Annotated in this window: 37 protein-coding genes (2 of these 37 cut by a window edge); 19 read left to right on the top strand and 18 right to left on the bottom strand. The window is 69.7% G+C overall.

The features are described 5' to 3' along the window. The 3 genes from QHF84_RS10825 to QHF84_RS10815 form a co-directional block, all read left to right on the top strand. On the top strand, positions 1-5,584 hold the 3' portion of the coding sequence (locus QHF84_RS10825; protein WP_281313152.1) for a type I polyketide synthase. The gene continues 4,511 nt to the left of window position 1, outside the view; the window shows 5,584 of its 10,095 coding nt (coding positions 4,512-10,095); its start codon lies beyond the left edge, outside the window; its stop codon occupies positions 5,582-5,584. A 2-nt stretch (positions 5,585-5,586) separates the two neighbouring features. Next, a complete protein-coding gene (locus QHF84_RS10820) occupies positions 5,587-12,198 on the top strand; it encodes a type I polyketide synthase (protein ID WP_281313151.1) in 6,612 nt (2,203 codons plus the stop codon). 92 nt (positions 12,199-12,290) lie between these two features. Further along, positions 12,291-18,374: a type I polyketide synthase gene (locus QHF84_RS10815; RefSeq protein WP_281313150.1), complete on the top strand. Its 6,084-nt coding sequence runs from the start codon at positions 12,291-12,293 to the stop codon at positions 18,372-18,374. 92 nt (positions 18,375-18,466) lie between these two features. Here the strand turns inward: QHF84_RS10815 and QHF84_RS10810 are convergent, their stop codons facing one another. Further along, positions 18,467-18,886 (bottom strand): hypothetical protein, encoded by a 420-nt coding sequence (locus QHF84_RS10810; protein WP_281313149.1) that lies wholly within the window; start codon positions 18,884-18,886, stop codon positions 18,467-18,469. 584 nt (positions 18,887-19,470) lie between these two features. On the opposite strand from QHF84_RS10810, the gene QHF84_RS10805 reads away from it, so the two are divergent. Then, a complete protein-coding gene (locus QHF84_RS10805; RefSeq protein ID WP_281313148.1) occupies positions 19,471-19,938 on the top strand; it encodes a hypothetical protein in 468 nt (155 codons plus the stop codon). Here the strand turns inward: QHF84_RS10805 and QHF84_RS10800 are convergent. Continuing rightward, positions 19,935-20,912, bottom strand: a complete 978-nt coding sequence (locus QHF84_RS10800; RefSeq protein WP_281313147.1) for a hypothetical protein — start codon at positions 20,910-20,912, stop codon at positions 19,935-19,937. The genes QHF84_RS10805 and QHF84_RS10800 overlap by 4 nt on opposite strands. A 343-nt stretch (positions 20,913-21,255) precedes the next feature. On the opposite strand from QHF84_RS10800, the gene QHF84_RS10795 reads away from it, so the two are divergent. Beyond that, the gene (locus QHF84_RS10795) at positions 21,256-22,395 is read left to right on the top strand and encodes a S8 family serine peptidase (protein ID WP_281313146.1); all 1,140 of its coding nucleotides are present in this window, start codon (positions 21,256-21,258) and stop codon (positions 22,393-22,395) included. Between the two features lie 3 nt (positions 22,396-22,398). Here QHF84_RS10795 and QHF84_RS10790 read toward each other — a convergent pair whose 3' ends face one another. From QHF84_RS10790 to QHF84_RS10780, 3 genes are all read right to left on the bottom strand, one after another. Next, a complete protein-coding gene (locus tag QHF84_RS10790) occupies positions 22,399-23,430 on the bottom strand; it encodes a sulfate ABC transporter substrate-binding protein (protein ID WP_281313145.1) in 1,032 nt (343 codons plus the stop codon). 3 nt (positions 23,431-23,433) lie between these two features. Then, positions 23,434-24,927, bottom strand: coding sequence for a kelch repeat-containing protein (locus QHF84_RS10785; protein WP_281313144.1), 1,494 nt, complete (start codon positions 24,925-24,927; stop codon positions 23,434-23,436). Between the two features lie 115 nt (positions 24,928-25,042). Beyond that, complete coding sequence (locus QHF84_RS10780; RefSeq protein WP_281313143.1) at positions 25,043-26,257, bottom strand: aminotransferase class I/II-fold pyridoxal phosphate-dependent enzyme; 1,215 nt, start codon at positions 26,255-26,257, stop codon at positions 25,043-25,045. Between the two features lie 130 nt (positions 26,258-26,387). On the opposite strand from QHF84_RS10780, the gene QHF84_RS10775 reads away from it, so the two are divergent. From QHF84_RS10775 to polA, 4 genes are read left to right on the top strand one after another with little or no spacing between them, the layout of a single operon-like run. Next, complete coding sequence (locus QHF84_RS10775; RefSeq protein ID WP_281313142.1) at positions 26,388-28,223, top strand: S8 family peptidase; 1,836 nt, start codon at positions 26,388-26,390, stop codon at positions 28,221-28,223. 45 nt (positions 28,224-28,268) lie between these two features. Further along, positions 28,269-28,466, top strand: a complete 198-nt coding sequence (locus tag QHF84_RS10770) for a hypothetical protein (RefSeq protein ID WP_281313141.1) — start codon at positions 28,269-28,271, stop codon at positions 28,464-28,466. Then, positions 28,463-29,785, top strand: coding sequence for a carboxypeptidase regulatory-like domain-containing protein (locus QHF84_RS10765; protein WP_281313140.1), 1,323 nt, complete (start codon positions 28,463-28,465; stop codon positions 29,783-29,785). Before QHF84_RS10770 ends, QHF84_RS10765 begins: the two co-directional genes overlap by 4 nt. 51 nt (positions 29,786-29,836) lie before the next feature. Next, entirely contained in the window at positions 29,837-32,533 is a 2,697-nt protein-coding gene (gene polA, locus QHF84_RS10760; RefSeq protein ID WP_281313139.1) for a DNA polymerase I, read from the top strand. A gap of 160 nt (positions 32,534-32,693) precedes the next feature. Here polA and rpsT read toward each other — a convergent pair whose 3' ends face one another. The 4 genes from rpsT to QHF84_RS10740 all read right to left on the bottom strand — a co-directional run bounded on the left by rpsT (position 32,694) and on the right by QHF84_RS10740 (position 35,339). Beyond that, complete coding sequence (gene rpsT, locus QHF84_RS10755; protein WP_281313138.1) at positions 32,694-32,963, bottom strand: 30S ribosomal protein S20; 270 nt, start codon at positions 32,961-32,963, stop codon at positions 32,694-32,696. An 11-nt stretch (positions 32,964-32,974) separates the two neighbouring features. Further along, positions 32,975-33,154, bottom strand: coding sequence for a hypothetical protein (locus QHF84_RS10750; protein WP_281313137.1), 180 nt, complete (start codon positions 33,152-33,154; stop codon positions 32,975-32,977). A gap of 119 nt (positions 33,155-33,273) precedes the next feature. Further along, positions 33,274-34,755, bottom strand: coding sequence for a hypothetical protein (locus QHF84_RS10745; protein WP_281313136.1), 1,482 nt, complete (start codon positions 34,753-34,755; stop codon positions 33,274-33,276). Then, positions 34,752-35,339: a sigma-70 family RNA polymerase sigma factor gene (locus QHF84_RS10740; protein ID WP_153821614.1), complete on the bottom strand. Its 588-nt coding sequence runs from the start codon at positions 35,337-35,339 to the stop codon at positions 34,752-34,754. The genes QHF84_RS10745 and QHF84_RS10740 overlap by 4 nt, the downstream gene beginning before the upstream one ends. Before the next feature lie 410 nt (positions 35,340-35,749). Between QHF84_RS10740 and QHF84_RS10735 the strand changes: the two genes are divergently transcribed. After that, the gene (locus tag QHF84_RS10735; RefSeq protein ID WP_281313135.1) at positions 35,750-37,081 is read left to right on the top strand and encodes a S41 family peptidase; all 1,332 of its coding nucleotides are present in this window, start codon (positions 35,750-35,752) and stop codon (positions 37,079-37,081) included. Here QHF84_RS10735 and QHF84_RS10730 read toward each other — a convergent pair. From QHF84_RS10730 to QHF84_RS10710, 5 genes are all read right to left on the bottom strand, one after another. Then, positions 37,078-38,337 (bottom strand): hypothetical protein, encoded by a 1,260-nt coding sequence (locus QHF84_RS10730; RefSeq protein ID WP_281313134.1) that lies wholly within the window; start codon positions 38,335-38,337, stop codon positions 37,078-37,080. The two genes, QHF84_RS10735 and QHF84_RS10730, sit on opposite strands and share 4 nt — an antisense overlap. Beyond that, positions 38,334-40,049 carry a glycerol-3-phosphate dehydrogenase/oxidase gene (locus tag QHF84_RS10725; RefSeq protein WP_281313133.1) on the bottom strand — a complete coding sequence of 572 codons (1,716 nt, stop codon included), beginning with the start codon at positions 40,047-40,049 and terminating at the stop codon, positions 38,334-38,336. The genes QHF84_RS10730 and QHF84_RS10725 overlap by 4 nt, the downstream gene beginning before the upstream one ends. A 68-nt stretch (positions 40,050-40,117) precedes the next feature. Further along, positions 40,118-40,831, bottom strand: a complete 714-nt coding sequence (locus tag QHF84_RS10720) for a glycosyltransferase family 2 protein (RefSeq protein WP_281313132.1) — start codon at positions 40,829-40,831, stop codon at positions 40,118-40,120. Positions 40,832-40,836: 5 nt separating this feature from the next. After that, positions 40,837-42,165: an FAD-dependent oxidoreductase gene (locus tag QHF84_RS10715; protein WP_281313131.1), complete on the bottom strand. Its 1,329-nt coding sequence runs from the start codon at positions 42,163-42,165 to the stop codon at positions 40,837-40,839. 94 nt (positions 42,166-42,259) lie between these two features. Then, on the bottom strand, positions 42,260-43,891 hold the full coding sequence (locus QHF84_RS10710; protein ID WP_281313130.1) for an amidohydrolase family protein: 1,632 nt from the start codon (positions 43,889-43,891) through the stop codon (positions 42,260-42,262). A gap of 32 nt (positions 43,892-43,923) precedes the next feature. On the opposite strand from QHF84_RS10710, the gene QHF84_RS10705 reads away from it, so the two are divergent. Both QHF84_RS10705 and QHF84_RS10700 read left to right on the top strand, forming a co-directional pair. Beyond that, the gene (locus tag QHF84_RS10705; protein WP_281313129.1) at positions 43,924-45,087 is read left to right on the top strand and encodes a hypothetical protein; all 1,164 of its coding nucleotides are present in this window, start codon (positions 43,924-43,926) and stop codon (positions 45,085-45,087) included. A gap of 140 nt (positions 45,088-45,227) precedes the next feature. Beyond that, complete coding sequence (locus QHF84_RS10700; RefSeq protein ID WP_281313128.1) at positions 45,228-47,213, top strand: aconitase family protein; 1,986 nt, start codon at positions 45,228-45,230, stop codon at positions 47,211-47,213. Here QHF84_RS10700 and QHF84_RS10695 read toward each other — a convergent pair. Continuing rightward, entirely contained in the window at positions 47,210-48,484 is a 1,275-nt protein-coding gene (locus QHF84_RS10695; protein ID WP_281313127.1) for a response regulator, read from the bottom strand. The genes QHF84_RS10700 and QHF84_RS10695 overlap by 4 nt on opposite strands. 202 nt (positions 48,485-48,686) lie before the next feature. Here QHF84_RS10695 and QHF84_RS10690 point away from each other — a divergent pair, with 202 nt between their 5' ends. The 5 genes from QHF84_RS10690 to QHF84_RS10670 all read left to right on the top strand — a co-directional run bounded on the left by QHF84_RS10690 (position 48,687) and on the right by QHF84_RS10670 (position 52,062). After that, entirely contained in the window at positions 48,687-48,920 is a 234-nt protein-coding gene (locus tag QHF84_RS10690) for a TIGR04563 family protein (protein WP_136926995.1), read from the top strand. After that, entirely contained in the window at positions 48,917-49,825 is a 909-nt protein-coding gene (locus QHF84_RS10685) for an alpha/beta hydrolase (RefSeq protein WP_281313126.1), read from the top strand. Before QHF84_RS10690 ends, QHF84_RS10685 begins: the two co-directional genes overlap by 4 nt. Beyond that, positions 49,822-50,880, top strand: coding sequence for a hypothetical protein (locus tag QHF84_RS10680; protein WP_281313125.1), 1,059 nt, complete (start codon positions 49,822-49,824; stop codon positions 50,878-50,880). Before QHF84_RS10685 ends, QHF84_RS10680 begins: the two co-directional genes overlap by 4 nt. Positions 50,881-50,950: 70 nt before the next feature. Further along, a complete protein-coding gene (locus QHF84_RS10675; RefSeq protein ID WP_281313124.1) occupies positions 50,951-51,664 on the top strand; it encodes a histidine kinase dimerization/phospho-acceptor domain-containing protein in 714 nt (237 codons plus the stop codon). Between the two features lie 11 nt (positions 51,665-51,675). Continuing rightward, the gene (locus QHF84_RS10670) at positions 51,676-52,062 is read left to right on the top strand and encodes a YbjN domain-containing protein (protein WP_272419494.1); all 387 of its coding nucleotides are present in this window, start codon (positions 51,676-51,678) and stop codon (positions 52,060-52,062) included. Between the two features lie 27 nt (positions 52,063-52,089). Here QHF84_RS10670 and QHF84_RS10665 read toward each other — a convergent pair whose 3' ends face one another. Then, positions 52,090-53,499: a hypothetical protein gene (locus tag QHF84_RS10665; protein WP_281313123.1), complete on the bottom strand. Its 1,410-nt coding sequence runs from the start codon at positions 53,497-53,499 to the stop codon at positions 52,090-52,092. A gap of 2 nt (positions 53,500-53,501) precedes the next feature. Then, positions 53,502-54,737, bottom strand: coding sequence for an SUMF1/EgtB/PvdO family nonheme iron enzyme (locus QHF84_RS10660; protein WP_281313122.1), 1,236 nt, complete (start codon positions 54,735-54,737; stop codon positions 53,502-53,504). A gap of 53 nt (positions 54,738-54,790) precedes the next feature. On the opposite strand from QHF84_RS10660, the gene QHF84_RS10655 reads away from it, so the two are divergent. Together QHF84_RS10655 and QHF84_RS10650 are read left to right on the top strand one after the other, a co-directional pair. Continuing rightward, positions 54,791-55,768: a prepilin peptidase gene (locus tag QHF84_RS10655; RefSeq protein ID WP_281313121.1), complete on the top strand. Its 978-nt coding sequence runs from the start codon at positions 54,791-54,793 to the stop codon at positions 55,766-55,768. Then, positions 55,753-56,211: a hypothetical protein gene (locus QHF84_RS10650; RefSeq protein ID WP_281313120.1), complete on the top strand. Its 459-nt coding sequence runs from the start codon at positions 55,753-55,755 to the stop codon at positions 56,209-56,211. The genes QHF84_RS10655 and QHF84_RS10650 overlap by 16 nt, the downstream gene beginning before the upstream one ends. Here the strand turns inward: QHF84_RS10650 and QHF84_RS10645 are convergent. Then, positions 56,118-57,671, bottom strand: the 3' portion of a protein-coding gene (locus QHF84_RS10645; protein WP_281313119.1) for a prolyl oligopeptidase family serine peptidase. It continues 576 nt past the right edge of the window; only the last 1,554 of its 2,130 coding nucleotides appear in the window; its start codon lies off the right edge, out of view — the gene reads right to left on this strand; its stop codon occupies positions 56,118-56,120. The genes QHF84_RS10650 and QHF84_RS10645 overlap by 94 nt on opposite strands.

Below are 57,671 nucleotides of genomic sequence, written 5' to 3'. Positions count from 1 at the left end.
GTACCCGCACCTCGGGGCATTGACCGAGCATCTGCTCGGAGAGCTCGGTCTCGACCACGCCGAGGAGGCCGCGCCGGTCGCGGCGGTCGCGGCGCTGCCGGAGCGAGGGCAGGACGAGCCGATTGCGATCGTCGGAATGGCTTGTCGCTTTCCGGGAGGCGGCGCCGATCCCGATTCGTTCTTCGCTGCCCTGCTCGACGGCGTCGACGCGGTGCGGGACGTGGTGCCGTCGCGTTGGCCGGCCGATACGATGCTGGAGGACAAACCCGGCGCCGGGTACGCGGCCCTGCTGGATGGGCTCGATCGGTTCGACGCCGCCTTCTTCGGGATCGCGCCGCGGGAGGCGGAGGCGCTCGATCCTCAACAACGAATGCTCCTCGAGGTCACGTGGGAGGCGCTGGAGGACGCGGGGCTCAAGCCCGATGCATTGGTGGGTAGCCAGGCGGGCGTGTTCGTGGGGATCACGTCACTCGATTACCAGCGCATCGTGCAGAGCGGCCCGGAGCACCTGGACGCGTATGGCGCGACCGGCACGATGCTGGCGACGGCGGCGGGGCGATTGTCGTACGTGCTGGGGTTGCAGGGGCCGGCCGTGGCGCTCGATACCGCGTGCTCGTCGTCCCTCGTGGCGCTGCACCTGGCCTGCCAGAGTTTGCGGAATGGGGAGAGCACGATGGCCGTCGCGGGCGGCGCGAATGCGCTGCTCGCGTGGGAGAGCATGGTGATGCTTTCGGCCATGCGGGCGCTCTCTCCGGACGGGCGATGCAAGACGCTCGACGCTCGCGCGAACGGATACGTCCGCGGCGAGGGTTGCGGGATGGTGGTGCTGAAGCGGCTCTCGGACGCCCGGCGGGACGGCGACAGGATCCACGGGGTGATTCGAGGATCGGCCATCAACCAGGACGGCCGATCGACGGGCCTGACGGCGCCGAACGTGCTGTCGCAGCAGGCGCTTTTGCGGCAGGCGCTGGAGAGCGCGCGGCTTCGCGCGGACGACATCGGGTACATCGAAATGCATGGGACGGGCACGCCGCTCGGCGACCCGATCGAGGCGGACGCATTGCGAGAGGTCTTCGGCGCGCCGCGGGACGACGGATCACGGTGCTTGCTCGGCGCGGTGAAGACGAACATCGGTCACCTCGAATCGGCGGCGGGGGTCGCGGGGATCATCAAAATCCTCGAGGTGTTCCGCCACGGGATCCTGCCGAAGAACCTGCATTTCAAGGCGCTGAATCCCCGCATTTCCCTGGATGGCACGCCGCTCGTGATCCCGACCGAGAACGTGCCCTGGCCACGCGGCAATAAGCCGCGGCGGGCGGGCGTGAGCTCCTTCGGGATGAGCGGCACGAACGCACACGTGATCCTGGAGGAGCCGCCCGCGGAGGAGGCGAAATCGTCCGGCAAGGAGGCTTCGGCATATCTCCTGCCGATCTCGGCGAAGACCCCCGCGGCGCTGACCGAGGCGGCGCGGTCGTACGGGGAATGGTTGTCCCGGGAGAAGGACGTGCCGCTCGGGGATGTCGTGTACACGGCGAGCGCGCGCCGAATGCACCACGAGCACCGCCTCGCCGCGGTGGGCGCGACGCGCGAGGAGCTCGCGGGCCTCTTGTCCTCGTTTGCGCGCGGAGAAGCGCCGAGCGGCGTGGCGCATGCGAAGACCTCGGCCGCGGGGCGGCCCAGGGTGGTGTTCGTCTTCTCCGGACAGGGATCACAATGGGCCGGAATGGGCAGGAAGCTCCACGAGGAGGAGCCGGTTTTTCGTGCCAAGCTCGAAGAAATCGACCGGCTGCTCCGCCCGCGTGCAGGCTTCTCGGTCGTGGAGGAGCTCGGCGCGCCCGAGGAGCGGTCGCGGCTCGGCGAGACGGAGATCGTGCAGCCTGCGCTCTTCGCGATCGAGGTGGCGCTCGCGGAGCTCTTGAAATCGTGGGGCGTCGTTCCGGACGCGGTGATCGGGCATAGCGTGGGGGAGATCGCGGCGGCGCACGTATCGGGCGCGCTGACGCTCGACGAGGCGATCCGGCTCGTGGTGATGCGCGGCCGCATCATGCAGAAGGCGACGGGCCACGGGAAAATGGCGTGGGTGTCGCTACCGGCAAGCGAGGCGGGCAGGGCGATCGCGGGGCGCGAGGACAAACTCTCGATCGCGGCCGTGAACGACCCGACGTCGGTGGTTTTGTCCGGTGAAACGGCCGCGCTGGAGGATGTGCTCGCAAAGCTCGAAGGCCGGGGCGTGGTCACGAGGCCCTTGCGCGTCAATTACGCATTCCACAGCCCGCAGATGGATCCCCTCGCGCGTGAGCTCGCGGTGGGGATCGACGCGATCGAGGCGAGGGCTGCCACGATTTCGATGTACAGCACCGTGACGGGCGAGCGTATCGCGGGAGACGCGCTGGGTGCGGCGTACTGGGGCCGCAACGTGCGAGCCACGGTGGATCTCGCCGGGGCGGTCTCGACGGCGCTCGCGGATGGATATCGCGTGTTTCTGGAGGTCGGCCCCCATCCTGTGCTCCTCGCGAACGTGCAGCAATGCATCGCGACGGCGCGGATCACAGGCGCGAAGGCGCTGCCGACCCTGCGCCGGCACGGCGAGGAGCGCCGGGCGGTGCTGGAAGCGCTGGGGGCGCTGCACGTCGAAGGGGTCGAGCTCCATGGGGGGGACCCGAATCCCCAATCCGGAAGGGTCTGCACGTTGCCCGTATATCCTTGGCAGCGAGAGCGGTACTGGATCGACGCGCCCGTGCGGCGGGAGCGCGTGGCGCGGGAGGAAGCCGATCTCCATCCGCTCCTCGGCCGAGGATATGCGTCCTCGATCGCGCCGGGGACCCATGTCTGGCAACGATCGTTGCGGCTCGAAGATCTCCCCTATCTGGCGGATCACCGCGTGGCGGGGAGCGTCGTGTTCCCTGCGACGGCTTATGCCGAAATGGCGCTCGCGGCCCTCTCGCTCGTGCAGGATGGGGGCGTCCTCGTCATCGAGGAGATGTCCCTCGAGCGGATGCTGATGCTCGACCCGGGCGTCACGCGTGAGCTCCAGCTCGTCCTCGTGGAGCAGGAGGGCGAGGCCGCGCAGGTCACGATTGCGAGCCGCGTGATGGGCGAGAAGGCGTGGGTGCGGCACGCGACCGCCAAGGTGCGCGTGGATCTCGCCACGGCGCAGCCACGTTCGTCCTCGCCGCCGCGGGCCATGATGGAGGGGCCGAACGCCGCGATCACGGCCGCGGAGCATTACGCGCGCATGGATGCTCTTGGCCTCGTGTACGGAGCGTCGTTCAGGGGTCTGCAATCCGTGAAGATCGACCAGGGCGAGGTGGTCGCTCACGTTCGTTTGCCCAGCGCGCTCGACGCGCAGGCGTCCGCATACCAGGTCCATCCGGCCCTCCTGGATGCATGCTTTCAGGCGGCCGCCTGGGCGCTCGATCCTTCGTCCTCCGACGAGACGACGTTCGTGCCGGCGAAGCTCGCGGGCCTGCGGTCCTTCGCGAAAACCAAGAGCGAGGTGTGGGTCCGCGTCCGGTCCGAGAAGCAGGCCGACGGCACGATTCCCAGCGTGAGCCTCACGGTCGTCGACGAAGCGGGTCGGGTATTGCTCGAGCTCGGAGAGCTCCGTCTCTTGCCGATCGAGGCGGCGCCGGCGCGCGAGCACGGCCGCTTCGACGACTGGTTGTTCGAGGTCGCCTGGCGGCGCCAGGACTTGCCCGTCGGGAAAACGAGCACGAACGGCGACGGCGCGTGGCTCGTGCTGCTCGACGCGAAGGGTCTGGGTCGGGCCCTCGCGGCGCGCCTGCGCGAGCGGGGTCATGCGAGTATCGAGGTCTCGATCGGCTCGATCTACGAACGCGTAGGCGCCGAAGCGTACCGGCTCGATCCCACGGATCCCGTGCAGGTGCGAAGGCTGCTGGCAGAGGTCTTCGGCGACGGGCGGAAATGCAGGGGCATCGTCCATCTGGCGGGCCTCGACGGGGCCTCCTGGGAGGCGACGAGCGCGGAGACGCTGTCCGGTGACATCCGGCGAAGCTGCGTGAGCGCGTCGAGATTGGCGCAGGCGGCTCTGGTGCAGGGTTGGCGCGACGTACCGCGGCTTTTCCTGGTGACGAGGGCGGCGCAAAGGGTTGGCGGAGAAGCTGCGCCCGTCGCGGTATCGCAGGCGCCGCTCTGGGGCCTCGGCCGAGCCATTGCGCTCGAACATCCGGCGCTCGAGTGTACGCTGCTCGATCTGTCGCCAATGCCGCTGCAGGACGAAATCGATCGTCTCGTCGACGAGCTCGGTGCGCGAGATGCCGAGAGTCAGGTGGCATTGCGGAGCGCAGGACGCTTCGTGGCCCGGCTCGCGCGCACCCGGATGACCGCCGCGCCCCCGAGGCAGGTGGCCATCCGTCCGGATGCCACCTACTTGATCACCGGCGGTCTGGGCGGCCTCGGGCTCGCGCTCGCGGGTTTCCTGGTCGGTCGTGGAGCCCGCCACGTCGCGCTGGTTGGAAGGAGCGAACCCTCGCCGCGGGCCCGGGAGGCGATCGACGCGATGGCAGCGACCGGAGCTTCGATTCGTGTCGTGCGGGCCGACGTGTCGCGGCGGGAGGAGGTCGCTCGCGTCCTGTCGACGATGCAGCGCGAAATGCCGCCGCTTGCCGGTATCGTGCACGCCGCGGCGGTCCTCGAAGATCGCACGCTGCTCGAGCTCACCGAGGAGGCGTTCCTGCGCGTGATGGGCGCGAAGGTGCTCGGGGCGCTGCACCTCCACGAGCTCACCGCAGCCGAGCCTCTCGATTTCTTCGTGTGTTACTCCTCCGCAGCGGGGCTCTTGGGCTCGCCTGGGCAAAGCAACTATGCCGCCGCGAATGCATGCCTCGACGCGCTCGCGCGGGCGCGCGTGCACGCGGGGCTGCCAGGGACGAGCATTGCATGGGGGCCATTCACGGAGGTCGGCCTCGCGGCGGCGCAGGAAGCCCGCGGTCGAGCGGTCTCCGGGCGCGGCATCGAGGGCATGTCGCCGGCCGATGGGAATACCATCCTCGAGAAGCTGATCGAGCGGCCGAGGGCAGAGGTCGGCGTGCTGCGGCTCTCCTTGCGGCAATGGCAGGAGTTCTACCCCCAGGCCGCCGCGCTCCCGTTCTTCGCGGAGCTGCGCGCGGAGGCACCCGGTCAGGCCCCCGGCGGGTCGAGCGCGGGTTCCTTCCGTTCGACGCTCGAGGAGGTCGCGGCAGACGCGCGATTCGCCCTCCTGCAGCGGCACGTGCTCGAGCACCTCGGGCGGGTCTTGAGGCTCGATCCCGGTCGCATCGACCCGGCCGCGACGTTCACGAGCCTCGGCGTCGATTCCCTCATGAGCCTGGAGCTCAGGAACAGGCTCCAGCAAAGCCTGCGTCTCGATCTCCCGTCGACCCTCCTCTTCACCTATCCGACGCTCGAAAAGCTCACGCTGTCGCTCCTGGATGCGCTGCAGCTCCCGGCGTCGCCGGAGCCCGCGCCGCTCGACGCGCCCGCGGGAGGCGAGAGCGGAGAGGCGGAGCGCCTCGCGCAGATGGATGTCGACGATCTCGTGGCTCTCCTCGACGAGGAGCTCTCCCTCACCCGAAAAGGGGTTTGACCATGGCGCTCTCCGAAAACGAGATCCTCGGAAAGCTGCGCGATGCGATCGTGGCATTGAAGGAGACCCGTGCCGAGCGCGACGCGCTCCTGCGGGAAAAGACGGAACCCATTGCCATCGTCGGGATGGCTTGCCGGTTCCCGGGCGAGGCGAATTCGCCGGAGGAGTTCTGGGATCGCCTGGCGGGCGGCGCCGACGCGGTGACCGCGGTTCCGGCGAATCGATGGAAGATCGACCCGCTGATCGACGCCGAGCCCCGGCTGCAAGGTGCACGCTGGGGCGCGTTCGTGGGCGACGTCGATAGGTTCGATGCGGGGTTTTTCGGCATCTCGCCTCGTGAGGCCGAGCGGCTCGACCCACAGCAGCGTTTTCTCTTGGAGGTGTCCTGGGAGGCGCTCGAACGCGCGGGGTACGACGCCCCAAAGCTCGTCGGGACGAAGACCGGGGTCTTCGTCGGGATCATGAACACCGATTACCTGGAGCTCAGCCTGGCGCAGCCTCGGGAGAGCCAGGAAGCGTACACCGCGACCGGGAACGGACACAGTTTTCCCGCGGGCAGGCTCGCGTACGCGTTCGGGCTTCAGGGACCCGCCACGGCGGTGGACACGGCTTGCTCGTCGTCGCTCGTCGCGGTCCACCTCGGCTGCCAGAGCTTGCACACGCGAGACAGCGATCTCGCGCTCGTCGGGGGCGTCAGCTTGATGCTGGATCCGCTCATCGCCGAGGTGACGGCGAAGACCGGCGCGCTCGCGCCGGACGGCCGGTGCAAGAGCTTCGATGCGCGGGCGAATGGGTATGTCCGAGGCGAGGGGTGCGGGGTCGTCGTTTTGAAGCGGCTCTCGGACGCGCAGCGGGACGGCGATTGCATCCTGGGGCTGATCCGCGGATCGGCCGTGAACCAGGACGGGCGCTCGACGGGGCTCACCACGCCGAACGTGCTCGCGCAGCAGACGATGTTGAAGGCGGCGCTCTCTCGCGCGGGCCTCTCGCCGCAAGACATCGGGTATGTCGAGGCGCACGGGACCGGGACGCCGCTCGGCGATCCGATCGAAATGGACGCGCTCCGCGCGGTGCTGGGCCAGCCGCGCGCCGATGGCACGCATTGTTTCGTGGGGACCGTCAAGACGAACATCGGGCACCTGGAGGCGGCGGCGGGTGTGGCGGGGCTCATCAAGGCCGTGCTCACGTTGCAGCGCGGGGTGATCCCCAGAAACATCCATTTCCGGGCATTGAATCCCCGCAGTTCGCTGGACGGCACGCCGCTCGTGGTTCCGACCGAAAACGTGCCTTGGCTGCGGGGCGATAGGCCGCGTCGGGCGGGCGTGAGCTCGTTCGGTTTGAGCGGGACGAACGCGCACGTGATCCTGGAGGAGGCGCCTCCGGACGAGGCGAGGTCACCCGAGCGGGAGCCCTCGGTCCATCTGTTGCCGCTCTCGGCGAAGAGCCCCGAAGCGCTCCGCGCGGCGGCGCATTCGTTGGCGGCGTGGTTGTCGAAGACGAACGATGTCTCGTTGCGCGAGGCTGCGTACACGGCGAGCGTGCGCCGGACGCACCACGAGCACCGCCTCGCCGCGGTGGGCGCGACGCGGGAGGAGCTCGCCGGGCTCCTTGCCTCGTTTGTCCGGGGAGAAGCGCCGGGCGGCGTCGTGCAGGGAAAGATCGCGGCGCAGGCGCGGCCGAAGGTGGTCTTCGTTTTTCCTGGACAGGGTTCGCAATGGTTGGGGATGGGCCGTGCGCTCCTGGCGCAGGAGCCCGGATTTCGCGCGTCGCTCGAGGCTTGTGATCAGGCGATCCGCGCGGAGGCCGGCTTCTCGGTCATCGACGAGATCTCGGCGGACGAGGCCCGGTCGCGCCTTGCGGAGATCGACGTGGTGCAGCCCGTCCTGTTCGCGATCGAGGTGGCGCTCGCGTCCTTGTGGCGATCCTGGGGTGTGGAGCCGGATTGTGTCGTCGGCCATAGCATGGGCGAGGTCGCCGGGGCGCACGTGGCGGGGATGTTGAGCCTCGAGGACGCGGCGAAGGTCATCTGTCGCCGGAGCCGCTTGCTTCGCCGGATCAGCGGCCGGGGCGCGATGGCGCTCGTCGAGCTCGACATGGCGGAGGCCGAGGCCGCGATCGAGGGGTACGAGCATAAGATCGGCGTCGCGGTGAGCAATGGGCCGAGGTCCACGGTCCTGTCGGGCGACCCGGCGGCGCTCGAGGAGGTCCTCGGGGCGCTCGAAAAGAAGGGCGTATTCTGCCGTCGCGTGAAGGTGGACGTCGCCTCGCACAGCCCCCAGGTGGATCCTCTTCACGAGGATTTCGCGGCGTCACTCCGAGACATTCGCCCCGAGGACGGAAGGACGGCGATGCGCTCGACGGTGACGGGACGGTCGTCGAAGGGGGCCGAGCTCACGGCTTCGTATTGGTGGGACAACCTGCGGCAGCCCGTTCGATTCTCGCTCGTCACACAGGCGCTCATGAAAGAGGGCCACACGCTCTTCGTCGAGATGAGCCCGCACCCGATTCTGGTGCCTTCGATCGAGGAGAACTTGCGAGAGACGCACGTCGAGGGCGCGGCCCTTGCATCGATGCGCAGGCAGGCCGACGAGCTCCGGACGATGCTCGAAGCGCTCGGGGCGCTCCATGTCCGGGGATGCGCGATCCAATGGCGCAAGCGTTTTCCCAGCGGGGGGCGCGTCGTGCCGCTCCCCACGTACCCATGGCAGCGCGAGCGATTTTGGCTCGAGACGCGCGGGGCGCGCGCCCGCCTCCCGCGGGAAGAGGGCGCTCATCCGCTGCTGGGTATGGGCATCGTTCCTGCGTCGCAGCCCGAGCTGCACATATGGGAGCAGCGCCTGAGCACGGAGGGATGGCCCTACCTCGAAGATCATCGGGTGCAGGGAGAGGTGGTCTTCCCCGGGGCAGGATACGTCGAAATGGCGCTGGCCGCGGGAGCCCGGGTGTACGGAGAGGGCGCGGTCCGGCTCGATACGATGTCGTTCGAGCAAATGCTCGTGCTGCCGCGCGGGCAAGCGCGCATCGTGCAGGTATCGCTCCTCGAAGAGGGCGGGGGGCGGGGCGCGGTGACGATTTCGAGTCGGGCCGAGGGCGCGAAGGAGTGGGTACGCCACGCGGAGGGGATCCTGCGGGTGGTGGCCACGTCGACGGCGCCGCCTGCCAGCGAGGACCGAAGGGACGTCGAAGCGCGTTGTCCGGAGGTCCTGGAGGGCCCCGCCCATTACCAGCGCATGGAGGCGCAGGGCCTTTCGTATGGCAAGTGCTTCCAGGGGGTCGAGCGGCTGCACCTGGGGAAAGGCGAAGTCGTGGCGCGCGTGCGGCTGCCCGACGAGGCGCGCGCGGATTTCGGCGATTATCTCGTTCATCCGGCGCTCCTCGACGCGTGCTTCCAGGCAGCCGGTTGGTCGCTGCGGGCGTCGTTGGGAGACGGCACGTTCGTCCCCGTGAAGGTCGCAGGCGTCCGCGTGCACGAGCGACCCGGGCTCGAAGTCTGGGTTCACGGGCGCCTCTCGGGGGACGGCACGGAGAGCGACCCGGCCTTCTCGCTCGTGATTCGAGGCGAGTCAGGGAATGCGCTGGTCGAGGTGTCGGAGCTCCGCGTGCAGCGGCTCACCGAGGCGGCCGGGGCCACGCGGGAGCCCTTCGCCGAGTGCGTGTTCGAGGTGTCGTGGCGGCGGAAGGACCTTCCTCCGGTGGCCGAGACAAACCCCGGCGCGTGGCTCGTCTTCGCGGACGAGAAGGGGCTCGGCGCCGTGGTGGCGGAGCAGCTCCGCCAGCGCGGGCATACTTGCGTGGAGGTCGCGGCCGGCGAGCGTTATGCTCCCGAGGGCGAACGCCGATACCGGGTGGATCCCACGAGTGTCGAGCAATGGCAAGAGCTCTTGCACGACGCCTTCGGCAAGGATCCTTGTCGCGGCGTCATCCATTGCGCCGCGCTGGACGGCGCGGGCTGGAGGGAGACGAGCGCGGCCACGGTCGAGGCGGATTTGCGCCGCGGCACGCTGAGCGCGATACGGCTCGCCCAGGCGATCTGGCGTCGAGCATCTCGTGATGCGCCGCGCCTGTTCCTGTTGACGCGCGGCGCGCAGGCCGCCGGCGTGCGCGTGACGCCGCTCGCGATTTCGCAGGCCGCGATGTGGGGTCTCGGGCGCGTCCTGGCGATGGAGTTGCCCGACCTCGGCTGCGTGCGCCTCGACCTTCCCACGGACATGAGCCAGGACGAACCGGAGCTCGTGGTCCGAGAGGTCCTTTCGGGGAGCGAGGAGGATCAGGTCGCGCTCAGGCCGGAGGGGCGATACGTGGCGCGGCTCGTGCGAGGAAACCTGGCGGTGGAAGGCCCCGCGGGCGAACGCCGAGAGCCCGCGGCGGGCAGGCCGTACCGGCTCGAAATCGGCGAGCCCGGGGTGCTCGAGCGCCTCTGCCTGCGGTCCATGGAGCGCCGTCCGCCGGGCCCCGGAGAGGTGGAGATCGAGGTCGAGGCAGCGGGGCTGAATTTCCTCGACGTCATGAAGGCCATGGGGATCTACCCCGGCATGGACCCGAGGTCGGCGCAGCTCGGCGGCGATTGCGCGGGCCGGATCGTGGCGCTCGGGGAGGGCGTGCATGGGCTCTATGTGGGGCAGGAGGTCATCGCCGCCGCCGCGTCGAGCTTCGCGAGCCACGTGACCACACGCGCCGAATTCGTCGCGCGCAAGCCGGCGGGGATTTCGTTCGAGCAGGCGGCGACGATCCCGGCGGTCTTCACGACCGTGTACTGGGCGCTTCATCACGTCGGTCGGCTACGGCAGGGCGAGCGGATCTTGATCCATTCCGCGACCGGCGGGACCGGGCTCGCGGCGATACAGTATGCGCGGTCCGTGGGCGCCGAGATTTTCGCGACGGCGGGCAGCGAGGAAAAACGCGCCTACCTGCGTTCCCTCGGCATCGAGCACGTGATGGATTCGCGTACCCTCGCATTCGCGGACGAGGTGATGGCCCGAACGGGAGGGCGCGGCGTGGACGTCGTGTTGAATTCGCTCACGGGTGACGCGCTCCTGAAGAGCCTCGACGTGCTGGGCCCATACGGGCGCTTTCTGGATATCAGCAAGAAGGACATCTATCAGAACACCCGGCTTCCGCTCCTGCCGTTCCGGAAGAGCCTCTCGTACACGGCCATCGACCTTGCCGGAATGGGGGAGGAGAGCCCCGAGCGATTCGCGCGGCTGCTCGGCGAGGTGATGGCGAAGTTCGAGGATGGCACGCTCGAGCCGCAGCCGGTGCAGGTGTTCCCGGCGAGCTCCGCGGACGAGGCGTTCCGATGGATGGCGCAGGCTCGGCACATCGGGAAAATCGCGCTGCGGATGGCGGACCCGGCCGCGCAAATCGCGGCGCCCGTGGTGCGGGCGCGCGTCCGGGGCGACGGAACGTATCTGATCACCGGTGGCCTCGGGGGTCTCGGGCTGTCGCTCGCAGGATGGCTCGTGGAGCAAGGCGCAAGGCATGTCGCGCTCATGGGTCGAAGCGCGCCGAGCGAAGCCGCGAACGACGCGATTCGTAGGATGAAGGAGGCGGGCGCCGAGGTGCGTGTCGTGCGGGGAGACGTGTCGGTGCGAGCGGACGTGGACGCGGCGATGGCGGAGCTCGATCGGAGCATGCCTCCCCTGCGCGGCGTCGTGCACGCGGCGGGGTCGCTCGCGGACCAGACGCTGCCGGAGATGACGGAAGCGCACTTCTGGGGACCGGTCGCGCCCAAGACGCTCGGCGGATGGAACCTGCACGAGACGACGCGCGGCCGGGATCTCGATTTCTTCGTGGCCTACTCGTCTGCGGCAGGGCTCCTGGGTTCGCCCGGACAAGCGAATTATGCGCTGGCCAATACCTTCCTCGATGCGCTTTGTCAGGCGCGCGTCGCCGACGGTTTGCCCGGAACGAGCATTCAGTGGGGGCCGTTCGCGAACGTGGGCCTCGCAGCGGCTTCGGACGTTCGTGGGAAGCGCATCGCTTCTCGCGGCGCCGCGAGCATGACGCCCGAGGAGGGCAATACGTTGTTCGGTCGGCTCCTCGAGCATCCGCGCCCCGAGGTGGGGCTCCTCCGCTTCGACGTGCGCCAGTGGCTCGAATTTTATCCCCACATGGCGGCCATGCCCTTCTTGTCGGAGCTGCTCGCCGAAAAAGGCTCCGTCGCGAGTAGCGTCAAGGCCGGAGGCTTGCGCGACGCGCTCGATCGCGCGGGGGCGGCAGAGCGGGCGGCGATGGTCGAAGCGCACCTCCGCGAGCAGCTCGGCCGTGTGCTTCGGCTCGAGCCGGCCCGCATCGACACGCGGACGCCTTTCACGAGCTTCGGAATGGATTCGCTGATGAGCCTGGAGCTGCGCAACCGGATCGAGGCGAGCCTCGGCCTCAAGCTCTCGGCGGCGCTGCTCTTCACATACCCCACCGCGGAGGCGCTCGCGGCTCATCTCCTCGAGCGGTTGGCCCCCGCGCCGCCCGCCAGCGCGGAAGGCGCGGCGGAGGTCTCGCCGCCCGTCGCGGCGCACGCGGAGGAGGAGCTGGCGACGGCGGGGGAGGGCGTGGTCGAGGGAGACGAGGCGGAGCTCGTGAACAAGCTCGAGGCATTCGAGGAGTTTCTGGGATGAGCAGCGCAGGCGGACCGGGGGGGCCTCCGCGCCGAGAGGGCGCGTCCGGCGAGCCGACCCCACTTCAGCGCGCGGTCGCCGCGCTGGAGAAGATGAAAACACGTCTGGACGCCGTCGAGCGCGCGGCGAACGAGCCCATCGCGATCGTGGGGATGGCGTGCCGTTTCCCCGGAGGAGGCGACGGTCCCGAAGCATTCTGGGCGGCGCTCGAGAACGGCGTCGACGCGGTCCGAGAAATCCCTGCCGATCGATGGCCCCCCGAGGCGATTTCCGGCGATCGACCGGCGGCTCGATGGGCCGCCTTGCTGGACGACGTATCGCAGTTCGACGCGGCGCACTTCGGGATCTCGCCGCGCGAGGCGGAGAGCCTGGATCCCCAGCAGCGCCTGCTCCTGGAGGTGACGCGGGAGGCCCTGGACGACGCGGGGCAACGTCCGGACCGGCTCATGGGGAGCAAGACCGGGGTTTTCGTCGGTCTGTGCAATACTGATTATGCGCAGATCATGACGCAGGCCTGGGCGGGGGCGTACGACGCGTATTGCGCCACGGGAAATGCCTTCAGCACGGCGGCGGGGAGGGTGTCGTTCGTCTTTGGCTTCCAGGGGCCGGCCATTGCCATGGACACGGCATGTTCCTCGTCTCTCGTGGCGGTCGCGCAGGCATGCCAGAGCCTGCGCGCGCGGGACAGCGATCTCGCGGTGGCCGGGGGCGTGAACGTGATCGCGTCGCCGCTGACCATGCAGCTCATCCTCGAGACGCAGGCGATGTCGCCGGACGGCCGATGCAAGACGCTGGACGCGCGGGCGAACGGGTTCGTCCGCGGCGAGGGGTGTGGCCTCGTGGTGCTCAAGCGGCTCTCCGATGCATTGCGGGACGGCGATCGTATCCGGGCCGTGATTCGAGGCTGGGCGGTCAACCAGGATGGGCGCTCCACCGGTTTGACGACGCCGAACGTCCTTTCTCAGCAGGCCATGCTGCGGCAGGCGCTCGAGCGCGCGCGCCTGTCCCCGGGCGACATTGGTTACGTCGAAATGCACGGGACGGGCACGTCGCTCGGCGATCCCATCGAGGTGGAGGCGCTCCGCGAGGTCCTGGGCGCGCCGAGGGCGGACGGCTCGTCGTGCGTGCTCGGCGCGGTCAAGACGAACATCGGGCACCTGGAGGGAGCGGCGGGCATCGCGGGGCTCATCAAGGCCGTGCTTTCCATGGAGCACGAGCGTATCCCCCGAAACCTTCATTTTCGTCGGTTGAATCCGCGCATTTCCTTGGACGGGACGCCGTTCGTCGTGCCGACGTCGCCCGTGGCGTGGCCGCGCGCCGACAAACCTCGCCGAGCGGGTGTCAGCGGGTTCGGATTGAGCGGCACCAACGCGCACGTGATCCTGGAGGAGGCGCCCGCGGAGGAATCGAGGCGGAGTGCCGAGGAGGCTTCGGCCTACCTCGTTCCGTTGTCCGCGAAGAGCCCCGATGCGCTCGTGGAGATGGCCCGTCGTCATGCAGAGTGGTTGGTCCAGACGAACGACGCCTCGCTGCACGACGTGGCCTACACGGCGAGCGTGCGTCGGACGCACCACGAGCATCGGCTGTTCGTGGTAGGATCGACGCGCGAGAAGGTGGCTGCGCTCCTCGCGTCGATCGCGCGCGGGGAGGCGGCGGGCAGCACGCCGGAGAGGAACACGCGGAGCGCGGGGCGCCCGAAGGTGGTGTTCGTTTTCCCTGGCCAGGGTTCCCAATGGGCAGGCATGGGTCGGCAGTTGCTGACCGAGGAGCCGGCCTTTCGAGCGACGCTCGACGCCTGCGACGCGGCCATTCACGAGGAAGCCGGGTTTTCGGTCATCGAGGAGATGTCCGCCGAGGAAGGGCGTTCGCGGCTCGCCGACATCGCCGTGGTGCAGCCCGTCCTGTTCGCGATCGACGTCGCCCTCGCGTCGTTATGGCGATCCTGGGGCGTCGAGCCCGACTGCGTGGTGGGCCATAGCATGGGCGAGGTCGCGGCGGCGCACGTCGCGGGGAGCCTGAGCCTCGCCGACGCCGTGAAGGTCATCTGCCGCCGCAGCCGGTTGCTTCGCCGCATTGGCGGCAAGGGCGCGATGGGGCTCGTCGAGCTGCCCATGGCGGAGGCCGAGGCCGCGATCGTGGGATACGAGCAGAAGCTCGGCGTTGCGGTCAGCAACGGTCCGCGAGCCACGGTCCTGTCGGGAGATCCGGCGGCGCTCGAGGAGGTCCTCGGGGGGCTGGAAAAGCGCGGGGTCTTTTGCCGTCGCGTGAAGGTGGACGTGGCGTCGCATAGCCCGCAGGTGGATCCGCTACGCGAGGAGCTGCTGGCGGCGCTCCATGACGTGCGGCCCGCGGAGGCTCGGATCGCGATGCGCTCGACGGTGACGGGCGAGCTTTTGCGGGGTGGCGAGCTCGTGGCCTCCTACTGGTGGGACAACCTGCGCCAGCCCGTTCGATTTTCGCGCGTCACGCAGGCGTTGATGAAGGAGGGCCACACGCTCTTCGTCGAGCTCAGCCCTCACCCCGTTCTGCTGTCCTCGATCGAGGACAACCTGAAGGAAACGGCCGTCGAGGGGGCCGCCATCGCGTCGATGCGTAGACATGCAGACGAGCGTCGGAGCATGTTGGACGGGCTCGGCGCGCTTCATGTGGGAGGGGTCGAGGTTGGCTGGAAAAACCTCTACCCGGCAGGGGGGCGCGTGGTAAGCTTGCCCCCGTATCCCTGGCAGAGGCGTCGCTACTGGATCGCCGCTCCGAAGCAGGTTCGGCCGCATACGACCGCGGCCGCAGAGACGCAGCCTCTCCTTGGGCAGCCCCTCCCCGCGAGGGCGGATCGGCCCGAGGTGCGAACATGGGAGGCGCAGCTCGACGAGGCGTTGCTCGCGAGGATCGGCGTTCAGCGGTCGTTCGGCGTCCGTCGGCTGGCCAAAGGCGGGCTCGCGCGGCTCGCGGTCGCGGCGGCAGGGGAGGTCTTCGGCGAAGGCGCGTGGCAGATCGCGCTGCAATTCGGCGATGCCCCGGCGCTCGAGGACGACGAAATGGCCACCGTCCAGACCTTCGTTTCGCCTGAGGGAGCGTCCAAGGCGACCTTCGAGGTTCATGTTCGCCAGAACGACAAACGTCCCTGGCGCCGTGTTGTGCAGGGCAGCCTCGCGACGGCTCCTCCCGCGGACGGGGTGCGTACGGGACTCGCGGTCCTCGCGTCGGATCGCTTGCAGGACATGGCTCCGTCGCTCTGGGAGGCGCGGCTCGGGGCGCTGGGCCTCGATGATGACGTTTTTCGTGTGGAAGAGGTTCTGCGGAATGGCAGCGAGCTGCTCGTGCGGGGCACGGCCGCCCCCGATGCCGTGGGCGCGCTCCCTCGAGCCGTCGCCGCGCTCGTCTCGATCACGCATCCCGCGGCGCACGGGCATTCCTGGGCGATCGAGGCCGTCGACGGCTTTCTCGTGTCCCCCGCTTCCGTGGAGGGCCGCGCGTGGCTGCGTGCGCGCTGGGTCGAGAGAGATACGTCGTCCGGCTGCGTGAGCGCCGAGCTCGTGAGCGAAGCGGGGGACGTCCTGTCCTCGGTTCAACGAATCGATCTACGAGCAGAGGATCCAGAGGCCGTATTCCGCGCCCGCGGGAAACATCCCTTCGACGGTGCGTTCGCCGATTTCGTCTGGGAGCCCGCGCCGGCTCCGCGCCACGAACGGACGGGGCGGCGTGCGTGGCTCGTCATCGCGGACGCGGGAGGAACAGGGCTCGCATTGGCGACGCAGCTCCAGGGCACAGGCGACGCGGTCGTGACGTTGCCGGCCGCGCAGCTCGAGCACGGGATCGACAAGCTCGACCTCCTGCTCGCCTCTTCGCTCGACTTCGCAGGGATCGTCTACATGGGCGCGCTCGACGAACTGGGGCACGAGGCATTCTCTGCCGCTGCGGTCGAGGCGTCGACGTCCCGGCACGCGCTCGTGGCGCTCGCGATTGCCGACCTCCTCGCATCACGAGCGACCGCTCCCAGGTTGTGGCTCGTCACGCGCGGCGCGCAAGACGCGGGCGGCATCGACGTCTCGCCGGGGCCGGCCGGACTCTGGGGCCTCGGGCGTGTGCTGTCGCAGGAGCTCCCCGCCGTCTGGGGAGGGATCGTCGACCTCGAACCCACGCCGAACGCGGAGGAAACGCGCCTCCTCGCGGAGTCGCTGCGGTCCTCGGGGGAGGAATGGTCCGCCCTTCGAGGCGCCGCGCGCTTCGTCGCCCGTCTCGCGCCGATCTCGCTCCCCGTCCATCGGGCCATCGAGGTTCGTCCCGAATGCACGTATCTGATCACCGGCGCGCTTTCCGTTCTGGGCCAAGAGGCCGCGCGATGGCTGGTCATGCGCGGCGCGCGCAATTTGCTGCTCGTCGACGAGCCACACCGCATGGGGCTCGTGCCGACGTGGGTTCGGGAGCTCGAAGCGCTCGGAGCGCGCGTCGACATCCGGGGAGCCGACGCGGCGGACGAGGAGGTCATGAGGCGCGTGCTTTCACGTGCATCGAACCCGATTGCAGGGATCTTCCAGGTTGGATACGGCGTGGAGGACGCTCGCCGCCTGACGGACGCGGAGACACGGCGGGAGCTCGCCACGGTCGTGGAGGCCCAATGCCTCCCCTGTTTTACGCTGCATTCGCTGACGGCGAACCATCGATTGGACTTTTTCGTCCTGTTCTCGCCCGCGCCTGCGCTTCTCGGCTGGGAGGGGCTCGGCGCGAGCGCCGTGGCGGCGGCGGTGGTCGACGCGTTCGCCCGTCGTCGCCGTCGAACCAGCCATCGCATCACGATCGCGCACGTCTTCCCCCTCCTCGAGGTGCGCGCGCCCATGTCCGAGCTGGAGGACGAGCTCGTCGCGGTGGGAATCGAAGGAATACCCGCTCCTCGCCTCTTCGAGGCGCTCGAGCACATGCTCGCGATGGACCGCCCTGCGGCGATCGTCGGATGGGCGGACTGGGCGCATCTTCGGGCGCCAAAACAGGTCGGCCCCGCTCGTTCGCGGCTCGAGGCGAGCGGGGATGTTCCGGCGACGGTCGAAGGCGCGGCTTCGTTGCGGAGGCGTATCGTCGAGGCGAACGAGGAAGGGGCGCGGCACATCGTCGAAGGCGCCGTGCGTCGTCTCGTCGCGCACGTGCTTCACGCCGATCCCAACGACCGCCTGCCGGGTCATCAGGCGCTCTCCACATTCGGCATGGATTCGATCATGGGCGCGCAGCTCCTCGGCCGCCTGCGTGGAGCCTTCGACCTGGTCCTCCCGCTCAAGATCCTGCTGGAGAATCCCAGCATCGATGCGCTGGTCGGCCACGTCGCGACGGCGATTCGTTCCGGCGAGGGGAGCGTGGCGGCGGGTTCGAGGTCGCGCGGTGAGCGGGGGCTTTGCATCGAGCTCACCAGAGGCGGCGACGGACCGCCGATGTTCTGGACGCCGCCGCTCACGGGATCCGCGCTCATTTATCAATCGCTCGCGCGCCGCTTGGGGAAGGAACGCCCCTTTCATGCCTTCGACGCGCCCGGGATCGATTCGGATGCTCCCCCTTGCGATCGTGTCGAGACCCTGGCTGCCCGGTTCATCGAGGCGATGCGAACGGTGGCACCCCGCGGGCCTTATCGGCTGGGGGGATACTCGTTCGGCGGGCTCGTTGCCTACGAGATGGCCAGGATCCTGCAAATTGCAGGAGAGACGGTCGAAGCGCTGGTGATCGTGGACGTTCCCGCCCTGGAGGCGGGAGACCTCGCCACACGTCTGGCGCAGGCTGCGCGGTTCGTCGATCCCGATTACGACGTGTCGACGCTGGCCGACATCGGGCGAGAGGAGGCCGTTTCGCGGCTCGCCCGCAGCATTGGCGCGATGCTGGGCTTACCGCCGGATCTGAGCGAGTCGACCCATTTGTTGGGCGTGTACCGGGCGCATTTCAATGCCCTGATCGATTACGTGCCGCAGCCGTACGGCGGCTCCATGACCGTGCTCGCGACCCGGGACAGCATCGACCGCCTCGCGCTCATGACGCGGTCGCCACGAGAGCCGTCCCTGGGCTGGCGGCGCCTCGTCACGGGCTCGGTGCAGGTGCACGAGCTACCGGGGAATCACTTGAATGTCGTCCTGGAGCCGACCTCAGCCGAGATCGCGCGGATCCTCGGGCTCGTTCTCGAGGCGTCGCGTGATGGGGCGTGAGGGCTTCGTGACGGAGGGGTCGGCTGACGGCGGAGGAGACTGCTAGGCCGACCCGGTGGCATGCACGCCGAAGCGGCTGGGAGCTCGGATGCTCAGGGGGCTCCGGCGCACTCCACGGCGACCTTGTATTGCTCGCGCATGTACTGCATCCCCCACCAGGCCCAGAACTCCGTCGCCTCGCGCCTGAACTCCGGCCGGATCTTGGCGAAGATGCTCACCGTCTGGATGATGCCGGCGAAGTACGACTGGGACACCACCATTTCCGGGGTCTCGCCTTGCGCGATCATGCCGGGGATGACCGTGTTCACGTACGTGTCCCGGATCTCGGTCGTGCCTTGCTCGAGGTACTCTCTCGCCATGGCCAAACCGCCCTGGAGAACCTGCGCCATGTCGTCGAGTTTGTACTGACCCTTCCGCGTCGGGTCCTTGTTGAGCGAGTCGAGCAGTGCCTGTGCGGCATCGGGGATCGCCGCCGTGTACGCGTCCAGGAATTCACGAGCCCAGGGTTCCATAGACCGCCTAGTTACCATGCATCGAAGCGGCCTACAAGCGTCGACTGTGCGGCTCCGCAGGCGTCGAGGCCTCCCGCGGCTCGAGGTCGTCCCCCGGTCGTCCGCTTGCCGCGCCCTCATTCACGAGGTGCCGGTCTCGTTCGCGGGCTGTGGTCGGCTCTTGCGGGGGGACGGGCGTGGGCGCGGGGCGCGAGGGGAAGGGTTACGTTCGCTCGTCCCTCCCGAGACAAACGTATTTGCGGGTCGTGAATGGGGCGCTGCGTTCAATGGGCGCGAACCGCAGGAACCTGAAATGCCTTGGCTTTCGCCGCGCTCGGCTCATCGTGGCGGCGCCTCCCGGTGTGGGCCGACGTGGACGCCAAGGTGTGGCTGCCGCGCCGTGACGAACCGGAGGAGCACCCGGCGCCCGGGGGGCTTGTCCTGTCGCGCGTTCCTCAGGGTGCAGGATTCCAGGGCTGCGGGAGGCGAGAGCGGCACATACGCCAAACAAACGTGATGTGTGTCACGTCTTGGCGCGAGGGATGCCCGGATGACCGAGGCGAACGCGGTATTACCCTGGGCGGACGTTGTGGTAGCATGCCACCATGCTCACCGAAGGCGATCGCCTGCAGCTCGCTCGGTTCATCCAAGCGAACGTCGAAAAGTACACGGACGCGCTCGTCCGTGCCGTCGAGCTCACCCAGGCGAAGGATTACCAGCGCCAAGATCTGCAGCAGATCATCGCCGGGTACGTCGCGATCATGTCCGAGGCCCTCGTCGAGGAGAGCAGCGAGAAGCGGACGTTCTACCTGGAGACGGTCATCCCGGGTCTCGTCACGAACGGCGAGGCGCTGCCCAAGCTCCTGTACGGCGCGGCGAGCGTCAGCCTGATCATCTCGATGGATGTGATGCACGGATTCCCCTCCGCCTCGCCCACCGCCTCGCCGAGTGAACTTTCCGATTGGGTTGCCGATTATTTTGCGTCGTTTCTGCGTGACATGATGGGCTCCGCGCTCACCACCGCGATGCAGAACCCCGGGCTCCTCGCGCAAATGGCGAGCGCGAGCAGCTAAACCGGGCCTTCGTCCGGCCGGACCGCAGCTCGGGGCGGCAAGGTGGGAGATATTTGATACCGCCCATTTTCGTAGGCCCAATCCAGGTGGCCACGGAGCAGATGCCCGAGCGCGGTGACGAAGCGGCGCGTGCCCTCGTCGGGGTCGTCTTGGCGTAGTCGCTCCGAGAGCTGGAACCACTGGCGCATGCGCTCGTTGTGCATGCCAATCACGAGCTCCTCCGCCTGCGCGGCGCCGATTCCTTTCTCGCGCATGAGCACGAGGACGAGGTTGTGGTAATCGCCCTCTTCGAGCTCCCGCGCATAAGTGAACAGGTCGTTCGCCATTCCCACGAGCAGGCAAGCCTGGCTTTCGAACTGCGAGACCTCCGGCCGCTTCCGGGCCGCCGTCCCCGACGGCCGGGCCCGATCCGCGTCGGCGAGCTCGATGAGCGGATACAGGCCAATCGTGGTCTTCCGCGCCTCCAGATAAAGCTCCGCGTGCGGGATGAACCGGTTTCGTCGATTGATCGCCTCCCAGGCAAAACCGGCGAATAGATCGGCGACCTTGTCGACGAAACGCGCGAACCAGGCCTCGGAGAACGTATTCGTCATCCGCAGCCGGAGATCCGCGAACGCCTGCGCCATCGGGACGTCGCCTCGCGGCGGATCGGTTCCACGCAGGACGTTCACCTGTCGACCCAGCAATGTAGCGGTATCGATCGGATGAACCTCCAGCCGTTCGCTCAGATCGTCCGTCAGGAAAAACAGCGCGAGCCAGTCCGTCGCGATTTGTAATGCTTCGGCGCCGATACCGGGGAAAAATCGTGCCGCGAGGGTTCCGAGCTGAATTTTTTCGAGCCGCGCGTAGCCGGTCTCCGTCGGGAGAAGCTCGTGGCTGCGCGCCCACCGGAGCGTCGCGGCCTGCGCTTCCGCGCCGTTCGGATGGAGCGCCGAAGGTAGCGGACAATATAAGGCAGAACCCATGAGGTTCATGAGGCCCTCCAGGCGCGACCGCGTTTTGCCAACGATTCCCGCTTCCATTAGAACGGAGAAAAACCTCGAAGTCAAGGGTGTTACAGGGTACGGAAGCACAGCACAGCGCCACGCGGATCTCGGCGCTCGCACGAATGTTCGCAATGCAAGCGTTCGGCCGACCGAAAATGGCGCCGTCGGCATTGGTGCCATTTCCACCGCATCTTTTCGAAAAAACGAGCCGCGTCCGGATCGTCGCCGCCCCCCGCGATCCCGATGCGCTGTGCCACACGACGCGTCGTCCGTTTCCCCCGCTCCCATCCATTGCCCTCCACCCTCGTTCGGTGTCACAACCACGCCCCCGATGGCCCGCCCCCAGCTCCTCTCCATCCCCGAGCGCCTCGACGCCAACCCCCGCTTCACCGGCCGCGGCGTCGTCATCGCCCTCGTCGACAGCGGCTTCTACCCGCACCCCGACCTCATGCGCCCGAAGCGCCGGATCAAGGCGTACGCCGACGCAACGCGTGACGAGGCCGTCGCCGACGACTTCTTCACGCCACGCGCCGCGTCGTGGCACGGGACGATGACCGCCTGCACCGCAGCAGGAAACGGCTACGTGTCGGGCGGTCGTTACCGCGGGCTCGCCTCGGAAGCCGAGGTCGTGCTCGTCAAGGCGCTGAGCAGCGAGGGAAAGATCACGGGCAAGAACGTCGCCCACGCGATCCGTTTGCCGCTGCGTTACCCGCACCTCGGCATCCGCGTGATCAACGTGTCGCTCGCCGCGCCGTCGAATGATCCCGACCTCGCCGAGGTCGAGGCCGCCGTGGCCGAGGTCGTCGCCGCGGGGATCACGGTCTTCGCCGCCGCAGGCAACACGCCCGGGAGGCCCTCGCGCCCGCCCGCATCCGCGCCCGAGGCGATCACCGTGGGCGGGCTCGACGACAAGGGCGAGCGGGAAGGGGACGCGTCGCTCTGGCCGTCGAGCTACGGCACGATCCGCGAAGGCCTCGACAAGCCGGACCTCGTCGCCCCCGCGATCTGGGTGCCCGCGCCGATGCTGCCCGGCACGCTCGTCGCACGCGAGGCGGTCGCGCTCTTCCAGCTCCTCTCCGTGCTCGAAGAGCTCTCCGTGGAGCAGGGTTTTTCAGAGCAGAAGCAGCGCGCGAGCCACGAGGAGCGTAGCAGCGTGAACGGGCTCATCGACGCCGTGAGCGCGCGCATCAACCGGCAGAAATACATCGGCGTCGACTACCAGCACGTCGACGGGACGTCGTTCGCCGCGCCGATCGCGGCGAGCGTGGCGGCGCAGATGCTCGAAGCGAACCCGAGCCTCACGCCCGCGCAGATCCGCGAGGGCCTGCTCGCGACGGCCGCGCCGATGCCGCAGTACCCGAAGATCCAGCAGGGCGCGGGCTTCATCCGGCCACGTCAGGCCGTGATGTGGGCGCAGCAGAAGAAGCAGGACAAGTTCGTCGCCGTGGTGGAAGAAGGCGCGCTCGAGTAACGCTCAAGGCTCCGCGTACACGGTCTCCCACGTGCGCGGAAAGACGCCGTCCTTGCCGAAGAGCTTCGGCACGACCTCGTCCCAGCCGCCGAGCGCGTCGATCCGCACGGGATCCTTCACCTCGGGGAACGCGGCGGCGTGCGCGGCGCGTACCTCGGCGTCGTCGCTGCGGAAGCCGTACGTCGCGAGGATGTGCTGGGCCTCGTTGGAGCTCAAATAATCGACGAAGGCCTCGGCCTCCGTCAAGAGGGCGTGCTTCTTGGCGTTCGTGTCCACGACGGCCGCCATGACCTCGACGACCATCGTCGAGGAGGGGATCACCATGTCGTAGGTGCGGCCCGCGGCGCGGCCCGCGAAGACCTCGCTCTCGTAGGTGACGGCCACGTCGCCGACGCCCTTCTCGAACGTGATGAGGCTCTCGCGCGCGCCCTTGTCCGCGATGGCGACGTTCTTCAAGACGCCGCGGAGATACCCCTGCGCGGCGGCCTCGTCGTTCGCGGCGACGCCCGCATGGCCGCGGAGCGCCGAGGCCCAGAGCGCGCTGACGTTCCACATCGCCCCGCCGCTCGTCTTCGGGTTCGGCATGAGCACGTCGAGGCCGGGGCGCGCGAGATCGGGAAACCCCGTGATGCCCTTGGGGTTGCCCGGACGAACCGCGAGGGCCACGACCGAGGTGGTGAAGGAGCCGCGCCGGCCACGCTTGCGCCAGTCGTGCGTGATGAGCTTTTCCTTCTCCAGGCGCGTGACGTCCGGGGCGAGCGCGAGCACGACGACGTCGGCCGGAAAGCCGGAGGCGACGGCGCGAGACTGCGCGCCGCTCGCGAGGTACGAGGCGCGCACGCGGAGGCGCTTGCCCGTGCGGGCCTCGTACTGCTTCTGAAAGGCCGGGAGGATGCCGCGTTCGAAGGCGTCACGCGGCGCGGAGTAGGCGGCGAGGACGAGCGTCGTGTCCGCCTCGGGTTCGCGTCGCTCGTTCGTGCACGACGCGAGCCCGAGGAGGCAAGAGAGCGCGAGGGCGAGGCGCGCCCAGCGCATCGATCAGGGGAGGATCGACGGATCGAGGATGCCGCCGGTGTTCGTGACGCCGCCGCCGGGCGTGACGCCGCCCCAGATGACCATCTTGCTGCCCGTGCTGATGGCCGTGTGATGCGCGCGGCCGACGGGCGCGGTCGGGATCGGCTTCGCGCTCCAGGTGTTCGTCGCCGGGTTGTAGAGCGAGCCCGTGTTGAGGTAGGTGCCGTCGACGTTCTGGCCGCCCCACACGATGAGGCGCGGCGCGATCCACACGGCCGTGTGGTACTGCCGGAGGTCGGGCGCGCCCTCGGTCGTCATGAAGCTCCACTCGATCTTCGGCTTGTACCGCGCGCCGATCGAGGCGGGCCCGAGCAGGTCGTAGCCGCCCCAGACGATCATCTCGGTGCCCGTCCACTCGGCCGCGTGACGCGCGCGCGCCGGCGGCTGGCCGTCCTTCACGGCGCTCCAGACGCCCGTGCCCGGATCGAACTCGGCGCCGTCGCCGAGGTAGGTGACCTCGACGCCGTTGAAGCCGTAGCCGCCGAACACGATCATGTCCGAGCCGGTCCACACGGCCGAGTGATCCGAGCGCGGGCTCGGCGGCGTGCCGCCCGCGGGGAGCGGATCCCAGCGGTCCTCGGTCACGTCGTACGCGCCGCCGTCGCCGAGGTAGTTCGTCCCGTCGAACCCGCCCCACACGATCACCTTCGAGCCGGTCCACACCATCGTGTGACCCGAGCGCGGCGAGGGCGCGCCGGCCGTGGTCATCGCCGACCACGTGTTCGAGATGGGGTTGAACACGCCGCCCGTCTTGACGGGCGTGCCGTTCTCGCCGCCCCAGACGACCATGTGCGTGCCGGTCCAGACGGCGTGGGCGCGCGTGCGCGGCGGCGGGACGTTCGCGGTGCTCGTCGGCGTCCACGCGCCCGTGCCGAGGTCGAGCATGGCGCCGGTGTTCGTGGTGCCGCCCGCGGTGTTGCCGCTCCAGACGATCATCTTCGCGCCGGTCCACACGGCGACGTGATGCGAGCGCGCGGCGGGCGCATCCTGCGTCGGCGTCGGCTCCCAGGCGTCGGCACACTTGCTCTCGGTGCATGCGCCGAAGCACGCGTGCCCGCATTTGCCGCAGTCCTGGCTGCTCGTCTCCAGATTGACGCAACGCGGAGGGCCGCCGCAGAACGACTCACCCTCGTTCGGACAGACGCACTTGCCCTCGGAGCAGACCGTGCCCGGGCGGAAGGCGCAGTCCTGGATCTCGAGGCACTCGACGCAGGTCGACTTCTTCGTGTCGCAGACCGCGGTAGGCGCGGGGCAATCGGAGTTCGAGATGCAGCTCGTGGGAGCGCCGCCCTCGCCGCCGCTCCCTCCTCCTCCGCCGGGGCCCGCGCCGCCCGAGGCACCGGATCCGGTCGGATCCTCGGTTCCCAGGGTCAACGCATCCGGGCATCCGCCGAGCAGCATCACGAGCGCTGCCGAGACACCCACGAGCCCCCACGGCCTTTGGCGAGTAGCACCCATCTCGAACCTTCCCATTCTGACGGCCTCCGAGGCGCGCGCCGAGTGGCGCGACAATCGAGTCGAGACGTTACCAGAACGCTCGATTTTCGTCGCGGTCGTCAGGCGCCCGGAAAAATCAGGGGTTCGTCGCCCGCCGGAGCCCGCCGACGAGCCGCTCGATGTCCTTCTCGGGCACCGAGCAGAGGCCGACCCGGAGCGCGCCCTGGACCGGGACCACGAAGATGCCCTCCGCGCGCAGGCGCGCGGCAGCACCCGGCGCGTCCTCGCAAAACACCGTGGTGAAGAAGCCTCCGTCGTAGCGCGGATAGCCGAGGCCCGCGGCGGTCGCGAGGGAGTTCCAGCGCTCGACGCGGCGGTCGAGGAGGTCTTTGAACGCGGCGCGCTCCTGGTCGACACGAGCGCGGAGCTCGGGATCGGTGAGCACCCGAGCGATCGCGTTCATGCCGGCGGCGTTGCAGTTCGACCACGTGCCGCGGCTCGCGTACGTGAGCGCGTTCTGGACACGCGCGCGCTCGCCGGCGTCGGGGCAGAGCGCGACGAGCGAGCCGACGCGCAGGCCGTACTGCGTGAACGACTTCGACGCGGACCAGGCGAAGAGGACCATGGCCTTCTCCGCGAGGCGCAGCGCCGGCGTGAACGTCTCGATGAGGTTCTGCTTCGCGTACCGACCGTAGGCGACGTCGAGCAGCACGGTGATGGGCCCACGCGCGGCGGCGCGCCCGACGACATCGACGATGCCGTTCCAGTCTTGATCGTCGAGCGAATACCCCGTCGGGTTGTGACACGGCGTATTGAGGAAAACGAGCGCGCGGCCCTGCGCGTCGAGGACGCCGGCGAGCTTGCGTTCGAAGTCGGCGACGTCGAGCCGGCCCTTGTCGTCGAACATGCGGAACGTCGCGAGGGTGCGATCCGCCTCGTCCGCGAGGGTCTTGTACGGGCTCCAGTAAAAGCCCGTCGTGAGCAGCATCTGCTGCGGTTCGAGGAACGTGGTGATCGCGTGGCGGAGCGCGCCGGAGCCGCCGGGCGTGGCGACCGCGGTCGCGAAGGAGGCCTCGGGCCGGCCGGCGAAGAGGTCGTCGATCACGCCCTGCAAGAAGGCCGGCGGGCCGGCGATCGGTGCGTACGCGGCGCCGACCTCGGGCGGCACGGAGCGCAGCGCCTCGACCACGGCGCCGATCACCGCGAGCTTGCCGTCGTCGTCGAGCAGCACGCCGACGGTCGCGTTGATGACCGGCTCACCGGACTTCTTTCTCGCCTGCGCTTCCGCGTTCAGCGCGAAGATGGGATCGTCCGCGGGGCGCGCGGTTCGCGAGGGAATCAAGAACTCCATGGAAGCGGCCGCTACCACGACTCAGGCAGCGCTGCCAAGCCGCGACACGCGCCGCGATGCGTCCAAGGTCGTCCGCTCGCCGGCTCGATGCGCACGGGACCCGGCTTCCGCGCTGCGCTAGGATAACGCCATGCGAACGCCTGCCGCTCTCCCGACCGCGCTCGTCGCGACTGCGCTCGTCGCCACCGTAAGCGCCGCGAGCGCCCGAGGACCCGAGCGCCCGCTCGTGGATCCCTCGCGAACGAACGGCGCGCCGGGGGCCATCGAAGATCGGCTCGGCCCGCTCTACGAGCCCGTCGCCATCGCGACGGAAGGGTTCCTGTCGACGCCGTCGGATCTCGGCGAGACGAGCTGGGACGTGCCGGGGCAGATCGTGGTGGACGCTCGGGACGACCTCGACGCGTCGTCGTTGCTCTCGCTCGCCACGGACTTCGGGCTCACGTTCACGCCGACGCGTCTCGAGCCGACGACGAAGATCCAGATCGCGACGGTGTCCCCGGGCGACATGGCGAGCGTGCTCGAGAGGCTCTCGCGTGATCCGCGTGTCGAGTTCGCCGAGCCGCTCGCGCGCGTGCGTGCGTCGTTCGTCCCGAACGACCCGCTCGCCGGCGAGCAGTGGCACATGCAGCGCATCGGCGCGCAGCGGGCGTGGGACTTCTCGGTCGGGCGCGGCGTGACGGTCGCCGTCGTCGACACGGGCATCGCCTGCGAGGACCACGGCCCGTACATGAAGGGCACCGATCTCGCCGCGACGGAGTGCGTCGAGGGCTGGAACTTCGTCACGGGGAGCGAACACGCGAACGACGATCAGGGCCACGGCACGCACGTGGCGGGCACGATCGCGCAGTCGACGAACAACGGGATCGGCGCGTCAGGCGTGGCGTTCGGCGCGCGGCTCATGCCCGTGAAGGTGCTGAACGAGAACGGCTGGGGCACGACGGCGGACGTGGCCGACGGCATCCGCTGGGCCGCCGATCACGGCGCGCACGTGATCAACTTGAGCCTCGGCGGCCCGCGCAACGCGAAGGTCTTGCAGAAGGCGATCGACCACGCGCACCAGATGGGCGCGGTGGTCGTGGCGGCCGCGGGCAACACCGGCGGCAGCGTGCAGTACCCCGGCGCTTCCGACGGCGTCATCGGCGTGAGCGCGACCGATCCGAACGACAAGCTCGCGTCGTTCTCCTCGCGCGGCGAGGGCGTGGATCTCGCCGCGCCGGGCGTGAAGGTCGTGCAGCAGACGGTGTGCAACAAGGGCCGCAACAAGTGCGAGCAGTTCCCCGGCTGGAACGGCACGTCGATGGCCTCGCCCCACGTCGCCGGCGCGGCCGCGCTCGTGATGGGCCTCGGCGTGACCGATCCGGCCGCGGTCGAGGACGCGCTGCGGAAGAGCGCGCGCGTGGTCGATAACTCCGACGGCGGCAAGCGCCTCTACGGCGCGGGCGTGCTCGACGCCGCCGAGGCGGCCGTGTCCGTCACGAAGCAACATGCGTTCACGCGCCTCGTCGCGCTCGTGCTCATGACGGCGTTCGTCGCGCGGGCGGCGCGCAAGAAGAACAAGGACGCGAAGAGCCCGCTGCGTCTCGACTTCCTCCTGCCCGCGCTCGCCGCGGGCCCGGGCCTGTTCTTCTTCGCGCCGTGGCTCCTGCCGCGCGCGGACTTCTGGGTCGACGTCGCCGCGCGCCCGATCGCGGATCTCGATCTGCTCGTCGGCGTCTCGTTGCATCGCTTCTTGCCGCTCGCGAACGCGTTCGTCCCCTTCGCGCTCACGGCGGTGGGCTTCGGCATCAAGCGCCTGCGCCCGGCGATCGCCGGCCTCTCCGTGGGCACGGGGGCGTACCTGCTCTCGCTCGTCGCGCTCGGCGACGCGGGCGGGCCCTTCGGCCGCGTGGCGCTCGTCGCCTGGTGCGTCCTGAACGCGGCGATCTGCGCCTGGATTGCGCGTACGAACCTCGCCGAGACCCGCTAGCGTCCCCCGCCGGCCGGGCTCCCTTCGCTCGGTTATAGTCCGCGCATGCGTTCGCGATCCCTCCTCGTCCTCTGCATCCTCTCGCTCTTCGGCTGCGGCGGCTCCTCCAGCGAGACGCCGTGGCCCGCGGAGCCCGAGGGGCCTGCGCTCGGTCCTGCCGGCGAGACGTCGCCCGGCGAGCTCGACGACATCCGCAGCGCCGCGCCCGACGCAGGCGGCGGGGGGCCGGGCGTCGAGCCGTGACCGCGCCCCGGCGCGCCTGGTCGTTCGCGCTCGCGACCTTCGTCGCGATGCTGGCCGTGCCGCTCCTCGTGTGGCTCGTGCTGCCGAGCCCCGGCGCGCCGCCTGCGAGACAGCCGCGCTCACGCGCCACCACGGCGGCGCTCGCGACGCCCGTGGAGACGGCGCCTGCGGGCACGACGCCCGAGCCTCGTCCGACGTCGAAGCCTGCGATCGCCAAGGCAGACGAGCCGCCGGCCGATGACGACGTGACCGGGACCGTGCTCGATTCGGATGGGCAACCGGTCCCGCGTGCGGCCGTCGGCTGCGACGATCGAAGCGCGCAGCTCACGACGACGACCGACATGGAAGGTCGTTTCCGGCTGCCCGCGGAGGCCGCGGGCTGCATGGTCGTCGCGCATCACGCGCAGCATCCGGCGTCCGAGCGCGTCCGTGTCGAGGCGGGCAAGGACAACATCGTGAAGCTCGGCGCGGGCGGCGCGATCGAGGGCGTGGTCGTCGACGAGCAAGGCGCGTCGGTGACCTCGTATCGCCTCACGATCGAGCTCTTCTTGCCGAACGCGGAGGGCGTCGACCTCGGCGTGCGGGGCCGGCCGAAGAAGGTGGAGGATCCGGCAGGCGCGTTTCGTTTGGAAAAACTCCCGCCGGGGAAGTACGTGCTCGGCGCGAGCGCGGAAGGGCATCCGCCGGGCAAGAGCGAGACCGTGGAGGTCGAGGTCGGGCAAACCGCGCGCAACGTGCGGATCGCGCTGCCGCGCGCGGCGACGCTCTCGGGCACGGTGCGCGACGAGCAGACCCGCAAGCCCATCGCGGGGGCGACGGTGCGCCTCGATGGCATGGCGGGCGGCGGAGGCTTCGACATCGCGACGCCCGTCACGACGGACGCCGAGGGCGCGTTCTCGCTCGTGGGCGTGCCGCCGGGGCCGTTCTCGGTGCGCGTGGATCACGACGGCTACAAGAGCCGCATCGTGCCGGGTTTGACCACGCGCGGCGCGTCGGTCATCCGCGAGGACATCACGCTTCGGGCGCGCGGCGACGGCGGCAGCGAGAGCGAGCTCGAGGGCATCGGCGCGATCCTCGCGCCCACGCCCGGCGGGATCGTGATCGCGTCGCTCGTCGAGAACGGGCCGGGCGCGAAGGCCGGGCTCCGGAACGCGGATCGGCTCCTCCGCATCGACGGCGTATCGGCGCTGGAGATGACGCTCCCCGACGCGATCCAGAGGCTGCGCGGGCCCTCCGGATCACGCGTCACGGTGTCGGTCGCGCGTGAGGGCGAGGGCAACGTCGACGTGACGGTGACGCGCGAGCGCATCGAGCGGTAGCGCTCGGCTGCTCGACCAATCCGCCTCGCGGCCGTGCTACATGCTCGCCCCATGGTCACCCGCAAGGCCGAGCTGCCGCCGCCGGGCGCGCCCGATGTCCTCTACATCATCGACCTGTCGGGGTACGTCTTCCGCGCCTATCACGCGATCCAGACGCCCCTGACGAGCCCCACGGGCGAGCCCACGCATGCCACCTACGGCACCGTGAGCATGCTGTCGAAGCTCGTCGACGAGCGCAAACCGGCGTTCCTCGCGGTCGCGATGGACTCACCCGGACGCACGTTCCGCGACGATCTCGACGAGCGCTACAAGGCGCATCGCCCACCGCCGCCACCCGACCTTCACGTGCAGATGGCGCGTTGCAAGGAGATCGTCGAGGCGTACCGCATCCCGATCTACATCGCCGACGGCCTCGAAGCCGACGATCTGCTCGCGGTCGCGGTCGCGCGCGCCAAGGAGCGTGGCCTCCGGGTCGTGATCGTGAGCAGCGACAAGGACCTCATGCAGCTCGTCGACGCGGACCGCGTGATGCTCTGGGACGGGCGCGACAAGGTCTACGGCCCGTCCGAGGTCGAGGAGAAGTTCGGCGTGCCGCCGACGCAGCTCCGCGATCTGCTCGCGCTCGTGGGCGACACGAGCGACAACGTGCCCGGCGTGCCCGGCGTCGGCGTGAAGACGGCCGCGGACCTCTTGAAGGAGTTCGGCACGCTCGACGCGATCTACGCGGGCCTCGATCGCGTCAAGCGCCAGAAGATCCGCGACAACCTGCGCGAGCACGAGGCCGACGCGCGCCTCTCGCAGAAGCTCGTCAGCTTGCACATGGAGGCACAAGTCGACTTCGACTTCGAAGCGCTTCGGTACGGCGGCGCGGATGTCGCGCGCCTGCGCGCCCTCTTCACGGAGCTCGGCTTCACGCGCTTCATCAAGGCCGTGCCCGCCGCGGCGCCCGTGGGCGGCAGCCGGCGCGCGATCGCGACGCGTGACGAGCTCGCCGCGTTCGCCGCGGAAGTGCAGAAGGCCGGCAAGCTCGCGATCGAGATCCACGCGACGTCGCGCGAAGCCATGCGCGCGCACATCTGCGGGCTCGCGCTCGCGTACGAGCGTGGCCAGAGCGTCTACGTGCCGCTCGGCCATCGCTACCTCGGCGTGCCCGCGCAGCTCGGCATGGCCGACGTCACCGCGATCCTCGGCCCGATCCTGAACGACCCCGCGATCGTGAAGCTCGGCCACGATCTGAAGTTCGTCGACGTCCTCCTGCGTCGCCAGGGCCTCGCGCTCCGCGGCGTCACGTTCGACACGATGCTCGCGAGTTACCTGCTCGACTCGGAGGCGTCGCACGAGCTCGCCGACGTGGCCGAGCGTGACGCGGGCGTGAAGATGCAGCCGTTCGAAGAGCTCGCGCCGAAGAAGCGCGGGCAAGCGCAACGCGCGCTCGACGACGTCGAGATCGAGCTGGCGACGGGCTACGCCGCGGCCTTCCCCGAGGTGGTCCTCACGCTCGTCGATCAGCAGACGCCGCGGCTCGAGGCTGCGCACCTGACGGACCTCTTCACGAAGATCGAGCTGCCCCTCGCGTCGGTGCTCGCGCAGATGGAGTACACGGGCGTGCTCGTCGATCCGAAGGCGCTCGCGTCGCTCGGCGAGGAGATGGCGAAGGAGCTCGCGGTCCTCGAAAAACGCGCGCACGACGCGGCCGGCAAGGAGTGGAACCTCGCGTCGCCGCGACAGCTCGAGACGATCCTCTTCGACGAGCTGAAGCTACGCAGCCTGCGCAAGACGAAGACCGGCCGCTCGACGGACGCGGACGTGCTCGAGCAGCTCTCCGAGGATCACCCGCTGCCGGGCATCGTGCTCGAACACCGCGCGATCGCGAAGCTCAAGGGCACGTACGTCGACGCGCTGCCGAAGCTCGTGCACCCGGAGACCGGGCGCATCCACACGCGCTGGAGCCAGGCCGTCGCGGCGACGGGCCGGCTCTCGTCGCAGGATCCGAACCTGCAGAACATCCCGATCCGGACCGAGCTCGGCCGCCTCATCCGGCGCGCGTTCGTGGCGCCGCCGGGGTTCGTCGTGCTCAGCGCCGACTACTCGCAGATCGAGCTTCGCGTGCTCGCGCATCTGTCGAAGGATCCGGTGCTCGTCGACGCGTTCCGCACGGGGCAGGACGTGCACACGCGCACGGCGATGGAGATCTTCGGCGTCGAAGCATCGGAGGTGACGGCCGAGATGCGCGGGCGGAGCAAGACCATCAACTTCGGGGTGATCTACGGCATGGGCGAGGCTGCACTCGCGAGGCGGCTCGACATCCCGCGCGTCGACGCCGCGCGTTTCATCGACGCGTATTTCCAGCGCTACCGCGGCGTGCACGAGTTCATGGAGCGCACGATGACGGAGGCGCGGCACACGCAGGTCGTCCAGACGATGCTCGGTCGCCGGCGCATGGTGCCGGACGTGCACAGCTCGGATCGCGGCCGGCGCGCCTACGCCGAGCGCATCGCGCAGAACACGCCGATCCAGGGTTCGAGCGCGGATCTGCTCAAGCTCGCGATGGTTCGTCTCGGCGAACCCGTCGTGCCGGGCGCGCGTATGGTGCTGACGGTGCACGACGAGCTCACGTTCGAGGTGCCCGCGGATCGCGTGGAGGAAGCGAAGGAGAAGGTGCGCGAGGTGATGGAGACGGTGTTCCCGCTCGACGTGCCTCTCGTGGTGAACGTTGGCGCCGGCCCGACCTGGGCCGACGCGCACTAAACGCAACACCTCACCCCTTGCCCCTTTCCCTCACGGGAGAGGGGCGGGGTGGCGGGTGATTTGGGGCGACAAAATGCAACAAACCGCCGCACGCCTCGAATCTTCGAGGTGTGTAGCGGTCCGATGCGTGCTCGGCCGAGGCCGAGGATCAGCTACGGGTCTAGGCGACCTTGCCGGCCTTGTGCAGCGCGCGGGCGAGGCGACCCTGCAGGCGCGAGGCGCGCTTGCGGGGGATCGTGCCCTTGTGCGCGGCGCTGTCGAGCGCGCCGATGGCCTCACGAACGGTCTTCGTCGCGTCCGCGGGCGTGGCCGTGATGGTCGTACGCGCCTTCTTCAGCTCGGTGCGGAGGGCGGACTTGGCGGCGCGGTTACGAGCCGTCCTCTTGATGCGCTGGCGGTTGCGCTTCTCGGCAGATGCGTGATTGGCCATGGAGCAAATCCCTACTTCTTCGCTGCCGCGCTCGCCGTGCGGGGGGCATCGGGCGCGTTCGGGTCGTAACCCTCGAGGTGGATCGGAAACTTCGGCGTGCCGTGGGCGCGGAGCTCGCGCTTGCGGGCGGTGCCTGCGCGCCGCGACTTCCGCTTGCGGATGCGGCTGCTTTGCTGCGTTGCGGAGACCATGGGGGGGCGGAGTCTATTCGGAGGGTCCCGCCTGTCAAGGCAAGACACACGTTTTCCGCACGATCCGTCGCGCCGGCCGAACCTCGTGGGCCCGAGCCCGGCCGGCGCGCTACGGCCGTTCAGGGCCGGATCGTCACGCCGACGGTGAACGAGGGCTTCGAGAACGCGCCGACGTTCGCGCCCTTCAGCGCAGACTTGACGCACCCGCTCTGCCCGTTGCTCGCGGCCCAGCCCGTCACGCTGACGTTCGTCACGGTGCCGCCCGACGAGAACGTGATCTGCGCGCGCGACACGTCGTCTGCGCCCGCGACGCATGCCTTCGCGCCCGGCATCACCGCGCCGACGGCGCTCGCGACCGAGCCCTGCGACGGCTGCTCCGGGATCGTCTGGTTGCCGCCCTTGTTGCCGCCCGCCGCGGGGACCATCTCGCCCGTGCCGTCATTTTTCTCGGTCGAACCACCGACGGCCTGCGCCATCGCGCCCGCGAGATCGCCGGGCTTCGCGCCGATCGTCGGGGCCGGACCGGCAGGCGCAGCCGGCGCCTGCTGCGCTTCCGCGCCGCCCGCAGGCGGCGTGGCCGCAGCGACCTTCGGATCGGCCACAGGGCCGCCGCCCGTCGGCTGCGCGGCCTTCTGCGCATCCGCCGAGGGCTCCGTCGGCAGCGAGTCCACCGACAAACCCGTCGACGCCGGCGGCGGCGCCTCGGCGATCTTCTGCTCGACCGGCTTCGGCGCCTCGGCCGCGACCTGGGGTTTTTCCTGCCCGACGTTCGCCGTGGTCGTGTTCTCCTTCGGCGCCTGCCCACGCATCACGATCGCGACGCCCGCGGCGATGCCGACGACCGCGACGAGGATGCCCCACGTCGCGCCGCTGCCCTTCTTCTCGGCCTTCTTCTCGCGCGCCTCGGCGAGGTTCTTCACGTTGCCCGCGCTCGCCGCGGCGACCTTCTCGTCGCCCTCGAACGCGAGGTCGTGCGTCGCGGGCTTCGCCTTCTCGGCTGCCGCGATCTGCTCGGCCGTCGCCGTCTTGTTGATGGCGTTGAGGTCGACGACGCCCGAGTCTTCCTTGCTGCCCGTCTCCGAGAGCCTGGGCGGCGGCGCGGAGGGCAGCGGCGTGCGCGAGACGGGCGGAGGCGGCGCCTCCGACGGCGGCTTGCTGATGGATGCCGGCGGGATCGAGCTCGGCCCCGGGATGCTCGCGCGCGACGCACCCGCTTGGCTGGCACGCGCGGCAAGCTCCTTCAGCGAAGGACGCTTGGAGGCCGCAGCGCTCATGGGCATGCTCTCCGGGGGCTTGGCCGAAGACCCGGAGTTCGAATCCTGCTGAGACATCGTTCTTTCTCCTGAAAGGACAGGCCGCGCGGGGCCGTCCGAAGCTACCAAGCGTTCTGCTTCTCCCGCCTCGGGCGAGAGTGAAGGCGGTGCGAAGAGCGCCGTGAGAAGCGCGTCATCCGCGGGCGGAGCGGCCTGCGCAGCCGCGACGATCGAGGCCGCTCGTTCCTCCCAAGCCGCATCATCCATGTGCGGCGCAGGCCAGGAACCGAGGAGCGTGTCGACCTTGGAACCGAGATCGGTCTTGTCGGTCTTGTCTTGGGGGCTCATGCCGCGTCCCCTCCAAACCCTTGCTTTTCGAGGTGCTCGCGCAGCTTGCGCCGCGCTTCGTGCACGCGCCAGGCGACCGTGCCCTCGGGACAATCGAGCACCCGCGCGGCCTCTTCGTGGCCCATGCCGTCGATGCACACGAGGACCAGCGTGGTCCGGAGCGTGTCCGACAGCTTGTCGATGCCCTCGCACAGCGCCTTCGTGAGCTGACGCTCCTGCGCGATCCGCGCCGGATCCGAGCCATGCGACGAGCGATGCTCCGCGAGGAGCGGCTCGATGCGCGGATCGTCCGCGGGCACCGCGTCGCGCTTCGGCTTGCGAGCGCGGATGGTGTTGAGCGAGAGGTTGACGGCGATGCGATAGAGCCAGGTGAACGGCTCGCTGCGACCGTCGAAGCGGTCGAGCGCCTGGTAGGCTCGGACGAAGGTCTCCTGCGTCACGTCCTCGGCCTCCGCGCCCGTACGCACGAGGTGGAACGCGAGGCGGAAAATGCGCCGCTGGTAACGCTGCACGAGCGTCCCGAACGCTTGCGCGTTCCCGGCGCGTGCCTGCTCCACGAGCTCACGATCCGTCGGTTTGCCCATCTTGGAAGGCTCGCTGGTGCGTGAAACGAAGGGAGGGCGCCCTGGGCGGGTCCCGCCACGGTCGGACCACGGACGAGATCCGTGAGTCCGACGAGGAGCGCGAAGGTGCGATGTGCCCGAGGCCCGTGACCGGGAGCGAGGGATCGCCGGGAGGCAAGGCCCACGGGCCGTGCCCCCGACGGTCTCCCCGATGAGCGCCCCGAGCCACGTTCAGGCGCGCGAACATAACCGAACATGGCCGGTTGGACAAAGCAACGCGCCGTTGCTTGGGACGAGGTTGTCGGCGGGGCGCCTGGAAGTTGCTACCCCAGGCGGGCGCGCGTCACGAACGGGGGCCCCTCGCCCGGGTCCGGGCCCCTGTAGGCCGGGCCGTGATCCAGGCCGCGGGCTGCTATGGTCGGAGCATGCGCATGTCCGCTCCCCGATGGCTCCGGACCGCCGGACTCGTGCTCGCCGCTTTCGCCGGCGGCGCCGTGACGAGCCAGGTCGTACACGCGAGGAACCAGGCGAGTAGCCCGTACGACCCCTTCGACCAGCTCTCCTGGGTGCTCGTGCTGGTCGAGAACCACTACGTCGATCCAGCGCAGCGAAATAAAATCGTCGAGGGTGCGATCAAAGGGATGGTCGCCGAGCTCGATCCCCACTCGGCGTACATGACCCCCGAGGAGTACACGCTCTTCCAGAGCGACACCGAAGGGAAATTCGGCGGCATCGGCGTCGAGGTCGACTTCCGCGACGAGCGCGTGATGGTGCTCGCGCCGATGGAGGGTTCGCCTGCCGCGCGGGCCGGCGTGAAGCCCGGCGACGAGATCGTGGCGATCGAGGGCAAACCCGTGCGCGGCGAGCGGCTCGAGAAGATCATCGGGCTGATGCGCGGTCCCGCAGGTTCGCGCGTGCGGCTCACGCTGCGTCGGCAAGGTGTGTCGGAGGCGATCCAGCTCGACCTCGCGCGCGAGGAGATCCACGTGGCGAGCGTGGTGGGCAAGCGGCTCGACAGCGACGTGGCGTATCTGAAGCTGCGGCAATTCCAGGCCGGGACACACGAGGAGCTCTTGCGCGTGACGAAGAAGCTGCGCGAGGAGAGCGCGCGGCCGCTGCGCGGCGTGCTGCTCGACATGCGCAACAATCCGGGCGGGCTCGTCGACGAGGCCGAGGCCATCGCCGACGAGATGCTCGACACGGGCGTCATCTACACGACGCGGCATCGTGGCAAGGTGATCGACGAGGTGAAGGCGAGCGGCGGCGGCGCGCTCGCGAATCTGCCGATCGTGACGCTCGTGAACGAGTACTCCGCGAGCTCGGCCGAGCTCGTGGCAGGCGCGCTGCAGGACAATCGGCGCGCGTCGGTGATCGGATCGTCGACGTTCGGCAAGGGGAGCGTGCAGACGATCTTCGATCTGCCAGGCGGCGCCGGGATGCGGCTGACGACGATGCGGTACTACACGCCGAGCGGTCGATCGATCCAGGCGCAAGGGATCCAGCCCGACGTGCGCGTCGAGGCGAGTCGGCCGCTGCAACCAGGCGAGGTGGTGCGCGAGAGTGATCTCGACGGGCATCTGCCCGCGGAAGCAGGAGGCGGGACCGCGAACACGAACGTGGCGCGAGGGCCGATCGTGCGGGCCACCGCGGACGATACGGGGCCCGCGCGCGACGTGCCGACGGACCCGACGAAGGGATCCGATTTCGTGCTGGCGACAGGCTACAAGATGCTGATCGAGCGGCTCGGCGCAGCGCCGCGTTAGGCGGGCAGAGCGGCGGCGCGGCCCGCGCGCAAGCCCGAGGCGACGGCCTCGAGGAGGGTGCGCGGGCGAGCCGCGACAGCGTCGCCCGCGACGAAGATGCCGGGAGCGGCGCGGCCGCCGGGCGCATGCACGCCGACAGCTTCGAGCGCGGAAGGCGCGGCGTCCTTGGGCCACGCGGTCTGATCGAGCTCGGGGCCATGCATGGAGGCGACGACGTCGAGCGGGCCTCGGCCGAGCGCGAGCGCGACGGGCGCGTCGATGGAGAGCGCGAAGGGGATGGCGCCACGCGCGGGGAGATCTTCGCCGGCTCCATGCTCGGGCGGGTCGTAGACGATGCCGCCGCCGGCGACGCCGCCCATCGCGATCACGGCCGCGTCGACCGCGATCTTCGCGGTGTCGCGGGCGCGCGTGAGGAGGAGCCGATCACCTTCGCGGACGAGCGACACGGCGCGATCGACGATGCGTTTCACGCCGAGCGCGTCGAGGAGTTTTTTCTGTGCAGCCTCGAAGCGCAGGCCCGCGGCAGAGCCCACGCCGACGAGCGCTTCGCCGACGGGAACGCCGATCCGCTCGGAGAGCTCCGCCGCGCGTGCCGCGCGCGCGCCGAGCCAGGAGCCGAGCAGCACGGCGGAGGCGGGTTCGTCCGGATGAACCCGCGCGTCGACCGTGATCGCTTCGCGCAGGCGTTCGCCGAGCCAGGCGATCCGCGCCGGATCGTCGTGCCGCGCCGCGAGGTCGCCGTCGGAGATACGCGCCTCGTCGGCGAAGCGCAGGACGGGCGCGTCGATGGCCTCGAAGCGCAGGCCCGTGCGGCGCGCGAGCGGGTCGTCGGAGAGCGTCGCGGCGATCGCGTCGGCATCCCAGCCGGCACGCGGGGCGCGAGGCAGGAGCACACGTTTGCCATGGAGCGCGCCGAGATCGAGCAAGCCCTTGTCGCGACCACGCGCCGGGCGCAGGCGGCCCGCGATCGTCGCGACGAACGGCGGCGGCGCCCGATCCGGGAGGTCCCAGATGCCGAGCGCGTTCGAGAACGCGGCGACCTCCGCGGGCAACGCGTGGAGCTCGATGGCGCTGCCGAGAACGCGCGCGGCGTGGATACGTTCTTCCCAGGGGACGTCGTCGACGGCGCCTCCGCCGAGCGAGCTCGCGCCCGCGCCGGCCGAGACGAGGACGACGTCGGCGCCGCTGTTTCGCGCGGCAAACACGGCCGAGAGGCCGGCGGCGCCCGCGCCGAGGATGAGGACGCGGCGGCTCACGCGGCCTCGCCTTCGTCGAGGTCGCGCACGTCGACGCCGAGCTCGGCGCGGACCGCAGCGATCGCCAGCGCTTCCTGCTGCGCTTGCTCGGGCCCGAGCGCGACGGCTCGCGTCTGCGCCTGGCGCGCGAGGAAACGTGCTGCTTGCTGGAGGCCCTCGCGCGGCGAGAGTTCGAGCTCCTGCGCCACGATCTGCCCGCATCGCGCGGCGCATCGCATGCCGCCGCACGCGCCGAGGCCGAGGCGTGTCCTGCGCGAAACATCCGAGACCGAACGGGCCCACTCGGTCCGCACGACGTGTCGGACCTCGGCCTCGATCACCGGCTCGCACGCGCAGACGATCGCCGCCTCGCGCGGACGTTCTTGCACGCGCTCGGCGATGTGGAGCGAGCGCGAGCCGTGACGGAACACGAGTCGTCGCGCCGCGACCGGATCGATCTCCATGCGCGCGGCGAGCTCGATCGCGTCGACGGGTTTGTCGCCGCCCGGCAGCGGGCGCTCGTGTGTGGCGCAACGCGCGCCGATGTCGAAACGCGCCGCGAGGATGTCGGTCATCTCCTCGGCGAAGATGCGGTAGCTCGCGAGCTTGCCGCCGATCATCGAGTAGACGCCCGGCGCGTCGTGCGCGGCGTGGTCGATGATCTGGTGCTCGCGCGAGAGCCGATCCTCGTGCGGGCCGTACGCGTAGAGCGTGGGCCGCACGCCGGCGTAGGTGCCGATCGCGCGCGCCGTGTGGATCTGCGGGAAGACACGCGCGACGCCTTGCACGAGGTAGCGCACCTCTTCGCTCGTCGCGCGGACCTCGTCGAGGTCGCCGTAAAAGTCGTCGTCCGTCGTGCCGACGATCGTCATGTTCTGCCAGGGCGCGACGAAGATCTGGCGGTCGTCGATGGTCTGCGCGGCGACGGCGTAGTTCAAGAGCCGCCGGTCGTAGACGATGTGGATGCCCTTGCCGGGGCGGACGCGCGCGCGCGCGGGCGCGATGCGGCCGAGGGATGCCGTGATCGGGGCCCACGCGCCCGTCGCGTTGATGACCGTGCCCGTGCGCAGCTTGCCCGTCTTGCCCGTGCGGCGGTCGCGGTAGTGCACGGCGACGACCTCGCCCGTGTCCTCGCGCCGCTCGATGCGCTCCATCGTGCAGCCGACGAGGATGCGCGCGCCGCGCTCGCCCGCGTCGACGGCGTTCGCCGCGCAGAGCCGGGCGCCATCGATGCCCCACTCGTCGAAGCTGATGCCGCCGACGATGTTGCCGCGCAGGCCCGGCTCGAGCGTTTGCATCTCCTCGGCCGTGAGCATCGCGTGCTTCTTGCCGCGTTTGAGCGGCTGGTAGCGGTCGTACGCCTCGAAGAAGGCGTCGATGAGGGCGAACATGATCTTCGCGCGGCCCTTGTTCTCGACGGGCATCAAGAACGGGACGCGGTGGAGCATGTGCGGCGCGATGCGCTGGATGTAGCCCGAGTCCCGGCACGAGGTCGCCGTCACGTTCGGGTCGTTCAGCATGTACCGCGGGCCGCCGTGGATGAGGCCGCTGTTGTTGCCGCTCGCGCCGAACGCGAGGTCGTTGCGCTCGAGCAGCGCGACCCGCAGGCCGCGCATCGACGCGTCGCGAGCGACGCCCGTCCCGTTCACGCCGCCGCCGATGACGACGATGTCGACGTCGTGGTCGGATCGTCGAGGTTCTACCTTTCCGGAACTGTTGACGGGACGCGGCATGGTGCGCGTCATAGCACGCCGCGGCGAGGGTCGCAGAGGCGCGCGGGTGGGCTCGCTCGGCCCGGGGACTAGCCCTTGATCCGGATCGCCCAGGTGAGCTTGGCCAGGCTCTTGAGGACGTTCGGCACGCGCTTGGCGAGGTTGATCGAAGGGGGACGCTTTTCCTTCACGCGGACAGGGATCTCCTGGATCGACAGGCCCGCGCGGTAGGCGCGGATGACGAACTCGCTCGCGAAGACGTCCTTCTCGACCACGCACGCGCGTGCGATCGGCAGGAGCGTTCGCCGCGTGAACGCCTTGAGCCCGTGTGTGTCCGTGCCCTGGAAGCCGAGCGTCACGCGGAGCAGGCCGTTGTAGAAAATGCTGGCCGCGTGGCGGGCGAGCGGGCGTTCGTCGGCCGAGCCGTCGAGGAGTTTTGAGCCGATCACCATGTCCACCCCGCGGTCCGATTCGAGCAGCTCGACCGCGCGCTTGTGGAAATCGGCGTCGCAGAGGTCGATCTCGTCGCAGATGATGAGCTCGCCGCGCGCCTCCTCGACGATGCCGCGCCGGAGAGCGCCGCCGTAGTTCGGCTCGCCGAACGAGAAGAAGCGGACCTCGGGGTATTTGGCGGCGAGCTCGGCTGCGATCTCGACCGTGCGGTCGCGCGAGCCATTCTCGGCGAGGACGATCTCGTAGGACCAACCGAAGGGGCGCAGCCGCTCGCGCAGGTCGACGACCGCGGCGTGCAGAATGGCCTCCTCGTTGTAGACCGGGATGACGATCGATATCCGGGGATCCATCGGGCTCACGGCTCCTTCGCCGCGCTTTCGCCGAGCGTGGAGACCGCCTTCGCCGCGGCGTCACGGCCGAAACGCAAGGCGTCCTCCATCGACGAGTAATTCCATCCGCCGTAGCGGCCCGCGGTCACGATGCCGTTCCGTTCGAGGAACGGCAAGACGACCTCGAGCGATTCGAAATACGCATGATCGAAGATCACGTACGCATGGTCGATGCGGCGCACCCGCGCGAAGCGGATCTGCTTCGGCGAATCGATGAGCCGCATCTCCGTGAGGCCCTCGGCGACGCGGGGCAAAAGCGAAGGGAGGTCGGGCTCGCTGCGGTCCGCGAGCTCGACGTAGAGGCTCGCTTTGCCTGGCGGGGCCATTGCCGCGGAAAAGTTCGAGTAACAGCCGACCCGGTAAAACGGATACTTTTCCTCGGGCACGTAGACCCAGTGGAGCGGCTCGCCACAAGGGCCGTCGAGCGCGATGTCGAGGTAATGGAGGTGCGTGCAGCGCAGGCGCCGCGCCGCTTCCACGACGTTCGCCGGCGCGCCGGCGAGGCGCTCGACGAGCACGGGGAGCGGCGCCGTGGAGACGAGCACGTCGTACGGGACGGTCTCGTCCTCGAAATGCAGCTCGCGCGCCTCGAAATCGATCGAGGCAGGCGCACGACCGAGCTCGATCCGCGCAGGCAGGCTCTTCGCCATGCCCTCCGCGAGCTTGCCGATGCCGAGCCGCGGATAGACGAACCGCGCATTGTACCCGAGCTCCCGGTCGTTCAGGCCCACGGCGCCCGCGAGCACGTCTTCGAGCTTGGGCAAGGGTACGAACCGCGAGCACCACGCGGCCGTGATCTCCCGCGGCGAGACGCCCCAGAGCCGCGTGTTGTAGGGGATCATGAAGTGCTTGCTGATCCCCTCGCCGAAATGCTGGAGGCAGAACTCCTCGAAGTTCTTCGGCGTGGGTTTGTCGGGGTTGTGGTACGCCCGGACGAACCCGTGCAGGCACTCGTAGGCGACCTCGGGCGGCAGGCCGAAGGTGTTCGCCTGGAAGGGATATCGCGTGTAGGTGCCGTGCGACCAGATGCGCGAGCGGCGATCGACCTCGACCCAGTCGTCGCCGATCCAGCCGAGCGCGAGCGCGCGCAGATCCGCGTCGCGCAGGTGCAGGAGATGGCCCGTCCGATCGAAGCGGTAACCCTCGTCCTCCAGGGTGATCGCATGCCCGCCCGGCCGGCCGAGCCGCTCGAAGATGCGATGCGAGGCGCCCGCACGGCCGAGGTGGAACGACGCCGACATGCCAGTCAGGCCAGCGCCCAGGATCGCGACGGGGGTGCGGGGAGAACGAATCATCCGGTCGAGTCGGAAATCCCCGCGGCCGTGCGCAGGGAGCGCCGGACTCTAGCAGGCCTTCGCCGGGCCGGGAGAGACGTTCCGCACGATCCGACTAGCGCCGCCGCAAGACGCGACCGCGCGGCCGGTCGAGGCGCGTGACGCCGCGATCCACGACGACATGGCCGCCGAGGACGACCTTGTCGATGCCGACGGGCGGCGCGTTCGGGCCGCCTTCGCCGACGCGCTGAGGATCGAAGAGCACGAGGTCGGCCGCGTAGCCGGGCGCGAGGCGGCCGATGCCGGGCAGGCCGATACGCTCGGCAGGGAAGGAGGTCATGCGGCGGACGGCCTCTTCGAGCGAGAAGAGGCGGAGATCGCGGCTGTAACGGCCGAGCACGCGCGGGAACGTGCCGAAGGAGGCTGGGTTGTGGAAGCGGCCGCGGCGCGTGAGGATCGCGTCGGTCTCGAAGGCGCAGAGCCTGTGCGAGAGGACGGCGCGGAGCGGGTCTTCCTGCGTGTCGTCGCCGGAGTAGGTGCCGATGAGCACGCGCGCCGCGCCCGAGCTTTCCCGCGAGACGTGGACGTACGCGTCGAAGGGCGAGACGCCGAGGCGGCGCGCGATCGCGGCGATGTCGAGGCCTTCGAGCGGTTCGAGCGAGGCGATGCCGCCGCCCCAGGTGACCGTGATGTCGGACCAGTCGAGACCGAGCGCGAGGCGGAACATCGTGAACTCGCGGCGCAGGCGCGCGAGGACCTTGGGGTCGCGGATGCGCTCCTCGAAATGGTCGAGCACCCACGCAGGCAGGATCGCGTTGATGGTCGTGTTGCCGACGGTGTACGGGAACGCGTCGAACGCGACGTCGACGCCGGATGCGACGGCCTCCTCGATGCGCCGGAGCACCGTGGGGTAGGTGCGCCAGGTGCGGCGGCCGATGAAGATCTGATGCGAGAGCTGGAGGCGCGCGCCGCCACGTTTCGCCGCCGTGACGAGCTCGTCGACGGAGCGAACGTTGTGCGGCGCGCCGAGGAGCATCGGCTTGTAGAAGGGCGAGATCCACACGTAGGCGCGGCCGTGCACCGTGAAGATCGCGCCTTCTTCGGCGACGACGCTGGAGAGCGAGGCGAGCTCGTCCGACTGCGCGAAGACGCCCGGCTTGTAGGCGAGGCCCGCGGAGAGGCCGAAGGCGCCTTCACGGAGCGAATCCCGCGTCGCGCGACGGAGCGCATCGAGCTCGTCCGCCGTCGGCGCGCGCGGCGCGTTGCCCATGACCGATTGACGGATCGTCCCGTGCCCCGCGAGGAACGCCACGTTGAAGGCCACGCCGCGCGCCTCGATGGCGTCGAGCATCTCGGCGGTCGAGCGCCACGTGTAGGGGAAGGCGCGGTCGCGCAGGATCTCCGAGGATGCGTCGGTGAGGCGCGTGGACTCTTCGTTGACCGGCGCGAGCGAGTGGCCGCAGTTGCCGACGACGAGCGAGGTCACGCCCTGCCGCAACATCGGCGCGAGGATGTCGCCGTGATCTTCGAGCGGGAGCAGCCAGTCGGCGTGCGAGTGGATGTCCACGAAGCCGGGCGCGACCACGAGGCCGCGGGCGTCGAGCGTCTCCTTGCCCGTGATTGCGCCCGGGACCGTCAGCGCCGCGACGTGTCCTTCCTTGACGCCGACGTCCGCCGCGAAGCGTGGCCTGCCCGTGCCGTCGATGACGTCACCGCCGCGCACCACGAGGTCGAATTCGTCGGTCATCCTGGGCAGGGTACCACGCTAGGATAGGCCTCGTGCTCGCCGTCGCCCTCGTCCTTTGCCTCTGCCTCGCGGCCGTCCTCGTGCTCGTTTTGCTGGGGCTCGGGCGCAAGCAGGACGCCGAGCGCGCCGAGCTCGATCGACGTTTCCTCGCGCTCGGCCAGGCCCTCGGCGCGGAGAACGAAGGCGGCGCGCTCCGCGTGACGGCGCAGGGACAGCCGTTCGTGCTCCGGCTCCGGCACGGGCGAGCGGGGCGGGCGGAGGTCGAGATCGAGGCCGCCGCGGGCGGCGCCTCGGCGAGGCCGCCGATCGTGATCCGACGCGAGACGTCGCTCGACATGCTCGGCAAGAAGCTCCGGATCAACCGCGAGGTGCAGACCGGCGACGCGACCTTCGACGCGGCCGTGTACGTGGAGTCGGACGCGCCGGACTTCGACGTGCAGCGCGTGCTCGGCGAGGCGCGCGTGCGGGAGCGTGTCCTCGCGCTGCTCGACGCGGGCTTCTCGGCCGTCGCGATCCACGACGGCGGCGGCAAACTGCTCGCCGTGCGTGACGCGGGCGAGCGCTTCGACGCGGACGCACTGCGCGGGGCGTGTGGCGAGCTCGGCGCGATCGCAGAGGCCTTGCCCACGCCGAGCGCGCGGCCCCATGCGCCGCCGCTCTGGCTCGCCGGTCCGATCGCGGCCGTGGTGTCCGCCGTGCTCGCGTTCGTCGGGTTTTACCTCCTTTCGTGGGCGCGCGGCGCGTATTACCCGCTCGGCAGCAGCGCGACGATCATGGGCGCGGCGCTCGGGCTCGTCGCGTGGCTCTGCACGCTCCCGCTCGTCGGCGTGCTCGTGCGCGGCCGCTCCGTGAGCTTCCGCCTCTTCGGCGCGTGTTTCTGCTTCCTGCTCCTCGGCATGCCGCTCTCCGGCGCGGGCACCGCGATCGCCATGAACGGACGCATGGACGCGGATCTGCCGGCATGCCTCGGGGCGCGCGTCGCCTCGAAGGGATCACGCACGTACAAGACGAGCACGTCGTACTTCGTGCACCTCACCGGTTTGCCGGGGGAGAGCGCGCCCGTCGAGCTGCCGGTGCAGCGCGACGTCTTCACGTCGCTGCACGAGGGCCAGGACGTGTTCGTGGAGGTCGGCCAAGGCCGCTTCGGCTGGGAGTGGCTGAAGGGAATCCGCCTCGACGACTGCGGCGGGTGGTAGACCCCTCGTGCCACGACGCGTCAAGGTGCGCGAAAAATTTGCGGAAAGTCCGCATTGGATCCGGCCTTCGGATCGGGATAAATCACCGTGCCGGCGCGAGAGGTCCCCGTGCTCTCGCCGAGTGAGGGTCGAGGAGGAACATGCCCATCCCCCGTCGCACATCGGTCCGCCCGAGCGGACGTATCCTGTACCTGACCGAGGATCCCGAGGCGCTCCGCGCGCAGCTCGCCGGAGGCTCGATCGACTTCGACCCCGAGCGCCATGCCCTCGTCAACAACATCTCGACCGACGAGCTCACGCCGGGCTGGGTTTGTTACTACTACGACGAGACGCTCGCTCGGTACTGCCTGGTCGGCCTGCGCGGCGGGATCATCGAGCGCGACGCCATCAAGAACGGCGGCTTCGGCGTGATCGTCAGCGGCCGCTCGAAGGGCTGCGGATCATCGCGCGAGACCGCGCCGTACTCCGAACGCGAGGCGGGCATCCAGATCGTCGTCGCGAAGAGCATCGAGAAGATCTACGGGCAGAACTGCCAGAACATCGGCCTGCTCACGACCACGGACTTCGGCATCCTCGACCGCGTCCGCCGCGGCGAAGAGATCCCGATCGCCGAGTTCACGCGCGGGCTCGACCCGATCAGCCGCGACGTCGTCGAGTACGGCGGCCTGTTCACCTACAACAAGGCGCGCCTCGCAGGCGAGGTCTCGCCGCCGACGATCGACACGCCGCCGCGGCCGATGACGCTCTGCGAGAAGATCATCGCGTCGCGGGCGATCGTCGACGCGAAGACGGGCGCGATCGGCGTGCCTGCGGTCAAGCCCGGCGACTCGCTCTTCGTGCGCACCGACGTCCGCTTCTCGCACGAGTACGTCACGCCGATGGCGGAGTCGCTCTTCCGCGCGGGCTTCGGGCCCGACGCGAAGGTGGAGGCGCCGGAGAGCGTGTACGCGTTCCGCGATCACCTCACGTTCCTCGACCTCATCATGCCCGAGGCGCACAAGAAGATGGGCCTCCAGGAGCAGGCCGCCTCGCTCGCCACGGTGCAGGAGGCCTTCACCCAGAAGCACCGGGTCAAGCTCTACGGCGAGGTCGTACGGGACGGTAAGACCGTCGGCTCCGAGGCGATCTGCCACAACAAGGTGATCGAGGAGATCGCGCTGCCCGGAGAGGTCGTGGCGGGCACGGACTCGCACACGTGCATGGCCGGCGCGCTCGGCTGCTTCGCGTTCGGCGTCGGCTCGACCGACATGGCGAACGCCTGGCTCACGCGCGACATCCGCGTCGCCGTGCCCGAGTCGGCGCGCTTCAACCTGCACGGTAAGCTCCGTCCGGGCGTGACCGCCAAGGACGTGATGCTCTACCTGCTCTCGCAGCCGTTCTGGAAGAGCGGCGAGGGCATCGGCAAGGTGCTCGAGTTCGCGGGCGAGGGCGTGCGCGCGATGGGGCTCGACGAGCGCGCGACGCTCACGAACATGGCCGTCGAGGCGGGCGGCTTCACGGGCATCATCGAGGCCGACGAGGTGGTCGTCGACTACCTCGTCAAGCAACGTGGCCTCGACGCGGACGCCGTGCGCGCGAAGATCGTGCGGGCCGACGAGGGCGCCACGTACATGGCGGTCTTCGACGTCGACCTCGCCGCGATCGAGCCGATGGTCGCGACGCCGGGCGATCCGCGGAACGGCGTGCCTCTGCGCTCGCTCGCCGAGGTCGCGGGCGGCGACGTGAAGATCAACGTGGCCTACGGCGGCTCGTGCACGGGTGGGAAGAAGGCGGACATGGACATGTACGCCGAGGTCCTGCGGGCTGCGGTCGAGCAAGGCAAGCGCGTGGCCGAGGGCGTGCACCTCTACATCCAGTTCGGCTCGCAGGACATTCGCCGCTACGCCGAGCAGAAGGGCTACATCGAGATCTTCCAGCGCGCGGGCGCCGAGCTCGTGGACCCCTCGTGCGGCGCCTGCATCAAGGCCGGGCCGGGCGTGTCGTTCACGGCGGACGAGGTCACGGTCTCCGCGATCAACCGCAACTTCCCCGGTCGCTCGGGCCCCGGAAAGGTCTACCTCGCGAGCCCGCTCGTCGTCGCCGCGAGCGCGATCGCCGGCCGGATCGTCGAGCCTGCGGCGATCTAGCTCCCGCCTCGCGATGATTTGATCACCTGCTCGACCTCGAGCCCGCGGAACGTGCCTCGCATGGCCGCTTTCTCGGCGGAGAGGTCGGGCTTCGGGGTGGTGCGCACGCGCGTGCTCGTCCGCTCCTCGTCGGGCTGCGCGGGCGTCGGCGTCGCGCGTTGATCGAAGCTCGTCAGCGTGCTCGTGAGCTCGGCCGGATCCGGCGCGGGCGCGACCTTGCCGCTCGTCGTGCTCCCCATGCGGATCTCGGCCGCCGTATCCCCGAGCTTGATCGCCGGCACCGGCTCCACGACGCGTGCCCCCGCGGACGTACTCCCGAGCCGGAGCCCCGCTGCCGTGTCGCGCAGAAACCGCCTCCCGGCCGCCGTGTCTTCGAGCCGGAGCCCCGACGCCGTCTCGCCGAACCTGAGGCTCGCCGCCGCGCGCAGCCCCGCGATCGACTCCGTCAGCTTCAGGCTCGCCGCCGTCTCGCGGAAGAGCCGCTGGCTCGCCTCGATCTCCTGCGCCAGCCGATCACTCGGCGCGGTCTCGTTGAACGCCGCGATGAGCAGCGCCCCGAGCTGCTGCGCGCCCGGCGGCGCTGGCATCGGTTCTCGCGCCACGAATCCGAACTGTGTCCCTGACCACGTGAGCGCGGCTTTCAGGGCTTCGAGCGGGGAGATACTCGTTTGATCGAGCATCCCGCTCACGATCACGCCGGAGGCGATGTACAGGGCGAGGCGGCTCGGGCTCGTGGTGCTGAAGAAGCGCAGCTCGCCGCTGCGTTGTTCGAGCTCGAGCGCGCCGAGCACGCTGGCGATCGACATCTTCGTCGGGTCGCCGAGCACCGCGAACGATTCGCCGTCGCTCGCGGGGGGCAGGATCGACTGACCACGTTCGAGCTCGCGGATGCGCTCGCCCATGGCGATCATCGCGTTCACCTGGGCCACGAGCTCGACGGGATCGATGGGGGCGGAGAGCACGACGTCGGCGCCGCTGCCGAGCACGGCGAGGCGCGTCGATTCCGCATCCGACTCGGTCAGGACGACGAGGGGCGTGTAAGCGACACGCGTATCGTGGCCACGGATCACCGACGCGAGCTCCAGCGCGTCGGCGTCGGGCAAATCCAGCGAGGCCACGATCACGTGGGGTTCGAGCGCGCAGGCGACGTTGAATCCGGCGCGCGCCGTGGCGACCGAGACGACATCGTACGTATCGGACGGCAGCCCTTCGACGAGGGCCCGGTACGCGGAGAGATCCGCATCCACGACGAGCACGAAATCGCCCGACATGAAGCGAACCTACCATGCCGGCTGACGAGAGCGGAGCGTCCGTGCGTGGACGGACGAGGGGTTCGGCGGAAGGTAAGATTTCAACGTTTTTGATGTGCGGAAGACCACGGGATCAGCGTGAGCTTGCTCCCGCGGCGCTTCCTCGTGCATCCCGCGTGCGCTAAGGTATTCCCTTGTAGCTAGCTCACGCCTTCGGGGAGCCATGAACGACAAAGACACGCTGGCGAAGAACAACGAGGCGTCGAAGACCGACAAAAGGAAGCAAAGTCTCTACTTCCCGGAGTCGATGCTCCAGGAGATCAAGGAAGAAGCGGCGCGGCTCGATCGGTCTTTGTCGTGGGTGGTGCAGCGCGCCTGGAAGCTCGCCCGGCTCGAGATCAAAAAGCTGCCGAGCGTGAACGAGGTCGGTGAAGGCGAAGAGGATCTCGGCGATTGACGACGAGCAGTTTTCCCCCTCCCTCGAGCGGGAGCGCCCCCCAGACCGCCTCGTTCGCCATTGCCCCCGACACGACACGCCTCTTCGTGCGGCGAAGGCGGGGCCCCTCGGATCTCACGGTCCTGCTCACCGACGGGATCGCCTGCGACGGGTTCATCTGGAAGTACCTGTGGGACGACCTCTCCCCCGTGGCCAGCGTCGCCCACTGGAACTACCGCGGCCACGGTCGTAGCAGCCTGCCCGCCGATCCGAAGCGCATCGAGCTCGTCGACCACGCGCACGACCTCGACACGGTCCGGCGCTCGGTCGGTGACCCCGAGGTCGTGCTCGTCGGCCACTCGATGGGCTGCCAGGTCTCGCTCGAGGCCTACCGGCTCCGGCCCGAGAAGGTGCGCGCGCTCGTCCTGATCTGCGGCGCGCCGGGCCGGATCACCCACACGTTCAAGGGCACCGACGTGCTCGCGCAGATGCTGCCGAAGCTCATCGCGCGCGTCGAGGCCCACCCGGAGATCGTGCGGGCGCTCTGGGGCCGGGTGCCGGCCGAGGCGGCGCTCAGGCTGGCCATGCTGACCGGCGAGATCGATCGGTCGATCCGTCCCGAGGACGTGATGCCGTACCTCAAGCACATGGTCGACATCGACGCGTCCATGTTCCTGCGGATGCTCCGGTCGGCCGGAGACCATTCGGCCGCGGATCTCTTGCCAAAGGTGACCGTGCCGGCGCTCGTGATCGCAGGGGATCGCGATACCTTCACGCCGCCCCGCTACGCCGAGGAGATGGCCGCCGCGCTGCCGCACGGCGAGCTGCTCATGGTGAACGGCGGCTCCCACGCCGTGCCCATCGAGCGCCCCGACCTCGTGCGCGACCGGATTCAGCGGTTTCTGCGCGAGCGCGTGCTCGTATGAAGGACCCGGGCGGCGCGCTCTCGCGGATCGCCGCGGCGGCGCTCGTCCTCGGGGCCTGTACGCGAGATCGGCCGGATCCGCCGGCCGAAATGAAGCCTCTGCCGTCCGCCGTGACGGTCGCGAGCGTGGCGCCCGTCGCCAGCGCGGCCAAAAGACCACCGCTGAAAGAGCTCGACGTCGAGGCCGATCCCGTGCGGCGCGAGCTTCTGCACGCCCCGCTGACCTCGGTCTCCCTCGTCGGCTGGCACCGGCCGGGGCTCTTTCGCGCCACGATCGAACGGCAAGACCCGCCCGGATCCGCGCCCGCGCTCCTCCTGCTCTCGCTCACGGAAAGCCCTGTCGCGTATCGGCGGAGCCTCGCGTTCGAGCGGCTCGCGCGGGCCCTCGGCATGCGCGTCGTCCCCGCCGCCGTGCTCCGGCGGATCGGCACTGGCGAGCTCGGCGCGCTCTTCGCGGGCCAGCGTGATCTCCGCGACTACCTCGCGCTCCACGCCGCCGTGCAGAACGACGGCACCGTCGACGCCTTGATGTTCGCCCCCGGCCGCGGCGACGGCCCCGGCGCGTGGACCCTGCCCGCGGGCCACGACGTCACGCTCGACCACTCCCTCGAAGCCGAGACCTGGGCGCGCTGGGCCGCCTCGCCCGATCCGCATCCCGGGGAAAACCCCTCGCTCCTCGCCGACTACGTCGAAACCCTCGTCCTCGATTACCTCGCGGGCCATGTCCTGCGCCGCTCGGTCCATTTCGACGACGTCGCCCAGGCGGTCCACCTCACCGACAATGCCGCCGCGTTCCCGTCGAAGGTCGATCCCCGCGCCCTCGACGTCCTCCTCTCGCGCCTTCGCCCCGTCGCGCGTTTCCCGCGTGGCCTGCAAAAGGCCCTCCTCGCGCTCGATCGCGACCATGCGCGCGACCTCCTCGCCTCGGGCCCGTTCGAGACCTGGCTCGTCTCGCCGCGCACCCTCGTGGACCTCGACGAACGCCGCAAGAGCCTGCTCACGCTGATCTCGGCCCGCGTCGCCGAGCGTGGCGAGGCCGCGGTCCTGTCTTTGTAAGGTGAGATTTTTCTAAGGTTCTACATTGTTTCCGTGCTCAGGACGAAGGATCGCGGTATCCTGGCCGACCATGGCCGATCTGGGGGTTGATGCGTCGCTCGAAGAGCTGATGGCCGTGATGGCGCACGACCTCAACAACCCCATTGCCGCGCTGATCACGAACCTGAGCTTCGTCGAAAGCTCGCTCGGGCCGGGCGTGGGCACGGAGACGGCCGAGGCCCTCGCCGATGCGCAGATGCTCTGCGACGTCTTGCGGCGCCTCGCGGGCAACATCGACCTCGTCGCGCGTCGGGGCGGGCCCACGTCGGGCGCGTCTACGGCGTGTGATCTCGTCCTCGTCGGGCGGGAGGCGATCGGGCGGCTCGACAAGCAGGCTGCGGCGGCGGAGGTCGAGCTCGTGCTCGATGCGGGCCTCCGGCAAGGCGAGGTGATCGTGCGGTGTGATCGCGTGCTCTGCGGGCGGGCGATCGACAACCTCATCGCGTTCGGGATCGAGCGTGCGGCGCCGCGGACGCGCCTCGTGGTCACGGCGGCGCGCGAGGGGACGGAGGCGCGGGTCGAGGTCCGGTTCGCGTCGCGATCGCAGCTCCACGTCGATCCGCCGCCCACGGGGGCGCCGCCGGCGCAGCGGCGGAGGTACATCCAGGCGGCGTACGGGCGGGGGCTCTCGCTCTACTGCGTGCGCCTCGCGGCGATGCTGCTCGGGGGCCGGCTCGACACGACGGACGAGGACCATGGCCGTGCGCGGCTCTGTCTCGTCGCATCTTGCCCGGAAGAACGCTAGGCTCCGTCGCGATGGACGTCGAGACGGTCCGCGGTTGGCTCGAGAGGCTCGATTACGAGGTCAAGGACGAAGGCCCGAAGACGCTGCGCGTCTTTCCCCGGAGGCCTGGCAACGAGTCCTTGCCCCCGTACTTCATCCAGTGCAGCGAGCACTGGCTTTTGCTCTCGCTCCTGCCGGTGCTCTCCTCGCGCATCCAGCCCTCGCCGGAGCTGCCGCGGCGGCTCTTGCTCCTCAACCGGGACATGCGCATCGCGAAGTTCGCGCAGGGCGGCCAGGGCGAGGTGGTGCTCTGCGCGGAGCTACCTACCGAATCGCTCGACTTTCCGGAGTTCGCCGACGCGACCGAGCGGCTGGTGAAGTATTTCCACCATTACCACGATTACCTCGCGTCGCCGTAGCGGTCCTCGCGCGGGCCGTCGGTCGGCTCATTCTCGTTTGATCTCGACCACGTTCGGCACTTTCGGGGCGAAACAGAGCCGCTCGGGCGACGCGTCCGGCACGTTCGCGCGGATGTGCGCGATGACGGCGTCGGCCTGCGCCCAGCTCTTCACCTGGACCCCGAAGTGCTGGCCCCCGCCCTCGATGTATTCGATGCCGCTGATCTCGGACAGGGCGGGGAACGTGGTGAGCGCGTCCAGGGTCGTTCGGAACGTGTACGATGCGCCCTCGGGCAAGGGCATTTCGCCGACGTAAACGAACGGCGTCGTGCATTCGTCTTCGGCAGGCTCGCCTTTTGATTCTCGCAGCCTGGCGGGCCAGGCGTACCGGACCCAGATCGTCCCCGCGTCGTCCATTCCCATGGACCTGAATTTCATGGGATAGGGCAGGTTCGCGATGCGGGTCCACCGGCCCTCGTCGAAGCGGAAGATCCCGCGGCCCGCGAGCGCGTGGAGCTTGCCGGACGGCGAAACGAAGAGCCTCTGGAGCCTCGGCCCGATCGGCGGCAAGGCCTCGAACGTCCCGGCCTTGTAATGGATCACGGGGCTCGTCGAGAGCCAGAGCTCGTCGCCTTTTCCGGGGACCGGCGTCGGAAACCCCGCCTTGTGCTTCACCATGCCGGAGAGCTCGACGATGCGCGACGTCCCCTGCTGATCCCAGACCTCCACGGCCAGCGCATTCTCGCGGTTGCAGAGGTTGCCCACGGTCATGAACGTGCCGGCCCCGGTCGCGCCGATCTCCCAGTAGGGCAGGGCCAGGCGCACGGGCTCGAGCCTCGATACCGGGACCTCCTCGGGCTTGCAGCCGCCTTGCTCGGCCCGGATCGGCTCGAACGTTCGCGTGGGCCCTCGAATGACCGAGCGGCGCCGGCCCGTCGAATTCCCCGAGGCCACGATCACCGTCGGGCCGAGGCGCGCGACGCCCTGGAACCAGCCGCCCTGGTCCTCGTCGCCGAACATCAGCCGCGAGCCTTTCCCCGTGAGCGGGACGATCGTGGGGCGCCAGCCGTAGCCGCGTTTGCCCGAGTAATACACGTCGACGCCGTCCGGCCAAGAGCCCCAGACGAAGCGGATTTCGTTGCCGCCGATGTCCTTGTTGTCGTCCGGGATCTCGCCGAACCACGCCACGCGTTCGCCGTCGATCCGGCCGACGCGCAGGCCCTCGGTCACGATCACCGCGCCGTCGATGACGTGGACCGTCGCCGTCAGGGTTTTCAGAGGCTCGAAGGGCTCCACCACGAACGTCGGCACCTTCGCCTGCGGAGGCTCGGGCGGCGCGGACACGACGCTCGCGCTCGGCGGAGGCGGCGGCGGTTTGTCCTCGGGCGGGGGCGGCGGCGGCTTCTTGCAAGCAGCGACCGCGATTCCCACGATGCCGAGCAAGACCCCCCTTTTCATGGTCACTTCTGCGTGATCACGACACGCCCGTCGTCGCGGTAGGTCACGTTCCCCGATTCACCCCGACAATCCCAGCAGGTCGCCCAGAACAAACGTTTGCGCACGTAGCCGTTGAAGCCGAGCGCGATCGGCCCTTTTTCGTCCTTCAGCACGAGCGTCGAGGCGATGCGGTATCGATCCCCCGGCAAACGATAAAACGCGACGACGAACGAATCTTTCGCGGCGCGGCCCGCGAGCACCACGATCTGCTCGCCGGGCACCGGGTTCCAGAGCAAGGGCGACGTCGTGAGCACCGTGTTTGGCGGCGGCGCGCCCGCGTCGCCCCGCGCGAGCACCACGTTCACGTCGTCCGGCTCCTTGAAATAGGTGATTTCCCGGTCGAGCGTGGAGAGCGCCGGCACCGAGGCGAGCATCTCCGCGAGCTCCTTCGCCGGCAGCTCCACCCGCCGGTAGGTCTGCTCCCATTGCGGCGACGGGATCGTGGCCGCGTTCGGCGCGCCGCGACAGCACCGGAAGCCGAGGTCCTCCGCGCTCGCGCCCGGGTCGATCGCCGTCCGATGCGCGCACCGATGATCCGGCGCGACGGCGCTCCCGCGCGCCCCGCGCACCGCCGCCGCGCGTGGCTGCATGTCCTCGATCGGCAAGACCTCGCTCGCCGTCCATTCGCGATACGCCGCGCCCATGCCGAGCACGCCGAAGCCCGACGCGCACGAGGCCGGCTCCTTCGCGCATTTCGCATCCCACGCGGCGCTGCCCGCGAACGCCGTCCCCTCGGGCCCCTTGCAGGCGCGCTCCCATTCGAGCTCCGTGCAGAGACGCCCGCCCGCCTGCTCGCAGAGCTCGGCCGCCTTCGCCCGCGACACGCCCGTGAGCGGCGGCTTCGTCGGGTCGTTCGGGTAGAGGTAACGATCGATCGCGTAGGAGCCGAGCTTCACCTCGAGCTCGGCCGGCTCGAGCACGGGGTCGCGGCCCTTGTCGCCCGGGGTCGAGCCGGCGACGAGCGTGCCGTCGGGGATGTCCACGCGTTCGCTCTTCGCGGCCTCGGCCTTCGAGGCGCCTGCGTCCGGGTCTTTCTGGTTCTCGGCGGCTTCGAGCACCTTGCCCTTCGGCGCGAGCACGACGGCCGGCCCGCCGTCCGCGCCGTCCTTGGAGGAGCCGCCTCCGCCCGAGGTGCAACCCACGAGCGCGGCGAGGGCGCAGAGGAGCGCGACGGAGGTCTCGTTTCCCGGGATTTTCATGCGGGGACGGCGGTTTATGCCAGACACGGCGCGCCACGGCAAAGCCTCGCGCTATGCTCCGGGCTCTCGTGCTGATGCTCGGCGACCTGCCTCTCACGTTCCTCTACGGCTTCGCGCTGGTCTTCGGCCTGCTCTGGGGCAGCTTCCTGAACGTCGTGATTTACCGCGTTCCCCGCGGGATGAGCGTCGTCCGCCCCGCCTCGCGTTGCCCCGCGTGCGAGACGCCGATCCGCCCCTGGGACAACATCCCCGTCTTCGGATGGCTGTTTCTCCGCGGCAAGGCGCGCTGCTGCGGCGTGAAGGTCTCGCCGCGCTACCCGCTCGTCGAGGCGATCGGCGGACTGCTCTCGGTGGCGATCGTGCACGTGATCCTCGCGCCGCTCGATCCCACGACCTCGCTCGCGCGCGCCGGGGCCATCTACATCGCCGACCTCGCGCTCGCGCTTGGCCTCGTGGCTGCGGCGTTCATCGACCTCGAGCACATGATCTTGCCCGACGAGATCACGATCGGCGGCGCGGTGCTCGGCCTCGCGACGGCGTCGCTGCGCGACCTCTCGTTCGTGGACTCGCTGATCGGCGCGGCCGTGGGGTTTGCCGTGGTGTGGCTGCCGTTCATCGTGATCTACCCGCGTTTGCGCGGCGGCGTGGGCATGGGGCTCGGCGACGCGAAGCTCCTCATGCTGGCGGGCGCGTGGTTCGGCTGGGGAGGCGCGCTCGTGGTGCTCTGCGCGGGCGCGGTGCAAGGCACGCTCGCGGCGATCGGCGTGCTCGCGGCGCGTGGCAAGATCGAGGAGCCGGAGGCGGTGCGGCTCGAGCGCGAGGAGATCCGCAAGGAGCTCGCGGCGATGACGCCGGAAGAGCGGGCGGAGGCGGAAAAAGAGCTCGCCGAGGATCCGCTCGCGGAGGAGGCGGGCGAGGGGCTCGGGCAGGCGCGTGTCGCGTTCGGGCCGTTTCTGGCGCTCGCGACGCTGGAGTTCCTTTTCTTCGGCCGCGCGGCCGTCGAGGCGTTTTTCGGATGGGCCGGGGGCTGATCTTCATCGTGCTCCTCGGGCTTTGGGGCTGCGGCGGCTCGCCGATCCCGCTGCCCGAGATCGGCCCGCACGTGCGCGAGGCGCCGGTGCTCGTGCCGTACCCGCCGCCGGCGGCGCGTGTGGAGATCGTGCCGGCGCGGCCGAGCAAACGAGAGGTCTGGATCGACGGCGAGTGGACGTGGGAGCGACGGCGCTGGGTGTGGCGGCGTGGACGCTGGGAGGTCCCGCCGCCGAACAGCTACTGGGCGCCGCCGGTGACGGTGCGGCAATCGGATGGATCGCTCGGGTTTTTCCAGGGCGGGTGGCGGACGAAGGGCAGCGGCGCGCCGATCGGCGAGCCGACGCCGGGTCAACCCGCTGCGTCTGCGTCTGCGGCGCCCCCTGCGCCCGCAGCGTCTGCCGCGCCCGCGGCGGGCGGCGCGACGTCGAGCGCCCAGCAATAAAAGCAAAGCTCGTCGACGTCTTGTTCGATGAGCGCCGTCAGCGTGGTGCCGCCGCCGTGCCCCGAGCCCCGGAGCGGTAGCAGCAAATAGGGCCCGCCGAGCGTGTTTTCGGCCTGGAGCCGGGCGACCATTTTCAAGGGATCGTACGGCGGCGCGATCCGGTCGTTGAGCGCCGAGACGAACGTGATCGCCGGATAGCGTCGATCGGCGCGGATGTTGTGGTACGGCGAATACCCGGCGAGGTAAGCGCCCTCGACGGGATCGTCGGGCGAGCCGTATTCGACGGTCGCCGAGCTCATGAACCCGAACTTGGGGAATTGCAGCATGTCGAGGGTCGGCGCGCGGCAGAACACTGCGCCGAAAGCCTCGGGGGCTTGCATGGCGGTGACGGCGACGAGCAGGCCGCCGTTGCTGTTGCCGCGCGAGGCGAGCCTCGAAGGCGTCGTGTAGCCTGCGGAGACGAGGAAACGCGCCGCGGCGATGTAATCGTCGAATGCGTTTTGCCGCCGTGTCTTGATCGCGGCCTCGTGCCAGGCGCGGCCGTATTCGCCGCCGCCTCGCACGTTGGCGAACGCGAGCACGCCGCCGAGCTTCAGCCATGCGGCGGTGACGGCCGAAAAGCGCGGCTGAAGCGAGATGTTGAATCCACCGTAGCCGCTCAGCCGCACGGGCATACGCCCATCGCGGGGCAGATCCTTGTGATGGACGATGAACATCGAGACCCGCGTGCCGTCGGGCGACGTGTACCAGACCTGGTTTGTCACGTACGCGGAGGGGTCGAGCCCGACGTCGGGCACGTGGTACGGCGTCAGGCGGTCCGACGCGTAATCGTACCGATAATGGGACGGCGGCTGCACGTACGACTCGAAGTGAACCCACACCTCGTCGCCCTCCCACGCGCCGCCGACGCCGCTGACGATGCCTTCCCCGTCGTTCCGATTGACCGAGCCGAGCGCCGGCAACACGAGATTGCGGAGGTAGGCGCCGTCCTCGGCGTGAATGCGGACGCGATGGGAGGCCGCATGGCCATAGACCGCGTAAAGCCGTCCGCCGACACCCGCGACGCTTTGCAGCGTGTCCTCATTTTCGGCAATGATCGTCCGCCACTCCGTCGGCGCTGCGAGCGACGCGATGCAGGCACGGCCGCGCGGCGCGTCGAGATCGGTGTGAATGAGCAGCGAATCGCCGATCACCTGCACCTGGTTGAGGGATCGCATGGCGGGCGCCACCGGCAAGAGCGCGTCGTCGGCGAGCCGCAGCAGGTAGACCACGTTCGCGTGCACGTAATCCCATTTGAAAAGCACGGCGAAGCGGCCGCACGCGCTGACCTTGACGGCGCACCAATACTCCTTGTTTTGATCGTCCCCGAAGACCCGGCGGGCCGGCGTCCCCGAGCCGATCCGGTGCTCGTAAATGGCGTTCCAGTGCGCCTCGTCCCCCGCGGGCACCTCGCCCGGCTC

This window comes from Polyangium sp. y55x31, assembly GCF_029946505.1.
In the GTDB taxonomy this organism is placed as follows: domain Bacteria; phylum Myxococcota_A; class Polyangia; order Polyangiales; family Polyangiaceae; genus Polyangium.
This window is presented reverse-complemented; position numbering and strand designations above follow the sequence as displayed.

Excerpts from the sequence above, each read along its gene's own strand:
- QHF84_RS10820 (WP_281313151.1), top strand. The coding sequence starts at position 5,587 with ATGGCGCTCTCCGAAAACGAGATCCTCGGAAAGCTGCGCGATGCGATC.
- QHF84_RS10815 (WP_281313150.1), top strand. The coding sequence starts at position 12,291 with ATGAAAACACGTCTGGACGCCGTCGAGCGCGCGGCGAACGAGCCCATC.
- QHF84_RS10810 (WP_281313149.1), bottom strand. The coding sequence starts at position 18,886 with ATGGAACCCTGGGCTCGTGAATTCCTGGACGCGTACACGGCGGCGATC.
- QHF84_RS10805 (WP_281313148.1), top strand. The coding sequence starts at position 19,471 with ATGCTCACCGAAGGCGATCGCCTGCAGCTCGCTCGGTTCATCCAAGCG.
- QHF84_RS10800 (WP_281313147.1), bottom strand. The coding sequence starts at position 20,912 with ATGAACCTCATGGGTTCTGCCTTATATTGTCCGCTACCTTCGGCGCTC.
- QHF84_RS10795 (WP_281313146.1), top strand. The coding sequence starts at position 21,256 with ATGGCCCGCCCCCAGCTCCTCTCCATCCCCGAGCGCCTCGACGCCAAC.
- QHF84_RS10790 (WP_281313145.1), bottom strand. The coding sequence starts at position 23,430 with ATGCGCTGGGCGCGCCTCGCCCTCGCGCTCTCTTGCCTCCTCGGGCTC.
- QHF84_RS10785 (WP_281313144.1), bottom strand. The coding sequence starts at position 24,927 with ATGGGTGCTACTCGCCAAAGGCCGTGGGGGCTCGTGGGTGTCTCGGCA.
- QHF84_RS10780 (WP_281313143.1), bottom strand. The coding sequence starts at position 26,257 with ATGGAGTTCTTGATTCCCTCGCGAACCGCGCGCCCCGCGGACGATCCC.
- QHF84_RS10775 (WP_281313142.1), top strand. The coding sequence starts at position 26,388 with ATGCGAACGCCTGCCGCTCTCCCGACCGCGCTCGTCGCGACTGCGCTC.
- QHF84_RS10770 (WP_281313141.1), top strand. The coding sequence starts at position 28,269 with ATGCGTTCGCGATCCCTCCTCGTCCTCTGCATCCTCTCGCTCTTCGGC.
- polA (WP_281313139.1), top strand. The coding sequence starts at position 29,837 with ATGGTCACCCGCAAGGCCGAGCTGCCGCCGCCGGGCGCGCCCGATGTC.
- rpsT (WP_281313138.1), bottom strand. The coding sequence starts at position 32,963 with ATGGCCAATCACGCATCTGCCGAGAAGCGCAACCGCCAGCGCATCAAG.
- QHF84_RS10750 (WP_281313137.1), bottom strand. The coding sequence starts at position 33,154 with ATGGTCTCCGCAACGCAGCAAAGCAGCCGCATCCGCAAGCGGAAGTCG.
- QHF84_RS10745 (WP_281313136.1), bottom strand. The coding sequence starts at position 34,755 with ATGAGCCCCCAAGACAAGACCGACAAGACCGATCTCGGTTCCAAGGTC.
- QHF84_RS10740 (WP_153821614.1), bottom strand. The coding sequence starts at position 35,339 with ATGGGCAAACCGACGGATCGTGAGCTCGTGGAGCAGGCACGCGCCGGG.
- QHF84_RS10735 (WP_281313135.1), top strand. The coding sequence starts at position 35,750 with ATGTCCGCTCCCCGATGGCTCCGGACCGCCGGACTCGTGCTCGCCGCT.
- QHF84_RS10725 (WP_281313133.1), bottom strand. The coding sequence starts at position 40,049 with ATGCCGCGTCCCGTCAACAGTTCCGGAAAGGTAGAACCTCGACGATCC.
- QHF84_RS10720 (WP_281313132.1), bottom strand. The coding sequence starts at position 40,831 with ATGGATCCCCGGATATCGATCGTCATCCCGGTCTACAACGAGGAGGCC.
- QHF84_RS10715 (WP_281313131.1), bottom strand. The coding sequence starts at position 42,165 with ATGATTCGTTCTCCCCGCACCCCCGTCGCGATCCTGGGCGCTGGCCTG.
- QHF84_RS10710 (WP_281313130.1), bottom strand. The coding sequence starts at position 43,891 with ATGACCGACGAATTCGACCTCGTGGTGCGCGGCGGTGACGTCATCGAC.
- QHF84_RS10700 (WP_281313128.1), top strand. The coding sequence starts at position 45,228 with ATGCCCATCCCCCGTCGCACATCGGTCCGCCCGAGCGGACGTATCCTG.
- QHF84_RS10695 (WP_281313127.1), bottom strand. The coding sequence starts at position 48,484 with ATGTCGGGCGATTTCGTGCTCGTCGTGGATGCGGATCTCTCCGCGTAC.
- QHF84_RS10690 (WP_136926995.1), top strand. The coding sequence starts at position 48,687 with ATGAACGACAAAGACACGCTGGCGAAGAACAACGAGGCGTCGAAGACC.
- QHF84_RS10680 (WP_281313125.1), top strand. The coding sequence starts at position 49,822 with ATGAAGGACCCGGGCGGCGCGCTCTCGCGGATCGCCGCGGCGGCGCTC.
- QHF84_RS10675 (WP_281313124.1), top strand. The coding sequence starts at position 50,951 with ATGGCCGATCTGGGGGTTGATGCGTCGCTCGAAGAGCTGATGGCCGTG.
- QHF84_RS10670 (WP_272419494.1), top strand. The coding sequence starts at position 51,676 with ATGGACGTCGAGACGGTCCGCGGTTGGCTCGAGAGGCTCGATTACGAG.
- QHF84_RS10665 (WP_281313123.1), bottom strand. The coding sequence starts at position 53,499 with ATGAAAAGGGGGGTCTTGCTCGGCATCGTGGGAATCGCGGTCGCTGCT.
- QHF84_RS10660 (WP_281313122.1), bottom strand. The coding sequence starts at position 54,737 with ATGAAAATCCCGGGAAACGAGACCTCCGTCGCGCTCCTCTGCGCCCTC.
- QHF84_RS10655 (WP_281313121.1), top strand. The coding sequence starts at position 54,791 with ATGCTCCGGGCTCTCGTGCTGATGCTCGGCGACCTGCCTCTCACGTTC.
- QHF84_RS10650 (WP_281313120.1), top strand. The coding sequence starts at position 55,753 with ATGGGCCGGGGGCTGATCTTCATCGTGCTCCTCGGGCTTTGGGGCTGC.